The sequence below is a fragment of the uncultured Nostoc sp. genome, from assembly GCF_964245445.1.
GTDB lineage: Bacteria > Cyanobacteriota > Cyanobacteriia > Cyanobacteriales > Nostocaceae > Nostoc.
Map to the genome: position 1 here is coordinate 1 of NZ_CAXTNE010000032.1, position 42356 is coordinate 42356.

The 42356-nt window shown below is 42.4% G+C and carries 29 protein-coding genes and 1 pseudogene; 21 read left to right on the top strand and 9 right to left on the bottom strand.

Annotation, left to right across the window (positions count from 1 at the left end):
* Nucleotides 1–21: 21 nt before the first annotated feature.
* Together ACFE90_RS08305 and ACFE90_RS08310 are read right to left on the bottom strand one after the other, a co-directional pair.
* Nucleotides 22–1116 carry a formylglycine-generating enzyme family protein gene (locus ACFE90_RS08305; RefSeq protein WP_375499443.1) on the bottom strand — a complete coding sequence of 365 codons (1095 nt, stop codon included), beginning with the start codon at nucleotides 1114–1116 and terminating at the stop codon, nucleotides 22–24.
* 433 nt (nucleotides 1117–1549) lie between these two features.
* Nucleotides 1550–1972: pseudogene (locus ACFE90_RS08310) on the bottom strand (transposase); the annotation flags it as partial.
* Between the two features lie 749 nt (nucleotides 1973–2721).
* On the opposite strand from ACFE90_RS08310, the gene ACFE90_RS08315 reads away from it, so the two are divergent.
* The 6 genes from ACFE90_RS08315 to ACFE90_RS08340 all read left to right on the top strand — a co-directional run bounded on the left by ACFE90_RS08315 (nucleotide 2722) and on the right by ACFE90_RS08340 (nucleotide 8774).
* Complete coding sequence (locus ACFE90_RS08315; RefSeq protein ID WP_375499495.1) at nucleotides 2722–3684, top strand: TauD/TfdA dioxygenase family protein; 963 nt, start codon at nucleotides 2722–2724, stop codon at nucleotides 3682–3684.
* 33 nt (nucleotides 3685–3717) lie between these two features.
* Nucleotides 3718–4599 carry a TauD/TfdA family dioxygenase gene (locus ACFE90_RS08320; protein ID WP_229456309.1) on the top strand — a complete coding sequence of 294 codons (882 nt, stop codon included), beginning with the start codon at nucleotides 3718–3720 and terminating at the stop codon, nucleotides 4597–4599.
* Between the two features lie 256 nt (nucleotides 4600–4855).
* Nucleotides 4856–5605 (top strand): ABC transporter substrate-binding protein, encoded by a 750-nt coding sequence (locus tag ACFE90_RS08325; protein ID WP_375499445.1) that lies wholly within the window; start codon nucleotides 4856–4858, stop codon nucleotides 5603–5605.
* A 194-nt stretch (nucleotides 5606–5799) separates the two neighbouring features.
* Nucleotides 5800–6090 (top strand): hypothetical protein, encoded by a 291-nt coding sequence (locus tag ACFE90_RS08330; RefSeq protein ID WP_375499447.1) that lies wholly within the window; start codon nucleotides 5800–5802, stop codon nucleotides 6088–6090.
* 135 nt (nucleotides 6091–6225) lie between these two features.
* Complete coding sequence (locus ACFE90_RS08335) at nucleotides 6226–7497, top strand: MFS transporter (RefSeq protein ID WP_375499449.1); 1272 nt, start codon at nucleotides 6226–6228, stop codon at nucleotides 7495–7497.
* A gap of 272 nt (nucleotides 7498–7769) precedes the next feature.
* The gene (locus tag ACFE90_RS08340) at nucleotides 7770–8774 is read left to right on the top strand and encodes an aldo/keto reductase (RefSeq protein WP_375499451.1); all 1005 of its coding nucleotides are present in this window, start codon (nucleotides 7770–7772) and stop codon (nucleotides 8772–8774) included.
* On the opposite strand, the gene ACFE90_RS08345 is transcribed toward ACFE90_RS08340, so the two are convergent.
* Nucleotides 8739–8975 carry an SRPBCC domain-containing protein gene (locus ACFE90_RS08345; RefSeq protein ID WP_375499453.1) on the bottom strand — a complete coding sequence of 79 codons (237 nt, stop codon included), beginning with the start codon at nucleotides 8973–8975 and terminating at the stop codon, nucleotides 8739–8741. The two genes, ACFE90_RS08340 and ACFE90_RS08345, sit on opposite strands and share 36 nt — an antisense overlap.
* A 938-nt stretch (nucleotides 8976–9913) precedes the next feature.
* On the opposite strand from ACFE90_RS08345, the gene nifE reads away from it, so the two are divergent.
* Complete coding sequence (nifE, locus tag ACFE90_RS08350; protein ID WP_375499455.1) at nucleotides 9914–11308, top strand: nitrogenase iron-molybdenum cofactor biosynthesis protein NifE; 1395 nt, start codon at nucleotides 9914–9916, stop codon at nucleotides 11306–11308.
* Here the strand turns inward: nifE and ACFE90_RS08355 are convergent.
* On the bottom strand, nucleotides 11305–11976 hold the full coding sequence (locus ACFE90_RS08355; protein WP_375499457.1) for a phosphate ABC transporter ATP-binding protein: 672 nt from the start codon (nucleotides 11974–11976) through the stop codon (nucleotides 11305–11307). The two genes, nifE and ACFE90_RS08355, sit on opposite strands and share 4 nt — an antisense overlap.
* Before the next feature lie 486 nt (nucleotides 11977–12462).
* A complete protein-coding gene (locus ACFE90_RS08360; protein ID WP_375499459.1) occupies nucleotides 12463–13614 on the bottom strand; it encodes a glycosyltransferase in 1152 nt (383 codons plus the stop codon).
* A gap of 606 nt (nucleotides 13615–14220) precedes the next feature.
* On the opposite strand from ACFE90_RS08360, the gene ACFE90_RS08365 reads away from it, so the two are divergent.
* From ACFE90_RS08365 to ACFE90_RS08410, 10 genes are all read left to right on the top strand, one after another.
* Nucleotides 14221–14988, top strand: a complete 768-nt coding sequence (locus ACFE90_RS08365) for an SDR family oxidoreductase (protein WP_375499461.1) — start codon at nucleotides 14221–14223, stop codon at nucleotides 14986–14988.
* Nucleotides 14989–15051: 63 nt separating this feature from the next.
* Complete coding sequence (locus tag ACFE90_RS08370) at nucleotides 15052–15372, top strand: hypothetical protein (protein ID WP_375499463.1); 321 nt, start codon at nucleotides 15052–15054, stop codon at nucleotides 15370–15372.
* A gap of 231 nt (nucleotides 15373–15603) precedes the next feature.
* Nucleotides 15604–15852: a helix-turn-helix domain-containing protein gene (locus ACFE90_RS08375; RefSeq protein ID WP_375499465.1), complete on the top strand. Its 249-nt coding sequence runs from the start codon at nucleotides 15604–15606 to the stop codon at nucleotides 15850–15852.
* A 189-nt stretch (nucleotides 15853–16041) separates the two neighbouring features.
* Nucleotides 16042–19284, top strand: a complete 3243-nt coding sequence (gene drmD, locus ACFE90_RS08380) for a DISARM system SNF2-like helicase DrmD (protein ID WP_375499467.1) — start codon at nucleotides 16042–16044, stop codon at nucleotides 19282–19284.
* Nucleotides 19285–19298: 14 nt separating this feature from the next.
* Nucleotides 19299–23300, top strand: coding sequence for an Eco57I restriction-modification methylase domain-containing protein (locus ACFE90_RS08385; protein WP_375499469.1), 4002 nt, complete (start codon nucleotides 19299–19301; stop codon nucleotides 23298–23300).
* A gap of 111 nt (nucleotides 23301–23411) precedes the next feature.
* Entirely contained in the window at nucleotides 23412–26834 is a 3423-nt protein-coding gene (drmA, locus tag ACFE90_RS08390) for a DISARM system helicase DrmA (protein ID WP_375499471.1), read from the top strand.
* Nucleotides 26834–28717: a DrmB family protein gene (drmB, locus tag ACFE90_RS08395; RefSeq protein ID WP_375499473.1), complete on the top strand. Its 1884-nt coding sequence runs from the start codon at nucleotides 26834–26836 to the stop codon at nucleotides 28715–28717. The genes drmA and drmB overlap by 1 nt, the downstream gene beginning before the upstream one ends.
* A complete protein-coding gene (gene drmC / locus ACFE90_RS08400; protein WP_375499475.1) occupies nucleotides 28717–29535 on the top strand; it encodes a DISARM system phospholipase D-like protein DrmC in 819 nt (272 codons plus the stop codon). Before drmB ends, drmC begins: the two co-directional genes overlap by 1 nt.
* A 223-nt stretch (nucleotides 29536–29758) precedes the next feature.
* Nucleotides 29759–30022 carry a hypothetical protein gene (locus ACFE90_RS08405; protein ID WP_375499477.1) on the top strand — a complete coding sequence of 88 codons (264 nt, stop codon included), beginning with the start codon at nucleotides 29759–29761 and terminating at the stop codon, nucleotides 30020–30022.
* A gap of 904 nt (nucleotides 30023–30926) precedes the next feature.
* Nucleotides 30927–31736, top strand: coding sequence for a GIY-YIG nuclease family protein (locus ACFE90_RS08410; protein WP_375499479.1), 810 nt, complete (start codon nucleotides 30927–30929; stop codon nucleotides 31734–31736).
* A gap of 163 nt (nucleotides 31737–31899) precedes the next feature.
* On the opposite strand, the gene ACFE90_RS08415 is transcribed toward ACFE90_RS08410, so the two are convergent.
* The 4 genes from ACFE90_RS08415 to ACFE90_RS08430 all read right to left on the bottom strand — a co-directional run bounded on the left by ACFE90_RS08415 (nucleotide 31900) and on the right by ACFE90_RS08430 (nucleotide 35260).
* Nucleotides 31900–32145, bottom strand: a complete 246-nt coding sequence (locus tag ACFE90_RS08415; RefSeq protein ID WP_375499481.1) for a hypothetical protein — start codon at nucleotides 32143–32145, stop codon at nucleotides 31900–31902.
* A gap of 58 nt (nucleotides 32146–32203) precedes the next feature.
* Nucleotides 32204–33607, bottom strand: coding sequence for a DHA2 family efflux MFS transporter permease subunit (locus ACFE90_RS08420; protein WP_375499483.1), 1404 nt, complete (start codon nucleotides 33605–33607; stop codon nucleotides 32204–32206).
* Between the two features lie 158 nt (nucleotides 33608–33765).
* Entirely contained in the window at nucleotides 33766–33906 is a 141-nt protein-coding gene (locus ACFE90_RS08425) for a PEP/pyruvate-binding domain-containing protein (protein WP_375499485.1), read from the bottom strand.
* Between the two features lie 100 nt (nucleotides 33907–34006).
* A complete protein-coding gene (locus ACFE90_RS08430) occupies nucleotides 34007–35260 on the bottom strand; it encodes an FAD-dependent monooxygenase (protein ID WP_375499487.1) in 1254 nt (417 codons plus the stop codon).
* Between the two features lie 427 nt (nucleotides 35261–35687).
* On the opposite strand from ACFE90_RS08430, the gene ACFE90_RS08435 reads away from it, so the two are divergent.
* The 4 genes from ACFE90_RS08435 to ACFE90_RS08450 all read left to right on the top strand — a co-directional run bounded on the left by ACFE90_RS08435 (nucleotide 35688) and on the right by ACFE90_RS08450 (nucleotide 42248).
* Nucleotides 35688–35915: a hypothetical protein gene (locus ACFE90_RS08435; protein ID WP_375499489.1), complete on the top strand. Its 228-nt coding sequence runs from the start codon at nucleotides 35688–35690 to the stop codon at nucleotides 35913–35915.
* Entirely contained in the window at nucleotides 35912–36256 is a 345-nt protein-coding gene (locus tag ACFE90_RS08440; protein WP_375499491.1) for a DNA cytosine methyltransferase, read from the top strand. Before ACFE90_RS08435 ends, ACFE90_RS08440 begins: the two co-directional genes overlap by 4 nt.
* Nucleotides 36196–36357: a hypothetical protein gene (locus tag ACFE90_RS08445; RefSeq protein WP_375499497.1), complete on the top strand. Its 162-nt coding sequence runs from the start codon at nucleotides 36196–36198 to the stop codon at nucleotides 36355–36357. The genes ACFE90_RS08440 and ACFE90_RS08445 overlap by 61 nt, the downstream gene beginning before the upstream one ends.
* A gap of 446 nt (nucleotides 36358–36803) precedes the next feature.
* Entirely contained in the window at nucleotides 36804–42248 is a 5445-nt protein-coding gene (locus ACFE90_RS08450; protein WP_375499493.1) for an AAA family ATPase, read from the top strand.
* Nucleotides 42249–42356: the final 108 nt, after the last annotated feature.

The window sequence follows — 42356 nt, forward strand, 5'->3', positions numbered from 1 at the left end:
CTCCCTGCTCCCCTGCTGTCTTTATGATGATCTCACAAAATCGCATTGCTCCCTCAAAGGTAGTGTGCTGGAAACCAAATTTTTAACTAGCCGAAACCCGATATGAGTAGTTCCCGTATCCGGTGATTCTGACTCCCGCGCCGCCGGACGGAAGCGGCTACAGTAATTGGGAGCGCACAGATATGATCCCCCCTTAATTACGTGTAACTTTGATTCATCTGGCTTTTTGGGATCAAAGCTTTGATTTAAGGCAATAGGATTAATTTTATGGAATTTGCGATCATGTCCGACTTGAAAGAAATCAGTAGTCCATTCCCAAACATTGCCGGTCATATCATAGAGTCCATAACCATTGGGTGCAAAAGAACCGATGGGAGCAATGCCCAAGTGACCATCGGCTTTGGTGTTGAAAAAGGGAAAAATTCCTTGCCAAGTGTTGGCTCTATGCTCAGAATATTCATTGCCCCAAGCATAGGTTGCACCATCCAAGCCACCACGGGCGGCATATTCCCATTGAGCTTCGGTGGGTAGGGATTTTCCTGACCATTTGGCGTAGGCTAGGCCATCTTCATAAGCTATGTGAACAACTGGATAGTTGGATTTGTTAGCAATCGCACTGTCTGGGCCAAAGGGATGTTGCCAATTCGCCCCAGTAGTCCAATGCCACCAACTCAGAAAGGAAACTTGCTTGACACCTGGTTTTGTCATCTCAAACACTAAGGAACCCGGTAATCGCTGCTCATCGGGTAAATCGGGAAACTGTTCTTCAGATAAGGGACGCTCTGCAACTGTCACGTATCCTGTAGCTTTGACAAATTCACCAAATTGTGCATTTGTTACCTCATATTTATCAATACAGAAGTTAGTCACCGTTACATCTCCAGGCGATCGCTCCTCCACAAAACTAGAATTATCAGACCCCATTTTGAACGTTCCTCCTGAAATCATCGCCATACCTTGGGGACAGGGATTGACTGTGGCTGCAAATGCGGTTGTATTGATGAATAAGAGTGCGATCGCTATTCCCTGAATGAATATTAGTGTGAGAAAGTAATGTTTTTTTCCATCTCTAATATTCTCAATTTTGCTACTTTTAATTGAATGCTTGTAGTTCATCAATAAGATTCAACTTTTATTCAAATTTATATCATTTTGGATTTTAGATAAAAATTTTCCCTTTTCGTCGTAGTTTTCGGTGATCTATTTTTCACATAACATTATTTATTTTGTACAAATCCGTATTTCATATCAATAAATATTAAGACAAAATTTTCAATGTTTGATACTATGCAGAAACTCTTAAATCTTAATTTATGATAATTTACAACAAAAATATTTATTTTTGTTAAACTACTAAAATCCGATTAATTTACCGATGTTTTGTCTAATATTGATAAATTACATCTTGTGAAAACATAAGTCAAGCACTATATAGGAATCGTATTTGATTTTTGAAATTATATACGTGGGCGGGGAGTGGGGAGTAGGGAATAAGGAATTAGGCTTTTCGAGCTGTACCGAGCTTTTTCAGAAATCAAATATTAGTCCTATAGCTTTGTTTTGACTCATAAACTACGTCATACTTAAAAGCTAGCTTATATTCCAGTTCGCCAAGCTCCCAGATATCTTTGGTTTGTAGCCAACTCAAAACTTCTTCTCGTTGCTCACCCAAAAGATAACTCTTCCTTCCTTTATAATTCAGCCGCAATTCGTCAATTCCATTTTGCTCGTAGGATTGTTTCCAAGCTGTTATTGATCCTCGTGATACGTCTAGAATTGTTTGAATCTCATCATACAAGTAACCTTGATAAACCAACTTTACTGCCAAAGCTTTCCTTAGTTCACGCGCATCTGGACGCAGAGTTATAAAATCTTGTAGTTCCGCGATCGCATAAAGTGCTATTTGCTCTGCTGACTGTTGCCGGGATACTTCTGCTGGAAGTGTCCCAGTTGGTAAATGCGGACTTATCATCGTTGCTTATTAGACTTGTATAGATTTCCGTATTATTTCGCAGTCTTGTTCAGAAATCAAATAGGAGTCCTATACAAGGTTAGGTTGTAGCGAGATCCCCGTAGGGGTACGAAGTGAAACCCAACAAATGCCCGAAAATGTTGGGTTTCCTTCCTCAAACGCCAGTTGCTTCAAGTCGGGAAACCCGCCCAACGCACTGGTTCCCCAACCTACGCAAATTTATTTTTCTGGCTTGACCCAAGCGTATTGTTTCTTATACCACTTTTGGTTCAAGGATATCCATTGCTCTATAAACACCTTGAACTCATGAATGAAGCAATCCCAGCGATGTCTACAACGGGCTGCGCTTACGCAACTGGTAATGATTGCCAGTCCCAAAATTACTGACTAAACCCTCATTCGTTCTTAAAAGGGAACTCTTAACGGGCAACAGGTGAAGCAGGTCTTAACAGCAGCTCTCCCCACTTGTTCGCCCTTAGCGTTCCCGTGGGGTAGGAACTGCACCAAGCCGTTGGCGCAGCCTCTCGTAGAGAAGGGCATCAGTGTCTCTAATTCCGAAGATCCTAGCTGCAAAAACACAGGAAATTGTTAAATAGCAATATATACTACGGTAAATCTATCGAGATAATGTATGATATTCTCAGTTCTACTCCCAGCACAGGAATGTTGCGATCAGACTATTGGCAAAATTCCAAAGGAAACAGGCGAGTGTGAACACCACCCTACAGATCAAACTCTGGAGAATCTACATGGGCTACAAACATATAGAAGTTAGACAAGTTGCTGGTTTCATCGGTGCCGAAATCGGTAGCGTAGACCTTTCCCGTCCTCTTTCTGACGAGCAAGTCCAAGAAATCCGTAAAGCGTTATTGAAATGGAAAGTTGTGTTCTTTCGTGGTCAGAACATCGATCATGCTGCTCAGGTTGAGTTCACATCTCGTTTCGGTGAAGTAACTTTCGCGCATCCACTCGGAGAGCCTGAACCAGTTCCTGGATTCCCACAGATCAAACCCGTAGATCGTAAGCTCTATGAGAAGCAGTACGGTTTTCGCACTGGTGGTCCTTGGCACACAGACGTAACGGCAGCTATTAACCCACCAGCAGGGTCAATTTTACGCGCGGTTAATGTCCCCAGCTTCGGTGGTGACACTCACTGGAGTAATCTAGTTGCGGCTTATGAGGGACTGTCAGCACCCCTAAGGGCGCTAGCAGACACATTGAAAGCTGAACATCGCTTTAATGGGGGCGGGTATCAGCCCCGCAATGGCAAATTCGACGAGCGCATTGCTGTTAATCCACTAGTCTCAATCCACCCAGTAGTCAGGGTTCATCCTGAGACTGGTGAACGTGCGTTGTTCATTAACCCTGGCTTCACCTCGCAGATTATTGACGTGTCACCACAAGAGAGCAAACTGTTACTTGAGTTGTTCTTCAACCAAATCACCAAACCTGCCTACACCACCCGTTTCCGTTGGAACAATGGTGATATCGCGTTCTGGGATAACCGCGCCACTGTGCATTTAGCTCCTCAAGATTTAGATCATTTGGATGTCGAGCGTCTGTTATATCGCACCACCATTACTGGTGATATTCCAGTTGGAGTTGATGGTTTCCGCTCCCAAGTGGTTCAAGGTGAGGTGTTCAACGCAGAAGTACCAACTGTCTTCAAGCAGAAAGCTGAGTCTAAAGAAGCACAACCAGTGCTTTCGTAAGCTACAAACCGCAAAGTGCAAGGAGAAATTTTTATGACATTTACTGCAACACGAATTGAGATTACGCCTACTGGAGCAGCTTTAGGAGCAGTTGTTACTGGTGTAGATGCCAGTCTTGCAGCACAACCAGAAGTAATCCTGCAACTCAAGCAGGCGTGGCGTGATCACCACATCCTAATCTTCAAAAATCAACAATTGACTGACGACCAATTATTAGCGTTTGCGAATTACTTTGGCGACATTCTCCAACAGCCTGCTTATATCCGTAAAGGAGAAACGGAGCCGTACCTGCCACCCCTTGTTCTTACTCTTGCAAATGCTGCCTCCCAAGAAAGTTCCGTCAATCTTGCACCCAACTATCGTGAACTTTTACCCCATATCGACCACGACTGGTTGCCTACACCATCTAGCGGTTCATTTTTATATGGGGTAGAACTACCTGAGAATGGCCCTGATACCTATTGGGTGAATTTGATTCAGGCTTACGAAGAACTAGATGATGCTACCAAGAAGCAGATTGCTGGTTTGCAGTTGCGCCATTTTAATTTCTATGGCAAGTATCGGGATGAGTATCCTGAGCCTGCTTACGCAGCTGGTCGTTCCGTTGAACCCGGTGAACGAGTTGCTACCCATCCTTTGGTTCGCACTCACCCAGATACTGGCAAGAAAGTTCTGTTCCTAAATGCCGCTAGCGAGGTAGATATTGTTGATTACGATCCAGTGGAAGGGGCAAAGCTAATTGAGCGGTTGCGGGAACACATTAAGCAACCCCACTTTGTTTATCAACACCACTGGAGCAAGGGCGACCTGCTTTATTGGGACAACCAGGCAACGGCTCACTATCGCCCCGAATTTAATTCCAACGCAACCCGGATTTTGAAGCGGGTTAGCATTCGAGGAAGCCGTCCTTTCTAAAGTTCAGCTAGCTAAAGGTTGTGAATTCTTTCAAATACAAAACTTTACTCCCCCTTTTCTTCTCCACTTTAAAGAGCAGAGGGGGAAAAACTAGTTTTGACACCAAACCGGATGCGATTTGATCTAGCTTTCTTGTCAAGGATAGAACCCTCTAATCGATTCGGTCAGCTTGCAGAGATTTTGCTCTCACGGTATCAGCGTCAAGTCGCTCCTCGAAATTAAAAATTAAAAAAAGGTCAAGATGAGGTAAAAAGCTATGGTCAGACCGCAAATTGGAAAGTACTCAATATCCAGGCGTGATTTACTTTACACTTTTTATGGGTTAGCGTCTTTTACTGCCTTAGTCAGTTGTGGAACAAATAACGGCAGCACAGGCAATAGCAGCAGTACAACCTTGAGTACTAATGCCACTAGTAACAATAAAGGCAGTACCAAGCTCGTTCGACTTGGCTACCAAGTTTCCGGGGATATAACCCACGAAAAAGGCGTAATTGAAAAACGATTGGCTCCTCAAGAAATAGGTGTTACTTGGTCTCAATTTGTGTCCGGCCCACCGCTCTTAGAAGCCTTAAATGTGGGTAGTATCGATATGGGGCCAACCGGTGAAACACCACCAATTTTTGCCCAGGCTGCTGGTACTAATTTGATCTATGTAGTTAACACCCCACCAGGTACTGGAGAAGGTTCAGCAATTGTTGTGCTAAAGGATTCTCCAATCCAAACATTGGCCGGTCTTAAAGGTAAAAAAGTTGCTTATTCTAGAGGGACGGCTCAGACCTATTTTGTGGTGAAAGCGTTTGAAGAGATAGGGCTAAAAATCAGTGATATTGAATCAGTGAATCTAACCGTTGCAGATGGAAGAGCAGCGTTTTTGAGCAAGACGGTTGATGCCTTTGTAGAAGGCGATCCTAGTCTGATCAAGCTGCAACGGGAAGGCAGTATTCGGATCTTACGAAACGCGCAAGGAATTAAGACGCCAGGAAGTGGGAGCAACGCGATTTTGTGAGGTGCTGCAACCTGGGACGTATATAGCTTGTTTCGGGATGCGATCGCAACTAAAAAACCAAGTTTTGTTGAGAATATAGAGGTGTAATTGAGAACTAAACCCCGATCTCACTTTTTCGCGTTGCTCCCCCAGGAAGTTATTACCTAGCTTCACGAGATTTTGCAATTAATAATGCTGAACTTTTGAAAGAAATTTTGTCAGAGTACTATGAAGTTGGGCAGTGGGCAAACCAAAACAGGCGGGCTGCTGCTGAAATCCTCGCACCAAAGGTCAAGACTGATGTGGATACTATGGAGTTAACACTGGCGAGAAGAAAGTATGACATGAAACCAATTACTGAGGAAGTGATTAATGCTCAACAAAAGGTTGCGGATCTTTTATATCAACTGAAAGTTGTGCCAAAACAAGTCGATATTCGAGGAGCAACTTTAACCGCCCAGCAGTATGCAGCAGTTACACCGGATGCCGTTAGGAATAAGGCTTAACCTTTGAATCAGCAAGCTTGCTACAAAACCAGACGCGATGCCTGCGGCGGTAAACTACGCAATTATCCTATACTTATTAGTAAAACTAAATATTAGTCAATCTAAGATTTAGGATAACATCGTATAATTCCGCTAATGAAAATTTGGAACAGACAACTAGGCGATCGCATAAGTAATATCATTTACCAGTATTTACCCGCCTTTCGCTGGCGTAATTTTCGCCTGTTTTTTGGTGGACAGTTACTATCAATGTCTGGGACATTTATGACCCAGCAATTAACTATTCCTTGGCTGGTATACGATTTGACTCAATCGGCTTGGTTGTTGGGAGTTGCAGGCTTTGTACAATTTTTACCTACCTTATTAGTGATTCCCTTTTCGGGCGTATTGTCCGATCGCTGGAGTCGTCGTGACTTGTTAATGGTGGTGCAGATATTGGGAATTAGCGTTTCCCTGGCATTAACGATTCTTACCTTTAGGAATTCGATGACGTTTCCCATCCTATTGGTACTGAGTGTTCTCAATGGTTTGCTCAAGGGATTAGATATGCCCGTGCGTCATACAATCGTCACCGAAACCGTAGATGATCGCGCTGATTGGAGTAATGCGATCGCCTTGAATTCAGTGATGTTAAGTTCCTCGCTGGTATTGGGGCCCGCTATGGGCGGGATTTTGATTGCGACGCTAGGGGTGAAATATTGTTTTCTCTACGATACCCTCAGCTATATTCCTGCCATCTTTACCCTGCTAGCGATGCGGCTGAAAGTCAGACCAATGCAAACCCTTACGAGCCTGAGTGATACTTTGCACAAATTGCGGGAGGGCTTTGAATATATCTCCAAGTTGCAGCCGATTAGAGCAATTTTATTAATACTGGCATTACAAGGTTTAGTCGGGATGTCTCATGTCGCGCTCATGCCCGTCTTCGCGGCTAAGATTTTAAATGGGGATGCAACTACGATGGCTCACCTCAGCACCTCAGCGCCCATTGGCTCGTTGTTTGCTTGTTTGTATCTAAGTGTTAGGCGAGGGATTGTGGGTTTAGAACGTTTGATTGTAGTCGCTCAAGTCTTGATTGGGATAAGTCTGATTTCCTTCTCACTATCGCGTCAAGTTGGATTATCCATAATCATACTTGTGTTTACAGGCTGCTTTTCTATCCTCCTGATTACCAGTAGTAATATGATTATCCAAACCCTAGTTGCCGAGGATAAGCGCGGACGGGTGATGAGTTTTTATGCCCTAGCAATGGTGGGTATGATACCCTTTGGGAATCTGTTAGCTGGAACTTTGGCAGATAAGTTTGGTGCGACTAATGCCTTGATTGTCTGTGGCAGTCTAAATATCTTAGGTGCGCTATGGTTCTCTACACAATTGCCAGCAGTGAGCCGTTGGATTGATTCTTAATCTTATAGTCATTAACTCCGGTAACTCGATTGGTATATAGTATTTAAATCCTAGCTGTTGCAAAGTAATGCTCATAGCTTTGCAATACTCTAGGCAGATCAGGTATACGAGAAAAGTGCAAAGCCTCTGGTAACAACATTCTACTGATTCATTAACAACTAGCTAACACTACAGCTTCTGAGGACGCACCGATGAAGCCAATTGCATCTCCCAACTGGCTCTAGAAATGTCACAACGTTATTAAGTATCCCAACAAAAGTAGAGCAGACAGTATGATCAAATATGTAAATCTTGGCAAAACTGGACTCAAAGTATCGCGTGTCACCCTCGGCACGATGACTTATGGCTCCCGTAAATTGCGCCAATGGGTATTAGAAGAAGAAGAAAGTCGCCCATTTATAAAACTGGCTTTGGAATTGGGGATTAACTTCTTTGATACCGCCGATGTCTATTCCTTGGGCGCTAGTGAAGAAATTGTCGGGCGAGCGCTCAAAGACTTTGCAAACAGAGATCAGGTTGTTATTGCTACCAAAGTACATGGTAAAGTCGGCGATGGTCCAAATGATCGAGGACTATCTCGCAAACATATTTTTGATAGCATTGATGCTTCTTTGCGGCGACTACAGAGCGATTATGTAGACTTATACCAAATTCACCGTTGGGACTATGAGACACCAATCGAAGAAACCCTAGAAGCACTTCATGATCTTGTGAAAGCAGGTAAAGTCCGTTACCTGGGGATTTCTAGTGTTTACGCATGGCAGTTTGCTAAAGCCCTTTATACAGCAGACATTCACGGCTGGACTCGCTTTGTATCAATTCAAAATCACTACAACCTAGTCTATCGAGAAGAAGAACGAGAAGTAATACCTCTATCCCGAGATCAAGGGATTGGTATTATTCCTTGGAGTCCCCTGGCGCGGGGCTTTTTGTCAGGGAATCGCAGCAAGTCAGACTATGGCCAAACACTACGTGCAAAAACTGACGAATTCGCTCACAATCTCTACTATCAAGATTCAGATTTTCAAGTAGTTGAGCGCGTAGTTGAATTAGCTACAAAACGAGGGGTTAAACCCACACAAATTGCCCTAGCTTGGCTATTGCATCAACCAGGTGTAACATCTCCCATAATAGGCGCTAGCAAGATCGAACATCTCAAAGAGGCTGTCGAGGCGGTGGATTTAGAACTGTCTGATCAAGAGCGCAAATTCTTAGAAGAACCTTACACACCCCATCCCATTTTAGGGCATGAGTACCCTTTTGGAAATCGCCCATAGAGCGACTAAGTACTTGAGCAACCCTTGCATTGCGATGTGCAGCGTCGTTTTTCCGTCTTGTTCAGTCAGGGTAAACGTATTCAGGTGGTCGTTGTTGGGAACTGGTTCGTAGTGTTTGGCAGCAATCAATCGTTGCGGCGGCACAATTTCACGGTACTCTCCTAAAAATGTGTGTTCAATGTCGTTACCGGAGTCATGCAAGACATAGCGCTAAGTGCCACCCACGCGCAGGTCGATTTCGCAAACGGTCATTGTCATACTGCTGCAACCCCCAAATCAACGTTTAACGTGTTCGGGCTGAGTCTATGTCTCGAAGACGAGTTTACGTGGGGCATTCAAGACGCGAGTTACGACGCTTTCCCTAACCGATGGTAATGTCAATCGCAACCTATGAGCGATCGCGTTTCTTTTCCTCTGCTTGCAATTGTTGTAGATACTCATTCAGACGATCAAAACTCTGCTCCCAGAATTCAAATTTCAAAAGAAATTCCACGCTTTAATCCGGTTAATCGATAGATTTACTGTATATTAAAATTAATAAGGTTATGATGACCTAAATCTAAGGTGCTATAAGCGTTAAATAAGATACCTATAAAAGTATTAGTAAAAAATTAAATTCCTTAGTTAAATCATCAAACAGAATAATTAGGTACAGAGAGACAATGTACCTAATTATTCTGTTTAATTATCTAATAACATTTGGTTTAAAAATATAACAACAATAATTGTTTATCTAAATATTAGCATAACTAATATTTAGATAAACTAAAATTAGCAAAAAAATTATAGTGGTTCTCATTTTAGTGAGTTACATCTCGTTGAGGAGAGGGGCTAGAGGTTAGAAGCTAAGATGTACCTCATGCAATTAAGGATTGCTATAACAGGCTTTCTAAAAATACAGAATGCGTCAGAATAGTTGCTTGTTTTATCTGAAATACTAGTGGCTCAATTGCTGTTTTTTGTAATTTTCCAGAAATCAGTCCCAATAAACTTCCTCTAACACGACATATCACGAGGAGTGGATAATAGTGAGAAAAATTGGTAATTAAGAATAATAAAAGAAAGAAGATAGAGAGACAATACACTCTTAACTCCTCATTCTTGGCTGTTTTGTATTCATCTTCAACAGGAGAAAAAACATGAAGAATACTCAAGTAACAATTAACGAAGCACTCAGTGAAACAGTTTGCAAATCTAACCAGAAAAAACTCACTTGCACAAAACCACCACAACCAGGTTCAACCCAAGGAAATTGTCCTTTTGACGGAGCGATGGTTTCTGTCGGAGCTATTACTGATGCTGTTCATTTAGTACATGGTGCTGTTTCTTGTACTCATAATCCTTGGGCAACTCATGGTAGCCTCTCATCAGGTTCTGAATTATATCAAACAGCTTTTACTACTGACTTTAGTGAGGGTAATATCGTTTTTGGTGGGGAAAATAAACTGTACAAAGCTATTGTGGATGTTGCTGACCGCTATCATCCTGCCGCTATTTTTGTTTACGCTACTTGTCTGTCTGCTTTGATTGGTGATGATATTGATAGTGTCTGTAAGCTAGCTGCACAAAAAATTAACATTCCAGTTGTCTATGTAAATGCAGATGGATTTATTGGTAGTAAAAACTTAGGGAATCGCATCGGTAATGAAACTTTATTGAATGCTGTCATTGGTACAGCAGAACCTGAAGTTATCACACCATTTGATATTAATATTGTTGGTGATTATAATGTTGCAGGTGAAACATGGAATATCCTACCATTGTTACAAAAAATGGGTATTCGGGTTCTTTCCAAAATTACAGGTGATGCTCGTTATTTAGAAGTTTGCTATGCTCATCGTGCCAAATTGAATGTAGTACTTTGCTCAAATGTAGCTATACAAATGGCACAAACTATGGAAAAACGCTATGGAATTCCTTATATTGAAGAGTCTTTCTATGGTGCGACTAACTTAAACAATTGTTTACAGAATGTTGCAGCAAAATTAAGCATATCCTTGGGAGATAGTGTTGTTGTCCATGAGCTTCAAGAACGTACAGAAAAGTTAATTGCCCAAGAAAATGCTGCTCTAGATATTGCTTTAGCTCCTTACCTTGCTGATTTAAAAGGTAAGCGAATTCTTCTTTCTACTGGTGGTGTGAAAAGTTGGTCACTGATCTTAGCAGCCCAAGACTTGGGAATGGAAGTTATTGCAGCTACGGATGGCAAAACAACACAGGAGGAGAAAGCTAAAATTAAACAATATCTTGGTGAAGATGGAATGGTTTTGTCGGACACAACTCCCCAGGCATTATTAAAGGTATTAAACCAAACAAAAGCTGATGTGTTGATTGCTGGGGCTGGAAATAAATATACAGCACTCAAAGCGCAAATTCCTTTTTTAGACATTAACCATGAACGTCACCATGCTTACGCTGGTTATGCAGGTTTGGTGGTACTAGCACGCGAACTACATGAAGCGTTGTATAGTCCTATATGGAAGCAAATTAGCAAACCTGCCCCTTGGGATGAAAAAATTAGCTTGTGGATTTAACCCCTGGCACCAGTTACATAAGCAACTGTTAAAGGATGTTGAGGATGATTAAAAACCTGCTCTACAGTACCTGATTCAATCAGTTGTCCAATGCCGTCTTGTACCCAAAATAAAGCGACTCGATCTGCAATTCTCTTGGCTTGAGCCAGATTGTGAGTAACAATTAACAGAGTATAGCGCTGGCGCAAACTGATAATTAAATCTTCAACAACGTTGCTGGAAATAGGGTCGAGGGCGCTACAAGGTTCATCCAGTAGTAAGACTTCTGGCTGCAAAGCCAAGGCTCTAGCTATGCACAAACGTTGCTGCTGCCCACCAGAAAGAGCTAAAGCTGAAGATTGCAGACGGTCTTTTACTTCATCCCATAGCCCTACATCTTGGAGGCTGGTTTCGATAATTGTATCAATTTGGTAGCGATCGCTGATGCCATGCTCTGGCAAAGGTAATTCCAGATTCTGCCATATTGAGAAAGGAAAGGGATTGGGTTTTTGAAAAATTATGCCGACTTGACGCCGCAAGGCGATGACATTGATTTTGGAATTTACCACTTCTAGACTACCAATGCGGATTTTTCCCTGAACTCGACACTTGGGAATCATATCGGTGAGGCGGTTGAGACGCAAAAGGCACTCGCGTAGCCGATCGCATCTCAGCAGGCGGCCGGTCAAGCCGTATCACCGACAGCGTATCTGCTCCGGCTGGTGTACCCAGGTGAGTGTCAATGTACGCAGAGGCGAGCATATCGGCATCCGAAGCTGCGACGAGCAGCCGACCTTTAAAAGCAAAACCGGGCACAGTCTGCCGCTCTTGACCTATGGTCTTGAAGAATGCACCGGCGCCGACCACCCACGCCACGAGGAGAACGAAACTGCCAAACTGTAGGCGTTACGAGTCAGCAATATTGCATCCGTCAGTTCAAAGGTCACATTATGCGCTCTACCTAAATGCTCATAAGCGGCTTGACGAAGTTCTTCAAGTTTGGCAAGTTTCATATTGGCAGGTGAGAGTTTGTGGTTATTCTCTCATCTACAGGCGTTGGGAGTCTGTGTTAACCGCAGACTGTCCCTCCAAAAATTTTATACTAACGACACGTACACTCGTTTGTTAACGATCGCCTGCTTTTAGTCTAAACTCTAGTTAACCTGAATCCTTACTTAAATAGGAGCTTTCAAAATTTTTTCCAAAATATCAACTGTTTCAAATACAGCCTGGTTATTAAGGGTGTTGAGATTAGCCCGGTAGTGAGAATAGTTTTCTGGTTGAATTAGCTTTTCGACAGCCCTCTCGATATTGTGAAAATTAGAAATTACAATCCCGACTTCTTTATCCGTAATCCATTCACAAGAGAATGTTTCCTGAATCATAGTTAAGGCATTGCGTTCTGTAATCACAGGTAACTTCATGGCCGTAGCCTCGCTGAGGCTACCAGGTCCTGGCTTACCAATAAAAAAATCGGCAAGATGCATATAATAAGGAATGTCTTCAGTAAAGGTAGTGACAAACCGCTTCTGAAAACCTTGACTTTGAAGGAGTGCTGAAGCTAACTCTTCATTTCGCCCGCAAAGAAAAATGAGTTGGAGCTTGTCTTGAAAACATTCGAGACGTTGGGCAATTTCGAGTATAACCTTAGAGCCATAACCGCCAAACAGAACCAATCCAGTGGGCAAATCTGGATCTAAATCCAAGCGTTGTCTTTCGCTTCGGCGATCGACAGTAATGGGTTCGTAGAACCGGGGATTAATTACCAATCCTGATGTGCGGAAGATTCGCTTTTCCTGATGCCCCAACGCGCGTGCTTGTTCGACTGCTTGTTCAGTAGGACAGATTAAGAATTGCTCCTGTGGTTCTATCCAGAAATGAGGAGGAGAATCCGCAAAATCCGTAAGAATAGTGACGAAGGGTGTTGTGGGCATTGCTTTTTGTAAGCTTTCCCTGAGTACTCGGTTATAAAATGGAATGCAGGATACTACTAAATCCGGCTGATTCTTCCCCCAGTGATTTTCAAGCAGAGCTATCAGCTCAGAATAATTTTGACGAATGTTTGCCTTTGCCAGAGTCCGAAGTAATGGAAATAATGGAATGAGGAATGTCCAGCCTTTTTTTAGTACCAGGTTGTAGATATCATTTCCATTCTTACCAGTCATTTTATAGAACATATCCGCTTGCTCTATATTTTCAATTTCTTCAATGTTGACTAGCCTGGGTTGCCAGTTCGGCTGTTGCTTGTTGATGACTTGGGACAAAGCATTTGCAGTGCTGCGGTGTCCACCACCACCACTATAAAAAATCAAATCTATTCTTGTCATCCAGTGACCTCTTCAAAAATGACTTTGGCAAAACCGCCCCACACATCTACACTGACCAATGTTACAAGGGAACGTACCTCAAGATGCGTTTGCCCTAATCCGTCAGTACCTTAAGCTTGTCTACACAATCGATGCTTAAATTTGTACTATTTTGCATTGCCCTGAAAACGATAAGTTTTCCTTATTTTCAGCATAAATAGCAACAATTATATAGTTGACAATTAAAATTTATTAGCACTTTTTTTACAAATGAGCGTTCATATGAAATTGTATTCATGCTTAGTGTCTCATATTTGGTAACTATCCGGTTCAATCTCAATGAGGCCCAATGACCCTTTCGCCACGCTGACGCTTTAAAAGAAATTGAAACCTCATCCAATAGCAAGGTTTTGTTATTTATCCGGATTGTAAACTTCGGTATTCCGATATACTATATGTGGTATAAAAGCCGTTATAAATCCAAAATTTCAATTTTATCGTGAGTGTTCTTTTTTCCTAAGCGCGTAGCATAGCCCCTTGCCCTTTGGTGAGGGCATTTCTATTATTAAAACTCTGTTGTCAAGCTATTGGTATCTCGGCTCAATATAATTGTGGAAAGTAAATGTTGTGACGTTATCAGAGTTCTCATTAACTGGAAAAATTGCTTTAGTAACTGGAGCCGGAGGGGGACTAGGGCTAGAAATTGCCCAATCACTTGCTAAAGCTGGTGCGCGTGTTATCGTCAATGGGCGAAACCTGGAACGTCTTAATCAAGCAGTTGCAGTTATTGAGGCAAGCGGCGGTTTTGTTTTTCCATTACCGTTTGATGTGACAGACGAAATTGCGGTTCAAAATGCATTTATAGAGATCCAAGAAAAGCAGGGGTGTTTAGATATTCTCGTCAATAATGTCGGAATGCGCGATCGTCGTGGATTGTTCGAGTTTGAAATGGATGCAGTGCGCCGATTAATTAATGCTGATTTGATTGCACCATTCAATTTGTCACGAGAAGCGGCAAAACTGATGATACACAAGGGTAATGGTCGAATCATCAACATCACATCGATCGCAGGACAACTTGCCGATGCAGGCGATGCAGTTTATACAACAGCTAAAGGAGGACTCGAAGCCCTAACTCGCACCCTTGCTGCTGAACTTGGCGCTTTTGGAATTACTGTCAATGCAGTTGCTCCCGGCTTTTTCGCAACACAGAGCAATGCAGATGTGGTTGCCGATCTAAAAGTCGCCCAATGGTTGAAAAAGCGAACTTCTCTCGGTCGTTGGGGATCTCCAGAAGAAGTTGCAGGTGCAGTTGTGTTCTTTGCTTCTCCAGCCGCATCTTACATTACGGGTCAAGTTTTAGCAGTTGATGGTGGCTACCTTGCTCATTTCTGAAAATACAGTTTCTCTGCATGAAATATAATCTCTCCATTTGTGAATCTAAGTAAAGGAGGCAAGGTGTCAGACAAAAAATCGAGTTCAATAGGAACACCACTATCAGATGTCGAAATAGATATAACCCTTGTTTACAGTCTGTTATCAAATCAGCATCCAAATCTGATGCACCTGCTAATTCATCTTGTTGATGCGGGTTGGGACAATGTAATGTTTCGGCTAGGGAATCAATTATCTGTAAGGCTTCCACGTCGAAAAGCAGCAGCGACATTGATCGAAAATGAGCAAACCTGGCTTCCAGTACTGGCAGGGCTTGTTCACCAAAGTCGTTCTCATTTACAAGAATGTATAGAGCTTGAGCCAGCAGCACGGTTTGGGGGCTGAAATGAGCAGTCTATTGCAAAGCTTTTCTAAAGCCAGAGTCTGAGGGTTAACCAAGAACAGTACTATTTAAGTATCACAATATACTATAAAATAGCTAAATATAATTACTGATCAGTACGAAATTCATGAAAAGATTCGGTATATTCTCGAACTTACAATACAGGTTTACCACTACTACGATGTAATGAAATATATATCATTGATCACATAAAGTAATAGGAATTGAGCTAAATGACCATCAAAAAACCTTTGATAATCAACCAACCAGAAGTTGGGAAGCTCATCCGAGAACTTCGTATTTGTACTGGTCTAACACAAGAGCAATTCGCCGCAACATTGGGCGTGACTTATCCGACTGCAAATCGGTGGGAAAACGGACACGCCAAGCCGTCGCCTATGGCAATGAGGCAAATTGAGTTAATACTGCAAGAGATGGGTGAGCAGGGGCAGAAACTGTTGACCAAACATTTACCAGATTAATTCTGGAAAGCAGGTTTGTTTAGAGGAGCAATACTTGCTCAATTTTGGTGTGGGCGCTTGCAATGAAAAGCAATGCCTACGGCAAGCTGCGCCTACGCAGATTTGATCTAGCAATGAGAGATTGATGAGGAAGGGGAATGATTTTCACTAAAAAAGAGCTGCTGCGAGTCTATTCAGAGGGAAATGCAAGTGACTGAGGTTATAACTGGACAAATTGTGCGCGTGCGATCGCGGCAGTATCTTGTAGAAGAAGTTGTGTCGAAACCGTCTCCAGAGCAAGACACTAAAGTTAGCCTTTCTTGTTTAGAAGATGATGCGTTAGGAGAATCGCTAGAAGTCCTATGGGAACGGGAAATAGATGCCAAAATCGTAGGGGCGACATCATGGGATTCCATAGCGAATCGAGGTTTTGATAATCCGCGTCTATTTTCTGCCTATCTGCACACATTACGGTGGAATTGCGTAACCTCCACAGATGCCAAGCTTTTTCAAGCGCCTTACCGAGCCGGTATAGAAGTCAAAGCTTATCAATTAGAGCCGCTACGTAAAGCTTTGCTGATGCCAAGAGTTGGTTTGTTTATTGCTGACGATGTAGGGTTGGGCAAGACAATTGAAGCAGGGCTGATACTGCGTGAGATGTTGATGCGGCAAAAGGTTAGACGAGTCGTTATCTCGTGTCCGCCGTCAGTAGTACGACAGTGGCAAGAAGAAATGGAGAGTCGCTTTGGACTCACATTCATGATTCTTGACCGTGAGTTTATTGCTGCGCGTCGTCAAGAACGGGGTTATGGAATTAACCCTTGGATGACACACACTAGGTTCATTATTTCCCACGCCTTGCTACGAGATGAAACCTATGCCGCACCGTTACGGGACTGGCTTGGTGATTTTGCAGCTGCTTCCATGCTCATCCTTGACGAAGCTCACAATGCTGCACCTGCGAGTGGTGCAAAATATGCTGTGGATTCACAGTTAACACGCACTGTTCGAGACTTAGCACCGCGTTTTGAACACAAGCTGTTTTTGTCTGCAACACCCCACAACGGGCATTCCAACAGCTTCGCCGCCTTACTAGAAATTCTTGATCCCCAGCGTTTCTGCCGAGGAGTACCCGTTCGTAATCGCAAGTTGCTGGACACTGTAATGGTGCGACGCTTAAAACAAGATTTACGGGAGATCGGAGAAGAGTTTCCCCAACGCTACGTTCTTCCTATAGTTATTGATAACCTGCCAGAAGACGCGCCAGAACTCAAATTATCCCAATTGCTGCAACAATATCGCAATCTGCGTGAGGAACGACTCAAAGATGCAGCGAAGTCTACCCAGACTACGGCGATGTTAGTAATTACTTCACTACAAAAGCGTCTTTTGTCTTCCATTGAAGCATTTGCTCGGACTTTAAAGGTGCATCGGACGGCGATGGAAAAACAAACGGCGAACCGTCCTTCGATACATCAAGTCAGTCTACCGTTGCTGTTTGAATCCCCTGGTGCAGATGACGAACGGGCTGAATTTTCCGAAGAGGAAGTAATTGCAGAAGAAGATGCTCAAATAGTAGCAGCTACTATGCAAGCTGCCGGACAGAGTGCGCGGGAATTAGCAATTTTAGATGAAATGGCAGATGTAGCGAATTCCTCTCGCTACCAGCCAGATCCTCGAATTCAACAACTGGTGAAGTGGATTCGCCAAAATCTTTGTCCCGATCTGGGTCAACCAAATGCTGCTTGGTTAGAACGGCGAGTAATTATTTTTACAGAATATACAGATACTAAACGTTATTTACAACAGCAATTACAAAGTGCGTTGGCGCAGCCCGCCGTAGGCATCGCAGGCTCTAACCGCGAACATGAACGCATAGATGTATTTCACGGGGGCATTGGAGAAGAACGCCGCGAAGCTATTAAAAGTGCATTTAATGCTGACCCGGCACGTCATCCCCTGCGAATCCTGATTGCCACAGATGCAGCAAGAGAAGGGGTGAACCTCCAAAACAATTGTGCTGACTTGTTCCATTTTGATGTGCCGTGGAACCCATCAAGGATGGAACAGCGTAACGGACGGATTGACCGCAAATTACAGCGATCGCCTGTTGTCCATTGTTATTACTTTGTCTTACCGCAACGCACAGAAGACAAAGTATTGGATGTATTGGTGCGGAAAACAGCCACGATTCAACAAGAACTGGGCAGCCTTGCACCAGTGGTTGAAAGAAATGTATCACGCTTACTAGCTAATGGTATTCGTCATCAAGAAGTAAATAATCTTGCCGATTCGATTAATCAGGCAGAACAACTTAATAACAAAGAAACAGTAAACACGCAAGTAATTAACGAGGAACTAGAACAAGCTAGACTCCGCCAACAGGATTTGACTAAACAAGTAGAGAATTTACAAGAAATGTTGAAAGAATCGCGGGATTGGTTGGGATTAGATGACCACCACTTTCGTGATGCCATCTCTGCTTCTTTAGAAATTCTGGGAGTCCCAACACTTGCCCCTGTAGATGTGAATGAGGTTGCTAACAATCCTGTAACTGCGCGTTGGACAATTCCGGCTCTCGACCAGCGTACTGGTGCAGATCCAACATGGTCAACAACACTTGATACCCTGAGAACACCTCGAAAAATCGGACAAAAGCCTTGGGAATGGCGGAAAGAAGCACCGATTCGCCCTGTAGTCTTTCGAGATCCTGGTTCTTTAGATGGGGATGTAGTTCATCTGCATTTAGAACACAGAATTGTCCAGCGTTTACTGAGTAGATTTTTAGCTCAGGGTTTCTTGCATGATGAATTAACTCGTGCTTGTGTTTGTCTGACTGATGACCCCATGCCAAAAGTGATTGCACTGGGACGGCTGGCTCTATACGGGGAACGGGCTTCTCGCTTACACGATCAGGTGATTGCAGTCGCCGCAGAGTGGTCAGATCCAACCAGTCGGGGACGCAAGAAACTTCAGCCTTTAAGAGAAGGTGAGAAAGACAACGTACTGGAATTACTGGAAAATTCCCTAGCTTCCCCACACTTGCTGCAAGTTGCCGAAGGGGTGAAAGAGCGACTGAAAAAAAGTGCTGCCCAAGATGTAGCAGAATTAATTCCCCATTTGGAACGCCGCGCCACAGGTTTGGCAGAAAGTGCTGAGAAAAAGCTGGTCAATCGGGGTACTAAAGAAGCTAGTGAGATGAAGAAGATTCTGGAAGAACAACAGACGCGAATTATCAAGTGTCAGGAAGAATCTAAGGCAGTGCAGTTGTCTCTTCCATTCATAGAAGAACAGCGTCAATTGGATGCAGACCGTCGCCATTGGGAAAAACGCCTTCAAGCGATCGCAACCGAACTAATTTCAGAACCAGCCCGGATTGAAGCCGCCTACAAAGTGAAAGCAGTGCGGATTGAGCCAGTCGGCGTAATTTATTTATGGCCGATTTCCGGCTAGAGGAAGTGTAAACAATGGCAAACGATCCAGAAATTCGCTTACATAAAGAATGGTTGGGCTTTCTCCAGCCTGTGGGGTTGGTAGTCTCTCCTCCTGCATTGTCAGCAGCCCAAGCTGTGGTTAACCGCAATGTGGTGGAACTGCAACAAACGCTGCAAGAAGTTGCCAGACGCGAACCCCTCTCCAGTGACATAGACAAGGAAACCTTTGGAATTGACGATTTTTCTGCTTTTACTATTAATGTTTTGGGTTGGCAAGCAGAAGATTTAGTTGCCAGTCCAGAGGAATTAGCGATCGCACTCCCAGATTACAACGAAGTTTTGACACCCACTTATGCTGTACCCGACCCTAATGGCAACTGGATGATGCTGGTACAGGTGCTTCCTGATGGTACTGAACTTGACAATGCAGGCGCGGAGGATAGTAAATCTACTGGTTGGCACGCCAGCCCCCAGTCTAAGTTTGAGCGGCTTTTGAAAGAAACGAAAGTTTATACTGGGCTATTGTGCAACGGTACAGAATTGCGTTTGGTATATGCACCACTTGGGGAGTCATCGGGACACCTGACTTTTCCTGTACAGGCAATGTGTGAGGTATCTGGACGGCTGATTTTGGGTGCAATGGAGATGTTACTCTCGGCTGACCGACTGTTTAATGTTCCGAGCGATCGCCGTTTGTCTGCAATCCTGGAAAAAAGTCGGAAATATCAAAACGATGTCTCTATAAAGCTTGCAGAGCAGGTATTAGAGGCATTATGGGATTTACTGCGCGGCTTCCAAATAGCAGATGCAAGCAGTAAAAGCCGCTTAGTGAGTGACATTGCCACTACTGCGCCTCAGCATATTTACGGTGGACTGATTACTATCTTGCTGCGGTTGGTGTTCCTGCTTTACGCTGAAGACCGGGGACTGATGTCTCAAGATGCAGTTTATACACGCTACTACTCAGTCAGTGGACTTTACGAGCGCTTGCGAGAAGATGCAGGCAACTACCCGGATACAATGGATCAGAGGTATGGTGCTTGGGCATGGTTGCTGAGTCTGTTCCGTTTGGTTTACGACGGCGGCGGTCATGCTGATTTGTACTTACCTGCTCGTCATGGGCAACTATTTGACCCAGATGAATATCCGTTTTTAGAAGGTCGTCCCCAATCTACAGAATATCAAACGGGGGAAAGTCTCGAACCCCCTCGCGTGTCAGATGGGGTAATTCACAGGGTATTGCAAGGTTTGTTGGTACTGGATGGAGAACGTCTGTCTTATCGTTCTTTGGATGTTGAACAAATTGGGTCTGTTTATGAAGCTATTATGGGCTACGAGGTAGAAAGAGCAAGTAGTCCTGCTATCGGTGTTTGGAGTAAACCCAAAGGTTCTAAATCTTCGGTGACAGTTGTTGTCAGCGTTGAGGAAGTTCTCAAAGCTAAGGTGGGAGAACGGGCTAAATATTTAAAGGATGTTGCGGGTTGCGAAATTACTGGTAAATCGCTGACAGAGTTAAAGGATGCGAGGACACCAGAGGATGTAGTGGCGGCTTTAGGACGCAAGGTATCACCGAAAACGCCGAGTTTAATGCCTGTGGGTTCTCTGTATTTGCAACCGGGGGAAGAACGGCGGCGTAGTGGTTCTCATTATACGCCTCGTGCTTTGACTGAGCCGATTGTGAAAGAAACTCTCAGACCGATTTTATCGGCTTTGGGAGAAAACCCGACACCTGAGCAGATTTTAGAGTTGAAAATTTGTGATTTGGCGATGGGTTCGGGCGCATTCTTGGTGGAAAGTTGTCGTCAGTTGGCTGAAAAATTAGTTGAAACGTGGAATAAGCAAAACGTATTACCTGAAATTCCAATTGATGAAGAACCGTTACTTTATGCGCGGCGGTTAGTGGCGCAACGGTGTTTGTATGGTGTGGATAAAAACCCTTTTGCAGTGAATTTGGCTAAGTTATCTTTGTGGTTGGCGACTTTGGCGAAAGCTCATCCTTTTACATTTTTAGACCATGCTTTGAAGTGGGGAGATTCTTTAGTTGGGTTAACCTTTAAACAAATAAAAACGTTTAATTGGGATGAAGATAAAACCTATACAGACCCAAATTTACCTTTGTTTAATCTCTCGATGGAGAAGGTGAAGTTTGACAGAGATGAAATTCACAAGTTAGATGAGGATAATTATGCAGCAAAACGCGATTTTTACAATAATATAGAAACGGAATTGCATGATATTCGGCTGAAAGGGGATTTGGTTATAGCTTCATTTTTCGCCAAGGATAAAGACAAGGCGAGAAAGGATGAGCGTGATAATTTATGGTTAAAGTTTTATAATAGGCAGAAAAATCAAGAAGATGATTTAGATGTCAGGCGAATTTGTGCAGAGTTGCGGTATGGTGAAAAACCTGTTCCCGCGTTTAATTGGGAGATTGAATTTCCAGAAGTATTTGATAGAGATAATCCGGGTTTTGATGCGATTGTTGGTAATCCGCCTTTTTTGGGTGGAAGTAAAATTTCTTCTAACTTTGGTAATAGTTATTTAGATTGGTTGAAAGTTGTTAATCCCGAATCTGGAGGTCAAGGGGATTTAGTATCATACTTTTTTAGAAGGGCGTTTGAGTTATTACGAGAAAATGCCACTTTTGGCTTTATCGCTACTAATAGTATAGCGCAAGGAGATACACGCAGTACTGGTTTAAGATATATTTGTGAAAATGGCGGAACTATTTATAATGCAAAAAAACGTTTAAGTTGGCCGGGTTTAGCTGCTGTTGTAGTGAGTGTTATTAATCTCTTTAAGGGTAAATATATTAAAGATAAATGGTTATATAATTATGTAGGTAAAAAATGCTTAGATAATAAAGAAGTTGATTTAATTTCCGCTTTTCTATTTCATACAGCAGTAAACAATAATCCAAAGATATTATTAGCAAATGCTGGCAAGAGTTTTAAAGGTAGTATGGTTTATGGAATGGGGTTTACTTTTGATGATGATAAGCAGGACGCAACACCAATAGCAGAAATGCAAAAATTAATTGTAAAAAATTCCAAAAATTTAGAAAGAATATTTCCTTATCTTGGAGGTGAAGAAGTCAATTCTAGTCCTACTCATGCACATCATCGGTATGTGATTAATTTGGGTGAAATGAGTGAGGAGGAAGCGAGGAATTATCCTGATTTAATGAATATTATAGAGGAAAAAGTTAAACCTGCAAGATTAGCACAAAATCGAGAAATTCGTGCTAAATATTGGTGGCGTTTTGGTGAAACGACACCAGCTTTATTTCGAGCAATATCTCAACTTAATCGGGTCTTAGTTGTTTCTCGTGTTAATCAACATAGTTCATTTGCATTTTTACAAAGTAAAATTGTTCATTCTGATTCATTGATAGTATTTGCAAATGACCAAAATTCATTTTTCTGTATTTTACAATCTCGCATACATGAAATATGGACAAGATTTTTAGGTTCATCAATGGGAGATACGCTTCGTTACACCCCCTCAGATTGCTTTGAAACCTTCCCCTTCCCCGAAAACTGGGAAACCAGCCCCATCCTAGAAGCTGTAGGAAAAACCTACTACGAATATCGCGCCGCCTTAATGGTTCGCAACAACCAAGGACTCACCGACACATACAACCGCTTCCACGATCCCGAGGAACGCCACCCCGATATTTTACAACTACGCTTACTCCACGCCCAAATGGATCGCGCCGTCCTTGATGCTTACGGCTGGACAGACATTTCCACAGACTGCACCTTCCTGCTTGACTACGAAGACGAAGAAGACGACGAAAGCACCAGCAAACGCCAGAAGAAAAAGCCTTGGCGCTACCGTTGGCCCGAAGAAATTCACGACGAAGTATTAGCCCGTTTACTCGAACTCAACCAGCAACGCGCCGAAGCAGAAATTTTAGGCGGTAAAGCTGCTGAGAAATCCAAGGCAAAAGGGAATACTAAAAAAGTAGCCAAATCTCGCAAGGCGACGGAAACGACTTTAACTATTCCTGATTTTCCCTCTACTTCTATGTGACAGGTTCAACGTTAGCCATACCGATGAATTCCCAAAAAAGCATAGCCATCCTAAATCATTTATGAACACTTACTGTTCCCTGTTCCCTATTCCCTGTTCCCTGCCCTCATTATGACCACATCTGCCGAAGTGCGATCGCATCTAATCCGCGCCATGCAACTAGACTTGGTGGGGCCAACCCCTGATGATGTTGAATATGCCGAGGAAATCCTCACCCAAGCTCCTTCTAAGTGGTATCTTACCGGTTTTTTAGTACCTTTTGGAGCGCCTGTTGAAGTGCGATCGGACGAAACAGCAGACGACACACTCGAACAACTTAGTAGCAGTGATACTAATGAAGATGCCAATGCTCCCGAAACCTCCTCAGCCCGTAAAGCTCACTTTCCTTCTTCCATTGGCTTGAGCTTTCTTCTACCAGAAAATACCACCGAACTGAATATAACTGTGCAGTGGGGTGACTACCAATTTATTGAAAGCGAAACAGAATTAGATGATAGCGAGAATCCCCAGTCGGCCAAGCAAGAATTATGGCAACGCTCTCCTCATTGCATTAATATGCCTATTTCCCTGCTGGGAAATCAGCGAAAAATTCAGATTGACGTTCCAGACAGCAACGGTTTAAAGTTATTTGTGTCAAATCGGGCTGTAGCTTCATCACCTCAACAAAAACTCCCTGTTGGTACGCGTTCAGTTTCAGTATTCTTAGTTAACTATCGCAGCAACAATCCCAACCAAAAGCACGACATCAGTTTTATTTTTCAAGCTTGCCTTACCATCCGCACTGCTGACGCTTTTGTATCCCGCCCTAACTTGCGGGGGCAAAACAGCCAAGACAGAGACGAAGCGGTGTCAAGCCTGCAATACCGCAACGATTGCGAATATGCTGTTGGACACAATGTTTCTGCTATTACTATCCTTAGCTCGAATCATATCTGTCAAGAAATTCGTACTAACTGGATGCCCACAGCAGAGGTGGCCAGAGTAGAACCAGCAGAAATTCCGGGGCTAGAACTAGGCATGGAAGCACTAGCTAAGGCAAAAGACGCGGCAACAATATGTCAGATGGTTTACCCAATGGTGTCTGAATATACTGACTGGATTACCCAACAGCAAGCCGCAGCCCCCACTGAACCGCACCAGAGAAAGATTGCTAGTGAATTATTAACCACAGCTAGCAGAATTAAAGAACGCATAGCCGCCGGATTACAAGCTTTAGAAGATCCTCTGGTGCTAGAAGCTTTTCAAATTGCTAACCAAGCCCTAGCAACTGCTAGAAGACAACGCCTAACTCACGATAATCCAGACAAATCCCCTGAAGACTTTTCACCACCGAAGTGGCGACCTTTCCAGCTAGCTTTTCTGCTGTTGAACATCCTGAGCATTGCTCAACCAGAACATCCAGATCGGGAAATAGTAGATTTGCTGTTCTTTCCCACAGGTGGCGGCAAAACCGAAGCCTATTTAGGGTTGGCAGCGTTCACTCTGGTGCTGCGTCGTCTGCGCGATCCTAGTATCCACTCTGCTGGTGTCAGCGTTCTCATGCGCTACACTCTGCGCCTCCTGACCCTAGACCAATTGGAAAGAGCCGCAACCCTTGTCTGTGCCTTAGAACTAAAACGTCAGCAAAATCCTAGACTAGGTAAGCATCCCTTTGAGATTGGGTTGTGGGTTGGGCAGGGTGCCACACCCAATAAAATGGGTAAAAAAGGCGACAAAGATAATTCAGCTTGGGCGCGGACTCATGAATTTGATCGGCATTACCCTCATAAACCAAAGCCGATTCCCCTAGAAAGGTGTCCTTGGTGTGGCACGGAATTGAAAGCGCGATCGTTTCAACTTTTACCACTTGCCGATGCACCTACTGACCTGCGGGTAATCTGCGACAACCGGAAAAAACACGCAGATGGTAAACCTGCTTGTGTATTTAAAGGCAACAATCCCCTACCCATCATTGCCGTAGATGAACAAATCTATCGACGGCTTCCTTGCTTCATAATTTCCACCGTTGATAAATTTGCGAATCTGCCTTGGGTTGGTCAAACTGGAGCGCTATTTGGCAAGGTAACTCATTTTGATGAAAAAGTAGGATTCACTGGGCCAGCTGATGCTAAAACCAAAGGTCGAGCCTTAGACAAAAATTTACCCCCACCAGATTTGATTATTCAAGACGAATTGCACTTGATTTCTGGGCCTCTGGGAACAATGGTGGGATTATACGAAACGGTTATCGATGTTCTGTGTAGTGTGACGCACAATAATAAAACTATTCGACCGAAGATTATTGCCTCCACCGCTACAGTCCGCCGTGCGGAGCGCCAAATTCAAGCTTTGTTTAGTCACAGCCAGGTAGATATTTTTCCGCCTCCTGGGCCCGATCGCCACGACTCCTTTTTTGCCGAAACCGTACCAATTACCAAAACACCTGGACGGCTTTATGTCGGAGTTGTAGCCCAAGGACGCAGCCTCAAGGTAGTTCTGTTACGAGCATACTTAGCCCTGTTGGGAGCAGCTAAACAAGCTTGGGAAGATGCCGGCGGGAAAACAAATCCGCATAATCCTGCTGACCCTTATATGACACTGCTAGGTTATTTTAATTCCCTGCGGGAATTGGGTGGTAGTCGCCGCCTAGTGGAAGATGAGGTAAACTCGCGCCTGAGTCATTATGGCGATCGCCGTCGCTACCAAGAACCGTTTAGCTTATTTTGCGATCGCAAAATTGATGATGAACCAGAAGAATTAACCTCTCGCATCAGCACTAACAAAGTTGCTAATACCAAACGTCGTCTAGCTTTACCTTTTCATGATCAAGAAAGAGTTGATATTGCTCTAGCAACTAACATGATTTCCGTAGGGCTAGATATCACGCGCTTAGGGCTGATGGTAGTTTTAGGACAGCCGAAAACCACTGCTGAATACATCCAAGCCACCAGCCGCGTCGGTCGAGAAGCTGAAAAACCTGGTTTAGTCGTTACCTTACTCAACATTCACCGACCGCGCGATCGCTCTCACTACGAACGTTTTCAAATCTGGCATGATACTTTCTACCGCACAGTCGAAGCAAGTAGCGTTACCCCCTTCTCACCCCGCGCCATCGATCGGGGTTTATCAGGTGTTACCGTTGCCCTTGCCAGATTAGGTAATGCAGAGATGACAGCGCCTCTTGGTGCTGCTCAAATTAGCCAACATCGCCTGCTTTTAAATTTTGTTGTGGATGCGATCGTTAAACGTGCAGAAGGACATAGCCCCTTAAAAGCCGATGAAGCCGAAAGTCTGCGTCAAGAAATCCGGCGACAAGTTATAGACCGTTTAGATACATGGCAACATATTGCCGTGCAAGACCAACGCCTACAATATCAACGCAATGAAATAGAGATGGCAGCCCCTTTACTACTTGATGCCCTTGACCCCAAGGCGGACAAAGAAAGTAGCGATCGGCAGAAATTCAAAGCCCAACGCAGCTTGCGGGATGTCGAGCCAGTAGTGAAACTTTTTGTGCGTGACCCCGTTGGTTTAGAAATAGAGGAAGAGGTTTAATGAAGAAGTCAAATAATAAAATAAAACCACAAGCAGAAATCCGCCAAAGCCAGCTTCTATCAACCTTTGGCCCGGGAGCGATGGTAGATTTACCTAAATACTCGGTAGTAATTGGGGGATTGACCTACTGGAAAGGCGAAATGCAGCCCATTCGTGAAGACCGTTTGAAAGATAAAGTCTGCGAAATGCTGCAAGTTAAGAATATCGAACTATTTAGTCCACCACGAGAGACTTCAGACCCGAATATGCCTCTTACTGGTGTGGATGCATTTATTTTTCCTGCTTGGTTTGTAGCTCAAGTCGATCAAACCATTCGCTTCAACGGGAAAGATTACCGTACCCGTCCCCTAGCTAACTGGCGAACAGTTAAGGAGGGATCAAAATTTGAAGGACAGCGCGTGTCATACGTACCAGTCCGCTTTGTGCAAGCTTGTATAAATGGACATCTAAGCGATATAGACTGGTACGCCTTTGCCCATAATGATTTTAAAACCACCTGTCGGGGACAACTGTGGCTAGATGAAGGTGGCTCTGGCAATGACTTTGAAGAAATTTTTGTGCGCTGTGATGGCTGTAAAGCTCGTCGTCCACTTTCCATAGCTAAAGCCAAAAATTCCAAAGTTTTCGGACAATGCCTTGGGCATCGTCCTTGGCTGGGTGCTAAAGCTCAGGAACCTTGTTGGGTCTGTGTCCCAGATAAATCAGGTAATATTGTCCAAACCAACGAACCAGAACATAACCGTCTTTTGGTACGTTCTGCTAGTAATGCCTATTTTGCTCAAACCCTCAGCGTGATTTCGATTCCAGATGCTGATGAGCAATTGAAAAAAGTAGTGGATCGCCATTACTTACAGGACTTGGAATATTTGGAAGACTTGGATGAAGTGCAAAAAAATCTGAAAAGGAATCCTAAATATGCTGATTTAACTAAATTTGGAGCAGAGGTGGTTTGGGCAGAAATTCAACGCCGTCAAAGTGGAAGAAGCAGCGATTCTAAAACCATCAAACAAGTAGAAATTGAAGCCTTACTTTCTTGTTCAGCAGAAATAGGTACTTCTAATGATGAGTTTTACGCTAGTAAACGCAAGTTAGATAATTTCAATCCCGCACTATTGCCATTTATAGAACAGGTAGTGTTAGTGCATCGTCTGCGAGAAGTGATTGCCCAAGTTGGCTTTACCCGTTTTGAGGCATCCATCCCTAATATTGAAGGAGAAATTGATGATTTAAGCATTAATGTGCGGCGTGCTGATTTGGATTTTGAACGTCAATGGGTGCCTGCGATTGAAAATAAAGGCGAAGGGGTGTTTATTGCCTTCAACAAACAAGCGATAAAAGATTGGCAGCAACGGAAGGCTGTTAAACAACAGGGGCAAAAATTAGAAAGAGGTTTCAATGTCTGGCGCGATCGCAAAGGCATTCCCCCTGAAAAAGCCATTTTCCCTGGACTTCCTTATATTATGCTCCATTCCCTATCACACCTCTTGATTACAGCAGTGTCTTTGGAGTGTGGTTATGCAGCTAGTTCAATTCGTGAACGCATCTATGCCAGTGATGCAGGTTATGGCATCCTTTTATATACCGGTTCTCCCGGTTCTGAAGGGACTTTAGGAGGACTTGTACAAGTCGGGAATCAACTTGAAGAACATTTGAATGTTGCCCTAGAGTTGGGAAAACTTTGTTCTAACGATCCAGTATGCGCTCAACATCAACCAGATAACGTACAAGAGGAAAGATTTTTACACGGATCTGCTTGTCACGGATGCCTACTGATCGCGGAAACTTCCTGCGAACGCCGCAATGAGTTTCTCGATAGAGCATTGGTTGTGGCTACTGTTGAGGGACTAGGAGCAGAATTCTTTCCAGATCAGGTACTTGTTTGATGGTTTTTCTCAACCTCAGTCGTCCAGCCCTTGTTAATTTAGCAGCAGCTTTAGAAACTGGCAGACTTTCCCCGCCCTTTTCTATATCCAATGTAGCTAACTACATCCCTGCGGCTTTAAATCGAGACATAGTTGATGAACTCAACCGCCTCAATGTTATGGGCGTACATTCTCAGCATATTGCTTATACACTGCGACTTTTGGCAGAGGAACGAAGTACATCTCAAGCTGTGAGCGATGCCTACGGCGGGCTACGCCTACGCGTTGATTTGGTTTGGACTGGCCCAGAAATTGCTGGTTCTCAAAGCCGCGATACTAGTGTTGTTGTGCGCGAGTTGTTTAGCACTGCCAAAATAAGCGTTCTGATTTCTAGCTTTGCTATTGATAAAAGACAAAAAGCACGAGAGTTATTTATGGTGCTGGCAGAACGAATGGATTTTAACCCAGAATTAAATGTGCGAATGTTTCTTAACGTTAATCGACCGCATAACAGTGAAGTACCAACATCTACTTTACTACGGGAGTTTGCCAGTAGTTTTCGTCAAGATATTTGGCCAGGAAAAAGACTACCTGAAGTATTTCACGATCCGCGATCGCTGACGCTGGGTGTAGAATCAAAAGCTTGTTTACACGCCAAGTGTGTTGTTGTAGATAAGGAGCGTGTACTTGTGACCTCCGCTAATTTTACAGAAGCGGCTCACGAGCGTAATATTGAAGCTGGTGTATTACTTAATGACCCAGTAACGGCTATTGCTTTGCAAATGCAATTTGAAAGCTTGGTTACAAGAAATATACTATGTCGAATTCCTGGAATCTGACTATTTTAAGCAAAAGCTTATGGTAAATAATTTAAAGTTATAGAAATTCTGCTTTCTAATTAAGATAGATTGATATTTACTTGAAAATGCAAATAATTAAGCTATTATTTGATTTTAAAATTTATCGGTAAAAAATTGTAAAAACGCATCTATACGATTATTAATAATGGGAATGTTTAACTATAATGTTATTGAAAACTGTAATTAAATTATTTAATATATTATGACATATTCTCATACTTTAGCGCTTGCTAAACAGGGCGATAGTGATGCCAAACCTAAGCTTGAAAAACCGATTTATTCGGGGATTGGACAAATTATCACTACTCAAAAAGAGCTTGATGCTTGCAATATCGTTAAATTCAAAAGTTTCTTAGCAGGAATCAAGTTTATTGCAGCGAATTTTACACTTAGCTATGACGCTCTAGCTACAATAGCGATCGCGCTTCCCTTTGGCGAAGGCACTGGCTACAAGAGAGAATGTTAAACAATGTTACGGTGAAGCTTAATATTTGCTTTATAAGATTTATGCTCAAGCGATTGGTAAATGAATAGATATCAAATGCGTTATAGAACACTAATTGCTGTGTCAAGAAAAATCTACCTAAATAGTTAATAAAACAGCTAAAATAGCTTCATAGTTCAGTTTTTGACTTACCACAGACTAAAGCTATAAATCACTTACTATGACTTTAAATATTCCCCTGGAAGTTCATGATTAATGCTGATGTGGTTCTTAGCTTTGAGGGGAGAAGCTGAACTAAATACTAAATTTTCAAAACAACAGTTTACTAAAACATGGATTTCATCAACCAAGCACGAAATTTGGCGGATACGCTCAAAGATAGGGAGACAACTGCTGCCTCCTAACATGACTAATTACTATTGACTGCTGAGGCGATGGCACAAATAGTAGCTTGACTCGCTTGAAAGCACAGAAGCGTAATTTACCACCGTAGGCATCGCTCCGTAGTTTGTGCTTTTTATCCTCCAGATAGCAGCCAAGACAACCGCTTAGTTTTTCAAGCGAATTAAATTGAGTTTTAGGCTTTTCCTCTAAGAATTTTTTTAGTATTTATTCATACAAGGAATATTTATCATCTCAGATGAGGAGGAAAGCAGCTCAAGGGGCGACGATGAAGCGGCTTCACTCCATTGCACTTACATTCTTCAAATCAACATTACACTATTCCAGAAGATAGATACATTTTTGAAAAGTTGAAGCACACTTGTAAAAGCGACTTTAACTATTCAATAATGGTGTGGCAATGTGGCTGAAATATGGTGTAAATGAAGAAGGTATCTTGATATGTATTGAAGATATCAACAGGGGGAAGACTTCACTTAAGTGTCCTTACTGTAATGGTGATCTAACGGCTAAAAAAGGCAAGATGAAAGAGCATCATTTTGCTCATCATGGAGAAACTTGTCGCCCCATAGCTAACCGACAATTCCCTACTCTCCCACTCTATGATAATTTCAATATTCAATTATCTGGTAAGGATTTGGCACAGTTAAAACTGCTCTGGAAGGAGTACGGAGCCAAAAATTACCCTATTAGTTCCTACTTAGTTACTCCTGGTTTACTCAAAGCAGAAGTGTTAAGAAAAAACATATGTTTAACTCCACCTGAGTATGAATTTAGTGATTTGGGTAAAATTCCTGTTGGGGCGCTAAAGTTCAAGCAATTCAACGATGTGCAAGAGCCGCTATTATTTAAAAAGCTGCTGAAGCTAGAGCTAGCTTTTAAACACGCTCTGTATAAAAATGCCCCAGATTTAGCATATCGACTTACTGATTTAAAGCTGTATCGCGCTCAACTTCAACGTATTCTATCCTCTAGTCTGTATTTTTTGGAGATTGAAACGAATATTGGCACTTTGTACAAGATAGGAGTAACCCAAAGACCCGTTGTCAAGCGAGTAGCAGAAGTAAAAATTGATTTACTTGTTCATTATTCGAGTGTTGCTATTAGAGTATTAGAAACTTGGGAGCATAGAGGTAATATTGAACTGTATTTCAAACACCGCTATCGGGGCTTTAATTATCCCATCGGCAGTTTAACTGAGTATTATAAGTTTAATACTGAGGATACCGAAATGGTACTGCTTGACCTGCAACAAATGCAACCTAAAATACTATCTCAAGATGAAATAAATATTCTTGAGGAGAATATTAGCTTGATTCAAGTTGCTGTGTAACGTTTATATCACATCAGTACAAAATACTTATTGCCTAGTAAGCCAAAATACCTTTTGTATTGCTATCCCTCCAAATACTCTGCCACTGCTGCCAAATCTTCCATTGCTCGATTTAGGCGATTTAGCAAAGCTTCGGCTACTTCAGGTTGAGCGCTGACGGTTTCTAATTTTTTTTTAGATGACGGTCTAGCGCTTCTATCCAAAGTGACAATTCTGTATGACGAATTGCTGTCAGTAGTCCCATATTTCTTAAAACTGCTAAATCAAACCCAAGTTGGTTTTGTCCGCCGTAGCCCAGGTATCCGTCCCAGAGTTCCAACTTTTCTGGGGTAAATTCTACATATTGGTCAAAGATAATACCCGCAGGCTCTAGTTGAGGTTGTGGCAGTGGAGGTTGAGAGTTAATCATAGTAATGTTTGCAATAACTGTAACTTGGTAGCCACCCTTTTAAAGGTTTAGGCAAAGTTTAGCTTTTTTGGTGATTAGCTAGAACTACTCTGCTTTGTAAACCAAAACTAACTAAAAATGAAACGAAAGCAGCGATCGCTACTAATAAAAATACTGCCCCAAATCTACTATCTTCACCTGAGGCTGACTTAAGTAAACTAGCAAGTAAACTCGATCCCACAATACTACCCAAATAACGACTTGTTGAGAATACCCCAGAGGCAACCCCAGCTTCTTTTGCTGGTAATGCTTCAATAGCCGATGTTTGCAACCCAGTCATAGAAACACCTAGCCCCGTCCCAGCTATTGCCAAGCAAAGAATTAAAGGTAAAAGGCTGATTTTTCCGGCAGTAATAACTAATGGTACAAAACCAATAGTTAATAAAGCTAAACCGGCAACTGTCGGCCAACGACGACCAAATTGATCTGCCAAGCGACCACCAAAAGGTGAACTGATGATTAAGGTTCCAGAGAGCGCAGACAGTACCAATCCCACTTGAAAGTCATTCCAACCACCCTGTTGAGTTAATAGCTGAGGTAAGGCAAGAATAGTGACATACATTGCTAAGTTACTTAAACCAATCGCCCCATTCGCCGCAGCAAAGACTCGATGCCGAAAGAAACGAATTTGAATCACCGGATCGCGATGGCGTAATTCATGCCACAAGAATACAATAATTAGTCCTACTACTAAAACTAAGTTAATCGAGGTTGGCAGGAAGGTAGAACTATGGCGACTTTGGGTAAAAATGGCAGCAATTCCCGATAATGCCATTGCTAGTAATAGCGCACCGATGAAGTCAAATGATTGTCTGCTACTTTCTACCTCACGTGCCGGAATTGTCCACCAACCTAAGCTAACTGCGGCTATAACTAGGGGAATGTTAATATAAAAAATCGCTTGCCAGCCAGCTAATTGCACTAATAAACCACCCAAGGGAGGGCCAATTGCAGCAGCTAAAGAAATTAACGCACTGACCAACCCAAAACTCGTAGCCCGACGATGGGCGGGAACAACTTCCCGCACTAAAGCAGTACCATTAGGAATAGCGATCGCTCCAGAAATTGCTTGCAACAACCGAAAGAAAATTAATGTCGGTAAATTTGGTGCTACCGCCGCGCCCATTGATACCACCCCAAAGCAAATAAAGCCACCTAAAATTAAGCTGCGTCTACCGATGCGATCGCCTAATTTACCTGCTACTGGTTGTAGCGCGGCCATCGCAATTAAATAAGTAGTTACCAGCCAACTAGCTGCCGTCACAGTAGTATCAAAGGTGGCGATTAAACGAGGTAAAGCTACCGCAATCATGGTCGAGTTTAAGGGTGCTAGCATCGCCCCTAGACCGATTGTTAGTAGTAATGCCCGTTCAGTCCATGATTGTTTTTGATTTAATTCTTCCACAGTGTTATTACAATTCAAAATTCAAAATTCAAAATTCAAAATTAAGAAAGCCAGATATAACAAGGTTTGGCAGTGCGTATCTGTCGCATTCTTTTTTTTAATTGGTGTTAACTGCAAAATGAATATAAATTTAAGTAAAAAGACAGGTATTTCTGCTCTCTCCCAAAATTAGGAATTTAAGCAAAACTCCGAGTAATCGGACGACATTGTAATAAATACAAAGTTTCGCCCTTAAAAGCCCACTCAATATCCCAAGATTTCTGAAAATACTGTTGGCATTGAGTAGCTAAAGTTACTAAACCCCCAAATACTACCATGCCCTATGGAACGGATACCTGGGTCATGTTATTATCCGGCTTGCTGGTTTAACCAAGCTTCTGATATCGATAAACTTAATCTGTATCTAGGTAATTGAGACTATTCTTTCCAAGAAGGTTGGTAATCAAACAACCATTTAAACTGCAAGTCAGCTAACCAAGTAGGAGTCAGTTTGTAAATCCAATTGCGGATGAGGCATCCCATTGCAGAGTTAGTTTGTCCAAGCTGACCAACTTGCCGAGAAGTCGTAAATACACGAGTTACGCGTTTGCTACGGCTACTCTCAAATTGACGCAATAGTAACACAACTTGATCGGAGCTTGCTCCCTTTCTAAGTAACTTGGCCAGTTCAAAGGCATCTTCTATGGACATACAACCTCCTTGACCAAGATTTGGTTGGACAGGGTGTGCTGCATCTCCGATTAAAGTTACTCTTCCTTTACCCCAAGAATTTCCTAAAGGTTGACGATCAAAAATATCATCCCGATAAATGCTTTCGTTTTCTAAAACCTTGAGGATGGAAGGTACAGGTTCGGCATAGTCTGAAAATATTAATTTCAATGCATTCAAGGAACCCCCAACTAAGTCGTCATTTCCACCTTGTTCACTATTGTTGAAGGCATAAAACGAGAATTGCCCTCCGCCGACATCAAAATATCCAAAACGATTTCCTTGACCCCAAAATTCCATCCAACTATATTCTTTATCTAATGCAACACTTGAGCCGTTGAAAAAACCTCTCCAGCAACACATGCCACTGTAGACTGGCAACTCTAATTTTTCTTGACCAAATAGACTTGCACGTACTTGTGAATAAAGACCGTCCGCGCCTATTAATATGTCGCCAGTTATTGTACTGCCGTCTTGAAAGTCAACTCGTACACCATCTTCAGTTTCCTCAAATTTCTCAAAATTCATCCCGGTACGTACTATTCCATAAGGCAATGCTTCATACAAAATTTGTTGTAATTCTCCTCTGGAGAGACATATACCTAAGTCTTCTTCACCAGCAAATTTTGGTGAGTTAATGTACAGTGGAGTTCCATCTTTACTAGAAAAACCACCCTTTAAAATTTTGCCTCCCTGTGCATAAAAACGTTGATATATTTTTCCTAACCAAAGAAGTTGATAAACTCGTATCGCATTTCTTTGAATAAATATACCTCCTGCTCCAGAAAGCATTGAATCCAGTTGACGCTTCTCGTATACCTCTACTTCGATATTTGCATCTAGGCAGGCACGGGCTAAAGTTAACCCACCAATTCCACCCCCAATCACAATTACCTTCGACAATGAGGACTTAATTGCTTTCCCTAATGTTTGCATCACTTGTTCCAGATGGGTTGGTATCAAAGTTAAATACTTTTAGTATTATTGCACGCACGTTATCCTGATATCCCTGCTCCCCTTCACTCTTCATAACTTTCACCATCTACAAAAAATTAGGGGTACAAGTATCATCGGAACAGAAAACCAGGTTAAGCTTAAAAGTCTTATCCTATAAGGTTTTTATTGAAGGTTTTAGTAACTGATGTTTCAAGTTACCAAGTACTTACTTAACGAGAAAACCAGGTTTTGCGTCGAAATAAATTTGTATTATTAATGTAATAATGCTTAACCCCGTTTTCTGTTCCAATGGTATATACTAATACCCCTTTATACTCTCAAAAATGTTGAAAACCGAGGCTGGCCTATCAATTATCGCGGCGACATTCTCATTCACGCCGCCAAAACTTGCACCAAAAAAGAGTACCAGCTAGCGAAAGAATTCGGTCATTGCATGAGGGTAGTAATCCCTGAACTAAAAAGTCTCCGTCGCGGCCAAATCATCGGTATTGTCACAATAGTTGATTGCCGATTCTCACAAGTTGCGTCTGGTTGGGGGATGCCTGGGCAATATTACTGTCAGCTGGAGAATCCACGCGAGATTACACCGATTCCTTACATTGGTCAACTGGGGATTTTTGAAGTGCCGGATGAATTGGTGTCTGAGGTAATTGCCTTATGAAATCAGTCCTCTCGCTTTTCTTTGGCATCAGCGGACTCTGCCACCACGGAATCAAAGTTATTGGTTTATCCCATAATTTCCAAGTCCAGCAGTTTGTTGAAATCTCCCCTTATTCTCAATCACAATTGCGCCATGAACAATCAGAAATCCCTATTCATCCAGATATCACCAATTACCACTGCCACCAAGGACAATTCGACATTTTGTGTGGGGGATTCCCCTGTAGTGGCACCAGTAACGCTGGAGATAAAAAAGGACTCAACGACCCCAGGCTAATCAGGTGGCGAAAGAGATTGCTGATGCTTGGAGTGAGGGGAAATACAAAACTGGGGAAGAGGTAACAGCTTTTATTAAATCTCTGCCTACGGATGCTGCCATAGAGCCATTGCCCCAAAATATAGTGATGCAATTGAGTCAGCAGACATTAGCTTCAAGGAAGTAATTAGAGCGATGGCTACGCCAACGTCTGCGACGAACGCTCTACACAGTATCATCCATCCAACCGCACTCACAATCTCAATGCACCTGTGCTGTGTAGTGCCGATTAAACTCAGCATTGCACCGGGGGCATCTGCTAGTTGTAAGGAAAAGCGAACTGCCTACCCCCGAACACATTTAAAGAGATTGTAAACTAATTGGGGTATGAGTAGCATTCGCGCAGAAAACTGGGTTAAGAGATATTACATGAGTAATACAAGCATTTTTAGAAGCTTAAATCCTTATTTTATTGTTGAGTAATGACTCGATGATCAGCAGAGCGTCAATGACCTTCGTTATTGGGAAAACCCTTAGCGAATAAGGCTTTTAAGCTTAACCCGGTTTTATGTTCTGATGATACTCATACCCCGTGTATGGGAATACTAAATCTAGTGCTTAAGATTTGGTAATATGATTAGTATTCCAGGATATTGCCTTAGCGAAGAACTTTATGATGGTTCGAGAACCCTGGTTTATCGAGGGTATCGAGAGACTGACTCATTATCTGTAGTCATCAAACTGCTGAAAAATCCTTATCCCAGCTTTAGCGAACTAGTACAATTTCGCAATCAATACACCATCGCCAAAAATCTCAACTATCCTCTAATCATCCAAATCTACAGCCTAGAACCTTACCAAAATGCCTATATGTTGGTGATGGAAGATTTTGGGGGGATTTCCCTTAAGGATTATTTCGCCAACAAGAATAATGTTGTGTCTCTAGATGAATTTTTACAAATTGCGATCGCTCTGTGCGATACCTTAGATATTCTCTACCGCAATTGCATCATTCATAAAGATATCAAACCTGCCAATATTCTGATTAATCCTGATACCAAGCAAGTTAAACTAATCGACTTTAGTATCGCTTCACTACTCAATAAAGAAAACCAAGAAATAAAAAGTCCCAATGTATTAGAAGGAACCCTCGTTTATATTTCCCCCGAACAAACTGGAAGGATGAACCGAGGGATAGACTACCGTAGTGATTTCTATTCTTTGGGTGTGACTTTTTATGAATTACTGACAGGAGAGTTACCATTTATCTCTGATGAACCGATGGAGTTGGTGCATTGTCATATTGCCAAACAACCTGCTCCTTTGGAGCAATTCAAAATTACCCAAGTAATTTCGGATATTGTGATGAAATTGATGGCGAAAAACGCCGAAGATAGATATCAGAGTGCTTTGGGATTAAAGCACGATTTAGAAAATTGTTTGTATCAACTTAAAAAAACTGGCGAAATTAACTATTTTGAAATTGGTCAGAGGGATATTTGCGATCGCTTCCTAATTAGAGAAAAACTCTATGGTCGAGAAATCGAGGTTGAGCAATTATTGGCTGCGTTTGAGCAAGTTTCTCAAGGTCACAGCGAAGTAATGCTTGTTGCTGGTTTTTCTGGTATTGGCAAAACTGCAATCATCAACGAAGTTCACAAGCCAATAGTCCAACGACGGGGCTACTTTATCAAAGGGAAATTTGACCAGTTCAATCGCAACATTCCTTTTTCGGCATTTGTGCAAACGTTCCGCGATTTAATCGGGCAATTGTTGAGTGAAAGTGATGCTCAATTGTCAAGTTGGAAAAATAAAATTTTACAGGCTGTAGGCGAGAATGGACAAGTGATCATTGATGTGATCCCAGAATTAGAACGCATCATTGGAATGCAACCATCTGCACCAGAACTATCGGGGATCGCCGCCCAAAATCGGTTTAATTTACTATTTCAAAAGTTTATTCAAGTTTTTACCCAGCCGGAACATCCCTTGGTAATGTTTTTGGATGATTTGCAGTGGGCGGATTCTGCTTCGTTGAATCTGATTCAACTGCTAATGGCGGAGTCAGGAACAGGTTATTTGCTAATGATTGGTGCTTATCGGGATAATGAGGTCTTTGCAGCACATCCATTGATGCTGACTTTAGATGCGATCGCTAAAACTGGGACAAAGGTAAATACCATCACCTTGAAATCCTTAAGCCAAAACAGTCTCAATCAGTTAGTAGCCGATACCCTCAACTGTGCGATCGCCTTAGCGCAACCCTTAGCAGAATTGGTGTATCAAAAAACCCAGGGTAATCCCTTTTTTGCTACCCAGTTTCTCAAGGCGCTGCATGAAGACCAATTGATTACTTTTGATACCAAAGCTAGACATTGGCAATGCGATCTGGTTCGGATACGGGAAGCAGCACTGACAGATGATGTAGTGGAATTTCTAGCTGCTCAGTTGCAAAAGTTACCAAAAACCACCCAAAATATTCTTAAGCTGGCAGCTTGTATTGGCAACTCTTTTGATTTAAATACATTGGCGATCGCTTTTGAACAAACACCCACAGGAACAGCAGCCTGTTTGTGGAATGCTTTACAGTCGGGTTTAATAATTCCGCAAACTGAAATTTATAAGTTTTTTGTTGGTGCAGTAGATCAACAGATGACTTCACCAACTTCAGAAATGATTAAATATAAATTTTTGCACGATCGCGTGCAACAAGCTGCTTATTCTTCAATTCCCCAAACAAAAAAACATAAAACACATTTACAGATTGGTCAACTTTTGCTGAAAAGTATACCTGAAATAGAACGGGAATCAAAAATTTTCGAGATTGTTGGTCAATTAAATCGGGGGTACATACTATTAAATAATCAAACAGAACGAGATGAATTAGCTCATTTAAATTTAATCGCAGGCTCTCGTTCTAAAGAAGCTACTGCCTACAAAGCGGCAATTGAATATTTGACTATTGGGATTGAGTTACTTGATAGCGATCGCTGCTGGCAGAGCCAATATAATCTGACATTAGCACTCTCTGAAGCCCTAGCAGAAGCTTGCTACATGGATGGAGAATTTGAGCAGATGGAAACATGGGCAGAATTAGTTCTTAAACACACTCATACTTGTTTAGAACAGGTAAAAATTTATGAAGTAAAAATCCAAGCCTGTGTAGCTCAAAATCAGCTTTTACAAGGCATTTCTGTGGCTTTACAGATTTTGCAAAAACTGGGTGTAGATGTACCAGAAAATCCCACCCAAGATGATTTTATGCAGGGGTTACAAGAAACGCAAACAATCCTCGCCAATCGTCAGCCCTCTGAATTAATTGACTTGCCATTGATGACGGATAACTATCACCTGGCAGCATTACGAATTTTATCAGGTATGTTTGGACTTGCCTATAATGGCTGTCCGGCAATGTTTCCTTTAATAGTATTTAAACAAGTTAACTTATCTGTTCTCTATGGTAATGCTAAGTTCTCGGCATGTGCTTATGCAAGCTACGGTTTAATTCTCTCTGCTTTTCTCTCTAAGATAGAGGAGGGATACGAATTTGGACAATTGGCGATCGCTTTGTTAGATCGACTGAATGCCAAGTCACTCAAAGCTAAAACATTCTCTATTTTTAATACTTTTATTAAACATCACAAAGAACCTCTCAAAAATACCTTACAGCCTCTTTTAGAAGGGTATGCTACTGGTCTGGAAATGGGTGATATCGAGTGGGCAGTCTGGTGTGCTTTCCCATATACATTTTATCTTTATATGACAGGTTGTGAACTTACAGAAGTTCTAGCAGAAATGGAAACCTACGGGAATGCAATTATCCATTTTAAGCAAATGACCCAATATAATCACTTTGTTTCTTACCACCAAAGTGTTTTAAATCTCCTTGGTAAATCTGATATTCCATTTCAACTGCGGGGGTACATCTATGATGAAACAATTATGCTGCCTCAGCATCAGCAAGCAAACGATCGCCCTGCGGTTTATCACCTGCATATCAACAAAGTGATGCTTTGCTATTTGTTTGCAGAATACGAGCAGAGTTTGGCTGCGGTTAGTATCTGTGAAGAATATTTAGACGGCGTACCAGGTCTGTATATTATCCCCTTATTGTATTTTTATGATGCCTTAGCCAGACTTGCTTTGTATCCTCATGCAACATCATTACAGCAGTCAGCACTGCTTGAGCGTGTTGACAACAACCTAGCTAAGATACAGCAATGTGCATCTTATGCACCCATAAACTATCTGCATAAATATGATTTGATTAGCGCAGAGCGGTGTCATGCTTTGAACCAAAAAGTAGAAGCAATTGAACTTTACGATCGCGCTATTTCTCTTGCTAAAGAAAACGGCTATATCCAAGAAGCAGCATTAGCCAATGAACTAGCAGCGAAATTTTACCTAGATTGGGGTAAAGATAAAGTCGCCGCAGGCTATATGCAAGAAGCTTACTACTGCTATGCTAAATGGGGAGCATTAGCCAAAGTCACCCATTTAGAACAAAACTATCCCCAACTACTAACGGCGATTCTCCAAACTCCTAGCCTAGCGATTACCAATGAGGGAACCATCGCGGCAACTTCGATGAGAAGTTCCACTAACGTCAACAACAACCAGAATTTATGGTTAGATTTTCCGGCGGTAATCAAAGCAGCACAAGCCATCTCCCAAGAAATTGAGTTAGAAAAACTCTTAGCTACTTTAATGCAGATTGCGATCACTGTGGCAGGAGCGCAAATCGGTCGTTTAATTCTGCGCCAAGACGAACAATGGTTAGTGGTTGCTCAAGCCGATTCAAAGCAAACACAAAGGTTAGAAATTCCCCTAGATCGATGTCAGGAAATTCCCCAAAGTTTGATTTATGCGGTAGCGCGGACGCAACAGAAGGCTGTGTTTGAAAACTTGAGCAATTGGACACAATTTGCAGGCGATCATTATATTATTACTCACCAACCCAAATCTGTATTATGTACCCCTATTAGCCAACAAGGAAAACTAATTGGCATTCTGTATTTAGAAAATAATCTTACCACAGGAGCATTTACGAGCGATCGCCTGCAAGTCATTCAACTACTTACCGCCCAAGCAGCAATTTCCTTGGAAAATGCCCAGTTGTATTGTCAATTAGAGGAATATTCCCATAGTTTGGAGCAAAAAGTTTCCGAACGCACCCATGAACTAACACAAAAAGCAACTCAGCTAGAATCAACCTTGCAGGAACTGCAACTGACTCAATCCCAACTAATTCAATCAGAAAAAATGTCGAGCTTGGGACAATTGGTTGCTGGAATTGCCCACGAAATTAATAACCCTGTCAATTTTATTCACGCAAATATTAGCCATGTGAAAGAATACACGCAAGATTTATTAAACTTGGTCAATCTCTATCAGCAGTCTCATATCAAACAGGTGGAAATTCAAGAATTCTTAAATGAAATCGATTTAGAGTTTATTCAAAAAGACTTACCCAAAATGCTCCAATCGATGCAAGTGGGGACTGAACGTATCGACCAAATTGTGTTATCTTTGCGAACTTTTTCGCGTATGGACGAAGCTGAATTTAAAGAAGTTGATATCCACGCAGGTATTGATAGTACAATCATGCTCTTACAACATCGCCTCAAAGAAAAACCAGAGCGACCGACAATTGAGATTATTCAAGATTATGGCGAATTACCTGTAATCGAATGTTATGCCGGACAATTAAATCAAGTATTTATGAATATTTTGACAAATGCGATTGATGCAATCGAACAGAAAAATCTGCAACAGGATTTTGATAAAATAGAAACGAATCCGCAGCAAATAAAAATTCAGACTTCAGTTATCGATACTAACTGGATCGAAATTGCGATTACTGACAATGGTATAGGTATGACTTCTCAGGTGCAACAAAAAATATTTAACCCATTTTTTACCACTAAATCCGTTGGTAAAGGGATTGGAATGGGTATGTCGATTAGTTATCAAATTATCACAGAAAAACACCGTGGCAAATTAAAGTGTGTTTCCATCCCTAATCAAGGCACTGAATTTGTGCTGCAAATCCCTATTCGTCAATCATCAGTAAACTAAAAAGTTTTTCTCCAAGAAGCGAGCGATGCCTACGGCGGGCTACGCCTACGCTAAGGGAACTCCAAAAAATAAATTATCCAATTTCTGGACTTCACTAGGACTTTTCCT

What these genes read in the sequence shown, in the direction of transcription:
- ACFE90_RS08425 (WP_375499485.1), bottom strand. Translation starts at nt 33,906, where the DNA reads ATGGTAGTATTTGGGGGTTTAGTAACTTTAGCTACTCAATGCCAACAG.
- ACFE90_RS08375 (WP_375499465.1), top strand. Translation starts at nt 15,604, where the DNA reads ATGACCATCAAAAAACCTTTGATAATCAACCAACCAGAAGTTGGGAAG.
- drmC (WP_375499475.1), top strand. Translation starts at nt 28,717, where the DNA reads ATGGTTTTTCTCAACCTCAGTCGTCCAGCCCTTGTTAATTTAGCAGCA.
- drmB (WP_375499473.1), top strand. Translation starts at nt 26,834, where the DNA reads ATGAAGAAGTCAAATAATAAAATAAAACCACAAGCAGAAATCCGCCAA.
- ACFE90_RS08320 (WP_229456309.1), top strand. Translation starts at nt 3,718, where the DNA reads ATGACATTTACTGCAACACGAATTGAGATTACGCCTACTGGAGCAGCT.
- ACFE90_RS08440 (WP_375499491.1), top strand. Translation starts at nt 35,912, where the DNA reads ATGAAATCAGTCCTCTCGCTTTTCTTTGGCATCAGCGGACTCTGCCAC.
- ACFE90_RS08450 (WP_375499493.1), top strand. Translation starts at nt 36,804, where the DNA reads ATGATTAGTATTCCAGGATATTGCCTTAGCGAAGAACTTTATGATGGT.
- ACFE90_RS08325 (WP_375499445.1), top strand. Translation starts at nt 4,856, where the DNA reads ATGGTCAGACCGCAAATTGGAAAGTACTCAATATCCAGGCGTGATTTA.
- ACFE90_RS08385 (WP_375499469.1), top strand. Translation starts at nt 19,299, where the DNA reads ATGGCAAACGATCCAGAAATTCGCTTACATAAAGAATGGTTGGGCTTT.
- ACFE90_RS08305 (WP_375499443.1), bottom strand. Translation starts at nt 1,116, where the DNA reads ATGAACTACAAGCATTCAATTAAAAGTAGCAAAATTGAGAATATTAGA.
- nifE (WP_375499455.1), top strand. Translation starts at nt 9,914, where the DNA reads ATGAAGAATACTCAAGTAACAATTAACGAAGCACTCAGTGAAACAGTT.
- ACFE90_RS08435 (WP_375499489.1), top strand. Translation starts at nt 35,688, where the DNA reads ATGAGGGTAGTAATCCCTGAACTAAAAAGTCTCCGTCGCGGCCAAATC.
- ACFE90_RS08405 (WP_375499477.1), top strand. Translation starts at nt 29,759, where the DNA reads ATGACATATTCTCATACTTTAGCGCTTGCTAAACAGGGCGATAGTGAT.
- drmA (WP_375499471.1), top strand. Translation starts at nt 23,412, where the DNA reads ATGACCACATCTGCCGAAGTGCGATCGCATCTAATCCGCGCCATGCAA.
- ACFE90_RS08340 (WP_375499451.1), top strand. Translation starts at nt 7,770, where the DNA reads ATGATCAAATATGTAAATCTTGGCAAAACTGGACTCAAAGTATCGCGT.
- ACFE90_RS08360 (WP_375499459.1), bottom strand. Translation starts at nt 13,614, where the DNA reads ATGACAAGAATAGATTTGATTTTTTATAGTGGTGGTGGTGGACACCGC.
- ACFE90_RS08415 (WP_375499481.1), bottom strand. Translation starts at nt 32,145, where the DNA reads ATGATTAACTCTCAACCTCCACTGCCACAACCTCAACTAGAGCCTGCG.
- ACFE90_RS08315 (WP_375499495.1), top strand. Translation starts at nt 2,722, where the DNA reads ATGGGCTACAAACATATAGAAGTTAGACAAGTTGCTGGTTTCATCGGT.
- ACFE90_RS08335 (WP_375499449.1), top strand. Translation starts at nt 6,226, where the DNA reads ATGAAAATTTGGAACAGACAACTAGGCGATCGCATAAGTAATATCATT.
- ACFE90_RS08410 (WP_375499479.1), top strand. Translation starts at nt 30,927, where the DNA reads ATGAAAGAGCATCATTTTGCTCATCATGGAGAAACTTGTCGCCCCATA.